Origin of the sequence: Pseudomonas sp. NPDC087336 (genome assembly GCF_044744285.1) — a bacterium.
GTDB lineage: Bacteria > Pseudomonadota > Gammaproteobacteria > Pseudomonadales > Pseudomonadaceae > Aquipseudomonas.
The window spans coordinates 1-57,245 of the sequence record NZ_JBIUYA010000036.1 but is presented as its reverse complement, the minus strand read 5'-3'; the positions used below and the strand labels follow the sequence as shown (position 1 = coordinate 57,245).

The 57,245-nt window shown below is 60.5% G+C and carries 53 protein-coding genes and 1 pseudogene (1 of these 54 running past the window's edge); 24 read left to right on the top strand and 30 right to left on the bottom strand.

Translation table 11 applies throughout. From position 1 onward, the window contains the following. The 7 genes from aroB to ACIO0C_RS26875 all read right to left on the bottom strand — a co-directional run. Positions 1–72 carry the 5' portion of a 3-dehydroquinate synthase gene (gene aroB, locus ACIO0C_RS26905; protein ID WP_401316773.1) on the bottom strand. The gene continues 1,029 nt to the left of window position 1, outside the view, so only the first 72 of its 1,101 coding nucleotides appear in the window; its start codon is at positions 70–72; its stop codon lies off the left edge, out of view. Between the two features lie 151 nt (positions 73–223). Continuing rightward, positions 224–742: a shikimate kinase AroK gene (aroK, locus tag ACIO0C_RS26900; RefSeq protein ID WP_032831512.1), complete on the bottom strand. Its 519-nt coding sequence runs from the start codon at positions 740–742 to the stop codon at positions 224–226. A 4-nt stretch (positions 743–746) separates the two neighbouring features. Next, positions 747–2,792 (bottom strand): type IV pilus secretin PilQ, encoded by a 2,046-nt coding sequence (gene pilQ / locus ACIO0C_RS26895; RefSeq protein ID WP_401316770.1) that lies wholly within the window; start codon positions 2,790–2,792, stop codon positions 747–749. A 13-nt stretch (positions 2,793–2,805) separates the two neighbouring features. Next, a complete protein-coding gene (locus ACIO0C_RS26890; RefSeq protein ID WP_401316767.1) occupies positions 2,806–3,330 on the bottom strand; it encodes a pilus assembly protein PilP in 525 nt (174 codons plus the stop codon). Beyond that, on the bottom strand, positions 3,330–3,950 hold the full coding sequence (gene pilO, locus ACIO0C_RS26885; RefSeq protein ID WP_401316764.1) for a type 4a pilus biogenesis protein PilO: 621 nt from the start codon (positions 3,948–3,950) through the stop codon (positions 3,330–3,332). Before pilO ends, ACIO0C_RS26890 begins: the two co-directional genes overlap by 1 nt. After that, complete coding sequence (locus ACIO0C_RS26880) at positions 3,947–4,513, bottom strand: PilN domain-containing protein (RefSeq protein ID WP_401316762.1); 567 nt, start codon at positions 4,511–4,513, stop codon at positions 3,947–3,949. The genes pilO and ACIO0C_RS26880 overlap by 4 nt, the downstream gene beginning before the upstream one ends. Next, positions 4,513–5,574: a pilus assembly protein PilM gene (locus tag ACIO0C_RS26875; protein WP_401316760.1), complete on the bottom strand. Its 1,062-nt coding sequence runs from the start codon at positions 5,572–5,574 to the stop codon at positions 4,513–4,515. Before ACIO0C_RS26875 ends, ACIO0C_RS26880 begins: the two co-directional genes overlap by 1 nt. 213 nt (positions 5,575–5,787) lie before the next feature. Between ACIO0C_RS26875 and ACIO0C_RS26870 the strand changes: the two genes are divergently transcribed. After that, positions 5,788–8,229 (top strand): penicillin-binding protein 1A, encoded by a 2,442-nt coding sequence (locus tag ACIO0C_RS26870; RefSeq protein ID WP_401316758.1) that lies wholly within the window; start codon positions 5,788–5,790, stop codon positions 8,227–8,229. A 142-nt stretch (positions 8,230–8,371) separates the two neighbouring features. On the opposite strand, the gene ACIO0C_RS26865 is transcribed toward ACIO0C_RS26870, so the two are convergent. Together ACIO0C_RS26865 and rpmE are read right to left on the bottom strand one after the other, a co-directional pair. Then, positions 8,372–9,640 carry a malic enzyme-like NAD(P)-binding protein gene (locus tag ACIO0C_RS26865; protein WP_401316755.1) on the bottom strand — a complete coding sequence of 423 codons (1,269 nt, stop codon included), beginning with the start codon at positions 9,638–9,640 and terminating at the stop codon, positions 8,372–8,374. A 286-nt stretch (positions 9,641–9,926) separates the two neighbouring features. Then, a complete protein-coding gene (rpmE, locus tag ACIO0C_RS26860) occupies positions 9,927–10,145 on the bottom strand; it encodes a 50S ribosomal protein L31 (RefSeq protein WP_008047849.1) in 219 nt (72 codons plus the stop codon). 176 nt (positions 10,146–10,321) lie between these two features. Between rpmE and ACIO0C_RS26855 the strand changes: the two genes are divergently transcribed. The 10 genes from ACIO0C_RS26855 to ACIO0C_RS26810 all read left to right on the top strand — a co-directional run bounded on the left by ACIO0C_RS26855 (position 10,322) and on the right by ACIO0C_RS26810 (position 23,163). Next, a complete protein-coding gene (locus ACIO0C_RS26855) occupies positions 10,322–12,541 on the top strand; it encodes a primosomal protein N' (protein WP_401316752.1) in 2,220 nt (739 codons plus the stop codon). Between the two features lie 138 nt (positions 12,542–12,679). Continuing rightward, positions 12,680–14,416 carry an arginine--tRNA ligase gene (argS, locus tag ACIO0C_RS26850; RefSeq protein ID WP_401316749.1) on the top strand — a complete coding sequence of 579 codons (1,737 nt, stop codon included), beginning with the start codon at positions 12,680–12,682 and terminating at the stop codon, positions 14,414–14,416. Position 14,417: 1 nt separating this feature from the next. Next, positions 14,418–15,128, top strand: coding sequence for an SPOR domain-containing protein (locus ACIO0C_RS26845; RefSeq protein ID WP_008058118.1), 711 nt, complete (start codon positions 14,418–14,420; stop codon positions 15,126–15,128). Between the two features lie 231 nt (positions 15,129–15,359). Then, positions 15,360–15,890, top strand: a complete 531-nt coding sequence (gene hslV / locus ACIO0C_RS26840) for an ATP-dependent protease subunit HslV (RefSeq protein WP_053153354.1) — start codon at positions 15,360–15,362, stop codon at positions 15,888–15,890. Positions 15,891–15,944: 54 nt separating this feature from the next. Beyond that, positions 15,945–17,282, top strand: a complete 1,338-nt coding sequence (hslU, locus tag ACIO0C_RS26835; protein WP_008058117.1) for an HslU--HslV peptidase ATPase subunit — start codon at positions 15,945–15,947, stop codon at positions 17,280–17,282. Between the two features lie 76 nt (positions 17,283–17,358). Continuing rightward, entirely contained in the window at positions 17,359–17,730 is a 372-nt protein-coding gene (locus tag ACIO0C_RS26830) for a gamma-butyrobetaine hydroxylase-like domain-containing protein (RefSeq protein WP_401316746.1), read from the top strand. A gap of 257 nt (positions 17,731–17,987) precedes the next feature. Next, entirely contained in the window at positions 17,988–19,667 is a 1,680-nt protein-coding gene (gene phaC, locus ACIO0C_RS26825) for a class II poly(R)-hydroxyalkanoic acid synthase (RefSeq protein ID WP_401316743.1), read from the top strand. A gap of 155 nt (positions 19,668–19,822) precedes the next feature. After that, positions 19,823–20,677: a poly(3-hydroxyalkanoate) depolymerase gene (phaZ, locus tag ACIO0C_RS26820; RefSeq protein ID WP_401316741.1), complete on the top strand. Its 855-nt coding sequence runs from the start codon at positions 19,823–19,825 to the stop codon at positions 20,675–20,677. A 128-nt stretch (positions 20,678–20,805) separates the two neighbouring features. Continuing rightward, positions 20,806–22,488, top strand: coding sequence for a class II poly(R)-hydroxyalkanoic acid synthase (gene phaC, locus ACIO0C_RS26815; RefSeq protein WP_401316739.1), 1,683 nt, complete (start codon positions 20,806–20,808; stop codon positions 22,486–22,488). A 57-nt stretch (positions 22,489–22,545) separates the two neighbouring features. Next, on the top strand, positions 22,546–23,163 hold the full coding sequence (locus tag ACIO0C_RS26810) for a TetR/AcrR family transcriptional regulator (RefSeq protein WP_180203909.1): 618 nt from the start codon (positions 22,546–22,548) through the stop codon (positions 23,161–23,163). 66 nt (positions 23,164–23,229) lie between these two features. Here ACIO0C_RS26810 and ACIO0C_RS26805 read toward each other — a convergent pair whose 3' ends face one another. The 3 genes from ACIO0C_RS26805 to ACIO0C_RS26795 all read right to left on the bottom strand — a co-directional run bounded on the left by ACIO0C_RS26805 (position 23,230) and on the right by ACIO0C_RS26795 (position 25,013). Continuing rightward, positions 23,230–24,075 (bottom strand): phasin family protein, encoded by an 846-nt coding sequence (locus ACIO0C_RS26805; RefSeq protein ID WP_401316737.1) that lies wholly within the window; start codon positions 24,073–24,075, stop codon positions 23,230–23,232. 10 nt (positions 24,076–24,085) lie between these two features. After that, on the bottom strand, positions 24,086–24,508 hold the full coding sequence (locus ACIO0C_RS26800; RefSeq protein WP_401316735.1) for a phasin family protein: 423 nt from the start codon (positions 24,506–24,508) through the stop codon (positions 24,086–24,088). A gap of 229 nt (positions 24,509–24,737) precedes the next feature. Continuing rightward, on the bottom strand, positions 24,738–25,013 hold the full coding sequence (locus tag ACIO0C_RS26795) for a polyhydroxyalkanoic acid system family protein (protein ID WP_401316734.1): 276 nt from the start codon (positions 25,011–25,013) through the stop codon (positions 24,738–24,740). Positions 25,014–25,168: 155 nt separating this feature from the next. Between ACIO0C_RS26795 and ubiE the strand changes: the two genes are divergently transcribed. The 11 genes and pseudogenes from ubiE (at position 25,169) to ACIO0C_RS26740 (ending at position 33,218) form a co-directional block, all read left to right on the top strand. After that, positions 25,169–25,939, top strand: coding sequence for a bifunctional demethylmenaquinone methyltransferase/2-methoxy-6-polyprenyl-1,4-benzoquinol methylase UbiE (gene ubiE, locus ACIO0C_RS26790; RefSeq protein WP_007989286.1), 771 nt, complete (start codon positions 25,169–25,171; stop codon positions 25,937–25,939). After that, complete coding sequence (locus ACIO0C_RS26785) at positions 25,939–26,562, top strand: SCP2 domain-containing protein (protein ID WP_401316732.1); 624 nt, start codon at positions 25,939–25,941, stop codon at positions 26,560–26,562. The genes ubiE and ACIO0C_RS26785 overlap by 1 nt, the downstream gene beginning before the upstream one ends. Next, a complete protein-coding gene (gene ubiB / locus ACIO0C_RS26780) occupies positions 26,559–28,163 on the top strand; it encodes a ubiquinone biosynthesis regulatory protein kinase UbiB (RefSeq protein WP_401316729.1) in 1,605 nt (534 codons plus the stop codon). The genes ACIO0C_RS26785 and ubiB overlap by 4 nt, the downstream gene beginning before the upstream one ends. Positions 28,164–28,243: 80 nt before the next feature. After that, positions 28,244–28,645, top strand: coding sequence for a phosphoribosyl-AMP cyclohydrolase (gene hisI / locus ACIO0C_RS26775; RefSeq protein WP_401316726.1), 402 nt, complete (start codon positions 28,244–28,246; stop codon positions 28,643–28,645). Next, the gene (locus ACIO0C_RS26770; RefSeq protein ID WP_007899279.1) at positions 28,638–28,970 is read left to right on the top strand and encodes a phosphoribosyl-ATP diphosphatase; all 333 of its coding nucleotides are present in this window, start codon (positions 28,638–28,640) and stop codon (positions 28,968–28,970) included. Before hisI ends, ACIO0C_RS26770 begins: the two co-directional genes overlap by 8 nt. 25 nt (positions 28,971–28,995) lie before the next feature. Beyond that, positions 28,996–29,268: a twin-arginine translocase TatA/TatE family subunit gene (locus ACIO0C_RS26765; protein ID WP_008058096.1), complete on the top strand. Its 273-nt coding sequence runs from the start codon at positions 28,996–28,998 to the stop codon at positions 29,266–29,268. Between the two features lie 10 nt (positions 29,269–29,278). Then, the gene (gene tatB, locus ACIO0C_RS26760; protein WP_401316722.1) at positions 29,279–29,704 is read left to right on the top strand and encodes a Sec-independent protein translocase protein TatB; all 426 of its coding nucleotides are present in this window, start codon (positions 29,279–29,281) and stop codon (positions 29,702–29,704) included. Continuing rightward, a complete protein-coding gene (tatC, locus tag ACIO0C_RS26755; RefSeq protein WP_008058092.1) occupies positions 29,701–30,495 on the top strand; it encodes a twin-arginine translocase subunit TatC in 795 nt (264 codons plus the stop codon). Before tatB ends, tatC begins: the two co-directional genes overlap by 4 nt. Continuing rightward, on the top strand, positions 30,492–31,199 hold the full coding sequence (locus tag ACIO0C_RS26750) for a 16S rRNA (uracil(1498)-N(3))-methyltransferase (protein WP_401316719.1): 708 nt from the start codon (positions 30,492–30,494) through the stop codon (positions 31,197–31,199). Before tatC ends, ACIO0C_RS26750 begins: the two co-directional genes overlap by 4 nt. 102 nt (positions 31,200–31,301) lie before the next feature. After that, positions 31,302–32,363: pseudogene (locus ACIO0C_RS26745) on the top strand (methyl-accepting chemotaxis protein); the annotation flags it as partial. Next, positions 32,355–33,218, top strand: a complete 864-nt coding sequence (locus ACIO0C_RS26740; RefSeq protein ID WP_401316781.1) for a methyl-accepting chemotaxis protein — start codon at positions 32,355–32,357, stop codon at positions 33,216–33,218. The pseudogene ACIO0C_RS26745 and the gene ACIO0C_RS26740, both read left to right, overlap by 9 nt. A 70-nt stretch (positions 33,219–33,288) precedes the next feature. On the opposite strand, the gene ACIO0C_RS26735 is transcribed toward ACIO0C_RS26740, so the two are convergent. The 15 genes from ACIO0C_RS26735 to ACIO0C_RS26665 all read right to left on the bottom strand — a co-directional run bounded on the left by ACIO0C_RS26735 (position 33,289) and on the right by ACIO0C_RS26665 (position 52,078). Next, positions 33,289–34,023, bottom strand: a complete 735-nt coding sequence (locus ACIO0C_RS26735) for an amino acid ABC transporter ATP-binding protein (protein WP_401316716.1) — start codon at positions 34,021–34,023, stop codon at positions 33,289–33,291. After that, on the bottom strand, positions 34,016–34,975 hold the full coding sequence (locus tag ACIO0C_RS26730; protein ID WP_401316713.1) for an amino acid ABC transporter permease: 960 nt from the start codon (positions 34,973–34,975) through the stop codon (positions 34,016–34,018). Before ACIO0C_RS26730 ends, ACIO0C_RS26735 begins: the two co-directional genes overlap by 8 nt. A 145-nt stretch (positions 34,976–35,120) precedes the next feature. After that, on the bottom strand, positions 35,121–35,918 hold the full coding sequence (locus ACIO0C_RS26725) for a transporter substrate-binding domain-containing protein (protein ID WP_060542934.1): 798 nt from the start codon (positions 35,916–35,918) through the stop codon (positions 35,121–35,123). A gap of 229 nt (positions 35,919–36,147) precedes the next feature. Continuing rightward, on the bottom strand, positions 36,148–38,718 hold the full coding sequence (gene mdoH / locus ACIO0C_RS26720; protein WP_401316709.1) for a glucans biosynthesis glucosyltransferase MdoH: 2,571 nt from the start codon (positions 38,716–38,718) through the stop codon (positions 36,148–36,150). Continuing rightward, positions 38,711–40,528, bottom strand: coding sequence for a glucan biosynthesis protein G (locus ACIO0C_RS26715; protein ID WP_401316706.1), 1,818 nt, complete (start codon positions 40,526–40,528; stop codon positions 38,711–38,713). Before ACIO0C_RS26715 ends, mdoH begins: the two co-directional genes overlap by 8 nt. Before the next feature lie 320 nt (positions 40,529–40,848). Continuing rightward, on the bottom strand, positions 40,849–41,286 hold the full coding sequence (gene dtd, locus ACIO0C_RS26710) for a D-aminoacyl-tRNA deacylase (protein WP_272604310.1): 438 nt from the start codon (positions 41,284–41,286) through the stop codon (positions 40,849–40,851). Next, complete coding sequence (gene pip, locus ACIO0C_RS26705) at positions 41,283–42,254, bottom strand: prolyl aminopeptidase (protein WP_401316702.1); 972 nt, start codon at positions 42,252–42,254, stop codon at positions 41,283–41,285. The genes dtd and pip overlap by 4 nt, the downstream gene beginning before the upstream one ends. A gap of 152 nt (positions 42,255–42,406) precedes the next feature. Next, positions 42,407–43,210 (bottom strand): N-formylglutamate deformylase, encoded by an 804-nt coding sequence (hutG, locus tag ACIO0C_RS26700; protein ID WP_401316699.1) that lies wholly within the window; start codon positions 43,208–43,210, stop codon positions 42,407–42,409. A 10-nt stretch (positions 43,211–43,220) separates the two neighbouring features. Beyond that, the gene (gene hutI / locus ACIO0C_RS26695; RefSeq protein ID WP_401316696.1) at positions 43,221–44,426 is read right to left on the bottom strand and encodes an imidazolonepropionase; all 1,206 of its coding nucleotides are present in this window, start codon (positions 44,424–44,426) and stop codon (positions 43,221–43,223) included. 62 nt (positions 44,427–44,488) lie between these two features. Beyond that, entirely contained in the window at positions 44,489–46,021 is a 1,533-nt protein-coding gene (gene hutH, locus ACIO0C_RS26690) for a histidine ammonia-lyase (RefSeq protein ID WP_401316694.1), read from the bottom strand. A gap of 119 nt (positions 46,022–46,140) precedes the next feature. Continuing rightward, positions 46,141–47,664, bottom strand: a complete 1,524-nt coding sequence (gene hutH, locus ACIO0C_RS26685; protein WP_401316691.1) for a histidine ammonia-lyase — start codon at positions 47,662–47,664, stop codon at positions 46,141–46,143. Positions 47,665–47,818: 154 nt separating this feature from the next. Beyond that, a complete protein-coding gene (locus ACIO0C_RS26680; RefSeq protein ID WP_180203890.1) occupies positions 47,819–48,649 on the bottom strand; it encodes a glycine betaine/L-proline ABC transporter ATP-binding protein in 831 nt (276 codons plus the stop codon). After that, positions 48,646–49,497 carry a proline/glycine betaine ABC transporter permease gene (locus tag ACIO0C_RS26675; protein WP_008058061.1) on the bottom strand — a complete coding sequence of 284 codons (852 nt, stop codon included), beginning with the start codon at positions 49,495–49,497 and terminating at the stop codon, positions 48,646–48,648. The genes ACIO0C_RS26680 and ACIO0C_RS26675 overlap by 4 nt, the downstream gene beginning before the upstream one ends. A gap of 70 nt (positions 49,498–49,567) precedes the next feature. Further along, positions 49,568–50,536, bottom strand: coding sequence for an ABC transporter substrate-binding protein (locus ACIO0C_RS26670; RefSeq protein ID WP_180203889.1), 969 nt, complete (start codon positions 50,534–50,536; stop codon positions 49,568–49,570). A gap of 69 nt (positions 50,537–50,605) precedes the next feature. Then, entirely contained in the window at positions 50,606–52,078 is a 1,473-nt protein-coding gene (locus tag ACIO0C_RS26665) for a purine-cytosine permease family protein (RefSeq protein WP_401316687.1), read from the bottom strand. Here ACIO0C_RS26665 and ACIO0C_RS26660 point away from each other — a divergent pair. Then, on the top strand, positions 52,077–52,241 hold the full coding sequence (locus ACIO0C_RS26660) for a hypothetical protein (protein ID WP_401316684.1): 165 nt from the start codon (positions 52,077–52,079) through the stop codon (positions 52,239–52,241). The genes ACIO0C_RS26665 and ACIO0C_RS26660 overlap by 2 nt on opposite strands. Here ACIO0C_RS26660 and hutU read toward each other — a convergent pair. From hutU to hutC, 3 genes are all read right to left on the bottom strand, one after another. Next, the gene (hutU, locus tag ACIO0C_RS26655) at positions 52,228–53,916 is read right to left on the bottom strand and encodes a urocanate hydratase (protein WP_401316682.1); all 1,689 of its coding nucleotides are present in this window, start codon (positions 53,914–53,916) and stop codon (positions 52,228–52,230) included. The genes ACIO0C_RS26660 and hutU overlap by 14 nt on opposite strands. Before the next feature lie 415 nt (positions 53,917–54,331). After that, the gene (locus tag ACIO0C_RS26650) at positions 54,332–54,901 is read right to left on the bottom strand and encodes a HutD family protein (protein ID WP_110751986.1); all 570 of its coding nucleotides are present in this window, start codon (positions 54,899–54,901) and stop codon (positions 54,332–54,334) included. Further along, positions 54,898–55,608, bottom strand: coding sequence for a histidine utilization repressor (gene hutC, locus ACIO0C_RS26645; RefSeq protein WP_162135916.1), 711 nt, complete (start codon positions 55,606–55,608; stop codon positions 54,898–54,900). The genes ACIO0C_RS26650 and hutC overlap by 4 nt, the downstream gene beginning before the upstream one ends. 146 nt (positions 55,609–55,754) lie before the next feature. Between hutC and ACIO0C_RS26640 the strand changes: the two genes are divergently transcribed. Continuing rightward, the gene (locus ACIO0C_RS26640) at positions 55,755–57,119 is read left to right on the top strand and encodes a formimidoylglutamate deiminase (RefSeq protein WP_401316678.1); all 1,365 of its coding nucleotides are present in this window, start codon (positions 55,755–55,757) and stop codon (positions 57,117–57,119) included. Positions 57,120–57,245 lie beyond the last annotated feature (126 nt).

Here is a 57,245-nt window from a genome sequence, read left to right as displayed (position 1 = left end):
CTGGTCCAACAAACCTTCGCCAATATGAATCGGGTAGCTGCGCTCGCCTAGATCGACCTTGAGTGTCTGCATGTGTCCCCACAGTGAAGATGGAATCAGGCAACCTGCCTTGAGTTAACGAATGTCTACGGCCACCGCTGGTGTTACGCCGTTCGTCGGCCGTTCGCCACAACCTGGAGCGGTCATGGCAAGACGCCGAGGATAGCGCATTTCGAGCGACGCTTTAACGGGGCGGCAATTGCTGCAAACGCTCCAGGATATCGAGCACGACCATCCGCGGCGGTCGCTCATCGGTTTCCACCACCAGATCGGCGATTTCCCGATAAAGGGGGTCGCGGATCGCCAGCAGATCCCGGAGGGTCTTGGCCGGATCGGCTGTGCGCAACAATGGCCGATTGCGGTCGCGGGACGTGCGGCCGACCTGTTGCTCGACGGAGGCATGCAGATAGACCACCCGTCCGCCGGCGCGCAGCGCCCGACGATTGGCTTCGCGCATGACCGCGCCACCGCCTGTCGCCAGCACCACGCCGTCGTAATCGCACAGCTCGGCAATCATTGCCTGCTCGCGCTCACGAAAGCCTGGTTCGCCTTCCTTGTCGAAGATCCATGGGATATTCGCGCCCGTGCGTAATTCAATTTCCTTATCGGAATCTTTGAATGGCAAGCGCAGCTCTTTGGCCAGCAAACGGCCGATGGTGCTTTTTCCAGCCCCCATCGGTCCTACAAGTATCAAATTTCGCACAGAATCAACGACTCACAGCAATCGCCTGGTTATTCATGATACGCGGTGTGAGAAACACCAACAGCTCGGATTTTTTCTCCGAAACCACGTCACGCCGGAAAAGGCGGCCAAGATACGGCACATCGCCAAGAAATGGCACCTTATCTACGACCTTGCTCTGAGTATTTGAGAAAACCCCGCCAATGACGATGGTCTCGCCATCGTTGACCAGGACCTTGGCATTGACCTCGTTTTTCTTGATCGGTGGTACATCCTGGACCTTGTTCAGGTAGTCCGGCTCGTCCTTGGTGACCTTGACCTCCATGATGATCCGGTTGTCCGGCGTGATCTGCGGCGTTACCTCCAGCGACAGCGAAGCCTCTTTGAAAGAGACCGAAGTAGCGCCGCTGGAGCTGGCTTCCTGATAGGGAATCTCGGTGCCCTTGAGGATCTTCGCGGTTTCCTTGTCGGAGGTGACCACCTTGGGTTGCGAGACGATTTCGCCATTACCGGTCTTTTCCATGGCCGACAATTCAAGGTCCAGCAAGACGTTGTCCGTGATGAAGGCGATGCCGATGCCCGACGTGTTGTTGGCGACCCCCAGGTCGACGAACGGCGAGCTGCCGCCGTCGCTGGTGCCGTTACCGACTCCCGAGGCATTCCAGTTGCCTTTGTTCTGAATCGAGCCCCCCCAGCGCACGCCGAGGCTCTTGTCGTAATCGACGTTGGCTTCGACGATACGCGCCTCGATCATCACCTGACGCACCGGAATATCCAGTTGCGCAACGATTCGCCGCAGTTCGTCGAGCCGGTCCTGGGTCTGGTAGGCAATGATGTTGTTGGTGCGCTCATCAACGGTGATCGAGCCCCGCTCGTCGGCTTTCACCTCGGCATTGGTCACCGACTGGAACAGTTTGGCGATATCGGTCGCCTTGGCGTAATTGACCTGCAACAGTTCTCGACGAAGTGGCGCCAGGTCGGCAATCTGCTTCTGTGACTCCAGCTCTTGGCGTTCACGGGCAGCGATTTCGTCGGCCGGGGCGACGAGCAGCACATTGCCCACCTTGCGTTTGTCCAGGCCCTTGGTTTTCAACACAAGGTCTAGCGCCTGGTCCCAGGGTACATTTTGCAGGCGCAGGGTAATGCCTCCCTGCACCGTGTCGCTGGCGACCAGATTCAGGTTGGTGAAATCGGCGATCAGCTGCAGCACCGAGCGCACGTCGATGTCCTGGAAATTAAGCGAGAGCTTTTCACCGCTGTAGGCATATTGATCGGCGTTGCGCTTTTGCAGGTCATCGACCGTCATCGGACGAACGCTGACGGTCAGCTTGTTGTCGGTCTGGTAGGTCGAATAGTCGAAGGCACCGCTGGGTTCGATTGTGATGGTCGCTTTGTCTCCCGAGGCACTGGCATTGACGAATTGCACCGGCGTGGCGAAATCCTTCACATCCAGGCGCACACGCAATGGCTCGGGCAATCGGGTCCTGGCGAAGCCGAGAATGATCTTGCCTTCGCGCTCCTGAATATCTGGCGCAATGGACGGATCCGACAAGTCGATAACGACATTGCCTTCCCCTTGGGTACCTCGCTGGAAATCCACCGCACGAATCGCCTTGCCTGCCGGTGCAACCGCGCGCGCCGGAGCCGGGGCCGGAACAACAGCGGTAGCCGCTCTCGGTGCCGGGCTTTTGCCACCCTGCCCGACGACCACAAACAGGTTATTGCCTTCGACGCGAAAGTCGTAGGGGCTCAACCGGGTCAGATTGATGATCAGCCGCGCACGATCCTTGGCCTCCACCACGGTCGCGCTGCGGGCATTGCCACTGCCCAGGTCGCGGGTCTTGCTCGCCAGCTGACTGACAACACCGGGCAGGTCCAGTGCAATCCTGGCGGGAGAGTCCGTCGTGTAGCCACGGGGCGTCGGAGGTGGCTCGTCGAACACCAGCTTCAACTCGACGCGGTCCCCGGGCAGCGCGGCAACATCCAGCGCCTTGAGGTTGACCGCTTGTACCATCGGCGACAGCAACGCTATCCATAGCGATACTCCGAGGGCGGAGAGAATCCTGTTCATTGTTCGAGTTCCACTATGAATGCTCTTTCAAAGGAAGGGTCCGCGGCCGCTCCAGCCAGGCACCTTCGCCATCGGGAACGATTTCGACCACTTCGACTTGCGAGCCACTGATGGCGACTATCCGGCCGTCGTTACGCCCCAGGTAATCACCGACTTTCAGCCGATGCACCCCACCGGCGCCGCGTAGCAACGCAAAGGAGCCTGCCGCATTGGAGATCGTGCCGACCATTTCAAACTGCTCGATATTGAAACCCTCGAGGTACTGCTTGACCCGATTGGGGTCAGGCTTGACGTTGCGCGAACCTTGTTGGCGCGCCAGATCGACTTTGACCTGCGGGGAAAACGGGCTGCGCAAGTTGGCGGCGTTGTAGGTGAATGTCGGGTAAGACCGAAATGTCGGCGTTGGTTCAATCTTGCCCGGCGCCCGCAGGCGCATTTCGTTCATGTAGGCGTCCAGGTCGCTGAAATCATCGCCACCACCACAGCCTGCCAATACGGCAATCAATACCACTATCGAACTACCACGAAGCGAGCTCATCAATGCAGCCCCTTGTCGTTGTAGCGGTAAGTCTTGGCCAGTATGCTCATGCGCAATTTCGGTCCGCCGTCGGGATTGACCGGTGCCAGGTCGAAATCATGCAGGGTGACAATACGCGGCAACCCGGCCACGCCACTGACAAAAGTGGCCAGGTCGTGATAGGCGCCGGTAACCTTGATCTGGATCGGCAGTTCGATGTAGAACGGCTGGGCGACCTCCGGTAACAGCTTGATCTCCTCGAACTCCAGGCCGCTGCCCAGCCCCGTTCGCGTGATGTCTTCCAGCAGACCGGGGACTTCGGTGTCGCTGGGCAGTTGCCGTAGCAGCACGCCGAACGAATTCTCCATCGCCTTCATCTGCTGGGTGTAGAGCTCCAGGTTCGCCGCCATGTGGGATTTGCTGGCAAATTGCTCCTTGAGGGTCAACTCCTCCTCGCGCTTGAGTTCAAGCTGATTCTCAAGCTCACTCGTGGAAAAGTTGTAGCCGATCGACAGCACCAAAATCGCGACCACAATGCCCATCAGGACTTTGATCGCAGGCGGCCAAGACCCCATGTTGCTGGTGTCCAGATCGTTGATGTCGATCCTGCGCACCCCTTCGAACCATTCGGACGGACTCATTCGCCACCCTCCACGGTCGCAGCCTGGCTCTGACGAACGGTCAACTGAAAAACGTTGGCCTGGTCCAGTTGACCCGCGGTCGTCGCCTTGACTTCGGTCAGGCTGGGCGCATCGAACCAGTCGGACGCATCCAGGTTTCGCATCAGGTCTGAAACACGGTTGTTCGATTGCGCCGCACCGGTGATGGACAAGGTCTTGCCCGCCATTTTGACTTCGGTGAAATAAACCTCATCGGGCAAGGTCCGCGCCAGCTGATCAAAAATTCGCCCGCTGTTCGGGCGATTGCCCTGCAGGTCCTGGATGATGCGCATGCGCTCGACCAATTGTTGACGACGCGCCTTGAGATCGCTGATCTGCTTGATCCGTTCGTCGACCACGGCGATCTGTTTGCCGATGTAGTCGTTACGCGCAATCTGCCGCTCGATAGCGCTGCTGATGACCTGGTTGGCGGCGAACAATGCACCTGCCGACCCCACCAGTACGCCCGCCAGCACCAGTAGAAAGCGCTTGCGCCGCTCTTCACGCCGCTCTTCGCGCCAAGGTAATAGATTGATCCGCGCCATCAGTCGAAACTCCTGAGGGCCAGCCCGCAGGCAATCATCAACGCCGGCGCATCGCTGGCCAGGGCCGCGGCGTTTACCCTGCTGCCCAACGTCATGTCGCAAAACGGATTGACCACCTGCGTGGGCGTATCCAATTGTTGCTCGATCATCCGGTCCAGACCGGGGACTGACGCGGTACCGCCCGCCAGCAGAATATGGTCGACCGCGTTGTGTTGGCCCGAAGCGAAGAAGAACTGCAATGAGCGCGACACTTGCTGCACCAGCGCCTCTCGAAATGGCTGCAACACTTCGCTGACATAATCATCCGGCAAACCGCCCTGCTTCTTCGCCAGGCCTGCCTGCTCAGCGGTCAGGCCATATCGGCGCCCAATTTCCTCCGTGAGCTGGCGGCCACCGAACAATTGCTCGCGGGTGTAGATGATCCGCCCGTCATGCAGCACGCTCAGGGTGGTCATCGTGGCCCCGATATCGACCACTGCCACCAGACGCCCTTGAGCCCCACCCTGCTGACTCTCGAGCAAACCGAAAGAACGCTCCAGGGCATGGGCTTCGACGTCGACCACGCGCGCAGTCAAGCCCGCCAACGCCAGGGCGGCCCCACGGACCTCGACGTTTTCCTTGCGACAGGCGGCGAGCAGCACATTGACCCGACCAGGATTGCGCGCTGACGCACCCTGGACTTCGAAATCGATGGCGACCTCGTCCAACGGATAAGGGATGTACTGGTCGGCCTCGATCTTGAGCAGGTCTTCCATCTCGTCGTCGGTAAGGCCGGCATCCATCTCGATGGTCTTGGTGATCACCGCCGAACCCGCCACGGCCACCGCCGCGCTCTTTAGGTTGGTCCGGGCCTTGACCAGCACACGCGACAGTGCCTGGGCCACGCCATCGGGCTCGGCGATATTTTTCTCGACGACCGCACTGAGGGGCAATGGCTCGACCGCGTAGGCCTCGACCTTATAGCCATTGCCCTGGCGGCTCAGCTCCAGCAGCTTCACCGAAGTGGAGCTGATATCGATCCCCAGAAGCGACCTGGCTTTTTTATTGAAGAGTCCTAGCACTACCAATTCCCTATGACTTTCCGTGAGTTACGGACTCCATAACGGGTGTTGCGTTCAATCCACCCGTCTTGACAGCTAGCGCAAATAACGCCTTGGACGGAAAAATGCTTATAATGCCCAGCGTTTTTTCCGCTTTTTTCTCAAGCGCGGGTCGTTCTCCTTAGCCTGAACCCTGATGCCAAATTCATTTTTTGCCCTGGATGTCCAAAAGCCTTGATTCGTCTGCTGAAATTTTTCGGTTGGTCCATCGTCGCCGTATTCTGCGGACTGCTTCTGGGTCTGAGTGGGGCGTTTCTTTACCTTAGCCCCGGTTTGCCGTCCGTTGAGGCTCTGAGAAGCATCCAGTTGCAGATTCCTTTGCGGGTGTACAGCAGCGACAACAAGTTGATCGCAGAGTTTGGCGAAATGCGCCGTACACCGATCCGTTTCGCCGACATTCCCCCCAATTTCATTAATGCGTTACTAAGTGCTGAAGACGACAACTTCGCCAACCACTACGGCGTCGATCCCAGCAGCCTGATGCGCGCCGCCACTCAACTGGTCAAAAGCGGCCATATCCAGTCCGGCGGCAGCACCATCACCATGCAGGTGGCGAAGAACTTCTTCCTGACCAGCGAACGCAGTTTCTCGCGCAAAACCACAGAAATCCTCCTGGCCCTGCAGATCGAACGGCAACTGACCAAAGACGAAATCCTTGAGCTGTACGTCAACAAGATTTACCTGGGCAACCGCGCCTACGGCATCGAGGCAGCGGCGCAGGTGTATTACGGCAAGTCGATTCGCGACATCAGCCTGGCGCAGATGGCGATGATCGCCGGCCTGCCCAAAGCGCCTTCGCGATTCAACCCGCTGGCCAACCCGGCCCGCAGCAAGGAGCGTCGCGACTGGATCCTGGGGCGCATGTACAAGCTGGGCAAAATCAGCGAAGCCGACTACACCACTGCCGTCAACGAGCCGCTGAACGCCAGCTATCACGTGCCGACTCCAGAAGTGAACGCGCCCTACATCGCCGAGATGGCCCGCGCCGAAATGGTTGGCCGCTATGGCAGCGATGCGTACACCGAAGGTTTCCGCGTCACCACCACGGTGCCGAGCAACCTTCAGGAAATGGCCAACACCGCCCTCCACGAAGGCTTGATGACCTATGACCAGCGTCACGGCTATCGGGGCCCCGAGTCCCGTCTGCCGGGCAAGACGCGCGAGGCTTGGGCGACCGAGCTGACCAAGCAACGCACCATCAGCAGCCTTGAACCGGCCATCGTCACCCAGGTCGACAAGAGCGGCCTGCAGGTGCTGACCCGCACCGGCAGCGAACACGTTAGCTGGGACACCATGAAATGGGCTCGCCCATTCCTGAACACCAACAGCATGGGCCCAAACCCCAAGCAGCCTTCGGATGTGGCCCAGGTCGGCGATCTGATTCGCGTGCAACGCCAGGCGGACAATTCGCTGAAATTCAGCCAGATCCCGCAGGCTCAGGGCGCACTGGTCTCCCTTGATCCGCAAAACGGCGCCATCCGCGCGCTGGTCGGCGGTTTCGCCTTTGAGCAAAGCAACTACAACCGCGCCCTTCAGGCCAAGCGCCAGCCGGGTTCGAGCTTCAAGCCTTTCGTCTACAGTGCCGCACTGGATAACGGCTACACCGCGTCCAGCCTGGTGAACGACGCACCGATCGTGTTTGTCGACGAATACCTGGACAAGGTCTGGCGCCCGAAAAACGACACCAACACCTTCCTCGGCCCGATCCGCCTGCGTGAAGCGCTCTACAAGTCACGCAACCTGGTTTCGATTCGCCTGCTGCAAGCGATGGGCGTTGGCAAGACTATCGACTACATCACCCGCTTTGGCTTTAACAAGCAGGATCTGCCACCCAACCTGTCCCTGGCCCTGGGTACCGCAACCCTGACACCGATGGAAATTGCCACGGGTTGGAGTACCTTTGCCAACGGTGGCTACAAGATCACCCCGTACATCATCGACAAGATCGAAAGCCGCAATGGCGACACACTGTTCGTTGCCAACCCACCCAGCGTGCCAAAAGGCGCTGTCGCGACCGACGGTATCGCCGCACCCGCCGCCGAAGCCTTTACGGTCAATGCAACACCTGGCCAGGTACCGGGCGCGCAAGCAGCCCCGCAAACGCCTGCCGTGGCTGAACGCATTGTCGATGGGCGTACGACCTACATCCTCAACAGCATGCTGGAGGACGTGATCAAGCTCGGTACCGGCCGTCGCGCGCTGGCCTTGGGCCGCGGCGATATTGCCGGCAAGACCGGTACCACCAACGAATCCAAGGACGCCTGGTTCTCCGGTTACAACGCCGATTACGTCACCACCGTCTGGACAGGCTTCGACCAGCCCGAAAGCCTGGGTCGCAAGGAGTTTGGCGGCACCGTCGCCCTGCCCATCTGGATGAACTTCATGGGTGCCGCGCTCAAAGGCCTGCCGCCTCACACCCAGCCAGAGCCGGAAGGCATCCTGAGCCTGCGGGTAGATCCGATCAGCGGCCGTGCAGCCACTCCAGGCACGCCAGGGGCCTATTTCGAACTGTTCAAGGTCGAAGATACGCCGCCAACGGGCAATGAGCTGGGCAACGGCAATGCCCCAGGCAGCCCGCTACCGGCGGATGAGGCGGCGCCGATCGATTTGTTCTAGGGAAGCAGCTGCAAGTTTCAAGCTGCAAGCCACAAGCATAATTCGTGGCATGCCCCTGCTTTTAACTTGCAGCTTGTAGCTTGCCGCTTTGAGCCCATAAAAAAACCCAGCACTTGGCTGGGTTTTTTATGGGCGACTGCTCTTAACCGTTGAACACGTCACCCACGCTTTTGAGCGGGTAGTTCTTCGGATACGGCAGGGTTGCCACGCCGGTCTCGATCGCAGCCTTGGCCACGGCATCGGAGATCACGGTGATCAGGCGGGCGTCCATTGGTTTCGGAATGATGTACTCACGACCGAATTCCAGCTTGATACCGCCGTAGGCGTCGCATACTTCCTGAGGCACTGGCAGCTTGGCCAGTTCGCGCAAGGCGTTGGCCGCAGCCACTTTCATTTCTTCGTTGATGCGCTTGGCGCGAACGTCCAGGGCACCACGGAAGATGAACGGGAAGCCCAGAACGTTGTTGACCTGGTTCGGGTAGTCCGAACGGCCGGTGGCCATGATCACGTCGTCACGGGTGGCGTGGGCCAGCTCCGGGGAGATTTCCGGATCCGGGTTCGAGCAAGCGAACACGATCGGATTCGGCGCCATCGACAGCAGCCCTTCAGCGCTCAGCAGGTTCGGGCCGGACAAGCCGACGAACACGTCAGCACCTTGCAGGGCGTCTGCCAGGGTGCGCTTGTCGGTCGCGTGAGCGAAGACGGCCTTGTACTGGTTCAGGTCGTCACGGCCGGAGTGGATCACACCGGTACGGTCAACCATGTAGATGTTTTCGATGTTGGCACCCATGCTCACCAGCAGTTTCATGCAAGAGATGGCAGCAGCACCGGCACCCAGGCACACGATCTTGGCTTGCGGCAGGGTTTTGCCAGCGATTTCCAGGGCATTGATCATGCCGGCCGCGGTCACGATTGCGGTGCCGTGCTGGTCGTCGTGGAATACCGGGATGTCGCACTGCTCGATCAGGGCACGTTCGATCTCAAAGCACTCAGGTGCCTTGATGTCTTCCAGGTTGATGCCACCGAAGGTGATGGAGATGCGCTTGACGGTGTCGATGAAGGCTTGCGGGCTTTCGGAGTCGACTTCGATGTCGAAAACGTCGATGCCGGCGAAGCGCTTGAACAGCACGCCTTTACCTTCCATCACTGGCTTGGAGGCCAATGGGCCAAGATTACCCAGGCCGAGAATCGCGGTGCCATCGGAAATAACTGCAACCAGGTTGCCTTTGCCGGTGTATTTGTAGGCCAGCTCAGGATCGCGGGCGATCTCGCGTACTGGTTCAGCTACGCCGGGGCTGTAGGCCAGCGACAGGTCGCGGGCGGTAGCGGTGGCCTTGGTGAGCTCGACACTCAGCTTCCCTGGACGAGGATTGGCGTGATATTCGAGAGCGGCAGTTTTCAGATCAGACATTTTGGCATTCCGCTTTTACTGTTGGACAGACTGGTCAGCGAGGATACGCGCCTGACAAAATCCCCACAAGACTGACCGGTCACCCCTGTCAAGCGCCCCACCCTACGACTTTGGCCCAAGAGCCGCGGAACACAAGGGATAGACTGTTCACAATTCAAGCAAAAAATGTCTACAATTATTTGAAAATGGCCATTGCAGCCAAATCACAGGCACAAAAAAGGCGTCCCGGGGGACGCCTTTTTCATCAGCATGGAAAAACTGTAGCGCTTTCCCAGGATGATCGGCCTTAGGCCTTTTTCGCACCGAAAGCACCGAAACGGTCTGCGAAGCGCTGAACGCGGCCGCCAGTGTCCAGAGTCTTCTGCTTACCGGTGTAGAACGGGTGGCATTCGTTGCAAACGTCGATCGCCAGGGCTTTGCCGAAGGTCGAACGGGTTTCGAACTTGTTGCCGCAGCTGCAGGTAACAGCAACTGCTGGGTATTCTGGATGGATATCAGCTTTCATGGTGTCTTCCTCGGGCTAGCGTGCCGCCACCCAACACTATTGTTGAATACCGCACGTAATTAGGCCGCGGATTCTACCAGACAATGCCAATCACGCAAGCTGTCCCTCAAACCGGTCGTCTGCTAGGCTCCCGGCCCTGATTCTTCCTTTGTACCCGCCTATCGAGATCCCCCCGCGTGCCCGACGCCATTCTGCGCCTCGCCCTGCCTTCGCCCCTGCGCCGCCTGTTCGACTACCGGGCACCGGCCGGCGTGCTGCGTGCACAGTTGCACCCTGGCATGCGTTTGCGAGTGCCGTTCGGCCGGCGGGAGATGATCGGGATCCTGGTGGAGGTCACCGACACCAGCGAAGTGCCGGCAGAAAAACTCAAACCCGCCCTCGCCCTGCTTGACGCTACACCGCCGCTGCCTCAAACGCTGTTCAAGTTGTGCCTGTGGACCTCCCAGTACTACCAACACAGTCTCGGCGACACCTTGAGCTGGGCACTGCCGGTGCTGCTGCGCCAGGGCGAACTGGCCGAGGCGCGCCAGGAGCGCTTCTGGTCCGCCGCGCCGGGCGCCAGCCTCGATGACCCGCGTATCGCCCGCGCCCCGCGCCAGCGCGAAGCCCTGGCAACGCTGGCCCAGCACCCCCACGGCGTCGCCCATCAGTTGTTGAGCAAGCTGATGTTAAGCAAGGACAGCCTCGATCTGTTGCTGGCCAAAGACCTGGTCCAGGTCGAAATTCGCAGGCACGCCCCCGGAGCCCGACACGAACACTGGCTGGCCCAACCAGAGCTGCCACTCAACTCGGAGCAGCGGGCCGCGTATGAAGCCATTCGCGCAGGATTCGACCGCTACCACGCGTTCCTGCTCGCCGGCGTTACCGGCAGCGGCAAGACCGAAGTCTATTTGCAGTTGATTCGCGAAACCCTGGAGGCCGGCAAGCAAGCGCTGGTGCTGATCCCGGAAATCAACCTCGGCCCACAGACCCTGGCGCGCTTCGAGCAACGGTTCAACGCGCGTATCGCGCTGATTCACTCGGCGGTCAATGATCGCGAACGTCTCGAGGCCTGGCTCGCCGCCCGCGATGGTGAAGCCGACATCATTATCGGCACCCGCTCGGCGCTGTTCACGCCGATGAAGAATCCGGGGCTGATCATCATCGACGAAGAACACGATGGTTCCTATAAACAGCAGGAAGGCTTGCGCTATCACGCCCGCGATCTGGCGCTGGTCAGGGCACGCCAGGAAAACATCCCGATTGTCCTGGGGTCTGCCACGCCCTCACTGGAAAGCCTGCACAACGCCTACACCGGTCGGTATGGCCTGCTGCGGCTGAACGAGCGTGCCGGCGGCGCCAAGCAACCGCGCTTCCTACGACTGGACGTAAAAAGCCGTCCACTGGACAGCGGTATTTCCGGCCCCATGCAACAAGCCATTGGCCAGACCCTCGCTGCCGGCCAGCAGGTGCTGGTGTTCCTCAACCGCCGCGGTTTTGCCCCAACCCTGCTGTGCCATGACTGCGGCTGGATGTCCGAGTGCCAACGCTGCGATGCGCGCATGACGGTGCACCAGCGCTACGGCGAACTGCGTTGCCATCATTGCGGCTATGTCGAACGCGTACCGCGCCAGTGCCCCAAGTGCAACAAGGTCGACCTGCGCCCCGTGGGGGCCGGCACCGAACGGGCCGAGGAACGCCTGGGAATCCTGTTCCCGGACTATCCGGTACTGCGAGTCGACCGCGACAGCACGTCGCGCAAGGACGCAATGAACCAGTTGTTCGCGACCATCCAGAAAGGCCAGCCATGCATCCTGGTGGGCACGCAGATGCTCGCCAAAGGGCACCACTTCCCGCGCGTGACCCTGGTATCGATCCTGGATGCCGATGGCGGGCTGTTCTCCGGTGACTTCCGCGCCAGCGAGCGCATGGCGCAACTGATTGTCCAGGTCGCGGGTCGAGCGGGTCGGGCGGAAGAGCCTGGCAAAGTGATCATCCAGACGCACCTGGCCGACCATCCGCTGCTGGTGCAGTTGACCGAGCAGGGTTACTTCGCCTTTGCCGAACAGGCCTTGAGCGAACGTCGCGCGGCGGGGCTGCCGCCGTTTGCGCACTTGGCGTTGCTGCGGGCCGAGGCGCACAAGCCCGGACAAGCCGAGGGGTTTCTTGATGAGGCCTGCAGCGAAGCCGAGCGCTTGCTGGCCGAACAGAATCTGACCGGAATTGAACTGCTGGGACCGGTTCCAGCACCGATGGAGCGTCGGGCCGGGCGTTATCGGGCGCAGTTGTTGTTGCAGGCTACGGCACGGGCGCCGCTGCATCGGTTGCTTGCCAGTTGGTTGCTGGTGCTGGAGCAGATGCCGAGCGGGCGGGCGGTACGTTGGTCTTTGGATGTTGATCCGGTGGATCTGTATTAAAAGATCTTTGCCTCTTTTGTCACCACATATCCATAACCTGCCCGCTATAGTTGGCAAGCCCGCCTCGGCAACGGATAATGCCCAGTTTTTCCACCAGCGCATGATGCGCCGCCGCGCCTGCGGTCGAAAGAGAAGACCATGAAAGACACCATTCGCCAGCTGATCCAACAAGCCATCACCCAACTCGTCAACGAAGGTGTGTTGCCTGAAGGCCTGTCGCCGGCGATCCAGGTTGAAAACTCCCGAGACAAGAAGAACGGCGACTTCGCCAGCAACATCGCCATGATGCTGGCCAAGCCTGCGGGCATGAAGCCGCGCGACCTGGCGGAAAAAATCATCGCGGCCCTGCCGGCTGACGAAAACGTCTCCAAGGCTGAAATCGCCGGCCCTGGCTTCCTGAACTTCTTCCAGAACACCCAGGCCCTGGCTACACGCCTGGACGCCGCCTTGGCCGATGAACACATCGGCGTGCGCAAGGCCGGCCCGGTACAGCGCACCGTGGTCGACCTGTCAGCACCGAACCTGGCCAAAGAGATGCACGTCGGCCACTTGCGCTCGACCATCATTGGCGACGGCGTAGCCCGCGTTCTCGAATTCCTCGGTGACGAAGTGATCCGGCAGAACCACGTCGGCGACTGGGGCACCCAGTTCGGCATGCTGATGGCTTACCTGCAGGAAAACCCGATCACCAGCGACGAGCTGTCGGACCTGGAAAACTTCTACCGCGCCGCCAAAGGCCGCTTTGACGAATCCGAAGAGTTCGCCGACCGTGCCCGTGGCCTGGTGGTCAAGCTGCAGGCTGGCGATCCCGATTGCCTGGCGCTGTGGACCAGGTTCAAGGACATCTCGCTGTCCCACTGCCAGAAGATCTACGAGCTGCTGAACGTCAAACTGACCATGGCCGACGTAATGGGCGAAAGCGCCTACAACGACGACCTGATCAATGTGGTCAACGACCTGAAGGCCGCCGGCATGTTGGTCGAGAGCAACGGCGCCCAGTGCGTGTTCCTCGATGAGTTCAAGAACGCCGACGGCGACCCGCTGCCGGTGATCATCGTCAAGGCTGACGGCGGCTACCTCTACGCCACCACCGACCTGGCCGCCGTGCGCTACCGCAGCGGCAAGCTCAAGGCCGACCGCGCACTGTACTTCGTCGACCAGCGTCAGGCCCTGCACTTCCAGCAAGTGTTCGCCGTCGCCCGTAAGGCCGGCTTCGTGACGCACCCGATGGAAATGGAACACATGGGCTTTGGCACCATGAACGGCGCTGACGGCCGCCCGTTCAAGACCCGTGATGGCGGCACCGTGAAGCTGATCGACCTGCTGACCGAAGCCCAGGAACGTGCCTACACCCTGGTCAAGGACAAGAACCCGGAGCTGGCCGAAGCCGAGCTGCGCAACATCGCCAAGGTGGTGGGCATCGGCGCGGTGAAATACGCCGACCTGTCCAAGCACCGCACCAGCGACTACAGCTTCAACTTCGACCTGATGCTGAACTTCGAAGGCAACACCGCGCCGTACCTGCTGTACGCGTACACCCGCGTGGCTGGCGTGTTCCGCAAACTCGGCAAGGACTTCAGCGAAGTAGAGGGTCAGATCGTTCTCGAAGCAGCCCACGAGCTCGAACTGGCGGCGAAACTCGCACAATTCGGCGAAGTGCTGAACAACGTGTCCGAGAAAGGCACGCCGCACATCCTCTGCACCTACCTGTACGACGTCGCCGGCCTGTTCTCCAGCTTCTACGAGAACTGCCCGATCCTCGCCGCCGACACCCCGGAACAAATGCAGAGCCGCCTGCGCCTCGCCGCGCTGACCGGTCGCACTCTCAAGCAAGGCCTGGAACTCTTGGGCCTGGAAACTCTGGAGCGTATGTAAGTTGGCTGCCAAGAAAAAACCTGCACCCAAGCGTGGCGCCAGCCGTTACCAAGCTCCAGCGAAGCAACCGATCCCGGGTTGGCTGTGGATGGCCATCGGCCTGACGGTCGGTGCTTTCATCGTATTCCTGATGAAGCTGGAGCCGGGCAAGGGCAGCGACACGGTCAAGCGCGAGAAAGTCGAGCAGCAACAGAAAGCCACCAAGATCGCCGAGGCCAACAAGACCCCGCCGAGCCCGACGCAACCGGTGAAGCCGAAGTACGACTTCTACACCCTGTTGCCGGAATCGGAAGTCATCGTGCCGCCGGATGCCGTGCCGGAAAAAACCCTGCCGACGCCACAAGTACCGGCCATTCCGACCACGCCGGTTACCCCGGCGGAAGCGGCGAAGATCGATACCGCCCGTGCCCAGGCAGCCCTGGCTGGCATTACGCCGCCGCCAGCACCACCGGTGGCCAAGGCCGCACCAGTGACCAAGTTCTTCCTGCAGGCCGGATCGTTCCGCAAGGAGGCTGACGCGGACAAGGTGCGGGCGCAGATCATTCTGCTTGGCCAGGCGGTGGCGGTTGAATCGGGCACGGTGAAGGACGAGACCTGGTATCGGGTATTAGTGGGTCCGTTCAGCAACCGTGAGCAGTTGACCACGGCACAGAAACAACTGGCTGGTGCCGGCTTCAGCAATCTGTTGTTACAACAACGCCAGAACCGCTGACTCCACCAGACACACCGCGTCATCGTTCTTCGCTGGCAAGCCAGCTCCCACAGGGTTAGCGTAAATCCTGTGGGAGCGGGCTTGCCCGCGATGGCGTCAGAACAGACACCACAAGACGCTTGGCCAAGCCACCGCTCGTCCCCTCTCCCGTCCTACAGTTGAAATCCACTCCACCACCCCCATATGAATGGGCATACGGCATTTTCGCCCCGCAGCGTGGAGACTCTTCCCTTGACCACCATCGTTTCAGTTCGCCGCCACGGCAAAGTCGTCATGGGCGGCGACGGCCAGGTTTCCCTTGGCAATACCGTGATGAAAGGCAACGCGAAAAAAGTTCGTCGCCTGTACCACGGCCAGGTCATTGCCGGTTTTGCCGGTGCCACCGCTGACGCCTTTACCCTCTTCGAACGCTTCGAAGGCCAACTTGAAAAGCATCAGGGTCACCTGGTACGCGCAGCTGTCGAGCTCGCCAAGGAATGGCGCACCGACCGCACCCTGAGCCGCCTGGAAGCCATGCTCGCCGTTGCAAACAAGGACGCCTCGCTGATCATTACCGGCAACGGTGATGTGGTCGAGCCAGAAGACGGCCTGATCGCCATGGGCTCCGGCGGCGCCTATGCACAAGCCGCGGCCAGCGCACTGCTGAAAAAAACCGACCTGTCGGCCCGGGAAATCGTCGAAACCGCCCTCGGCATTGCCGGCGACATCTGCGTATTCACCAACCACACCCAGACCATTGAGGAGCAGGACTGCGCCGAGTAAGCCTGATTCGGCCCCGTGCCACGGTTCATTCTTGCTTGAGGTCCTTTGAATATTATGTCCATGACTCCCCGTGAAATCGTCCACGAACTCAATCGCCATATCATCGGCCAGGACGATGCCAAGCGCGCCGTCGCCATTGCCCTGCGCAATCGCTGGCGCCGCATGCAGCTGCCTGAAGAGCTGCGTGTTGAAGTAACACCAAAGAACATCCTGATGATCGGCCCGACCGGTGTCGGTAAAACCGAGATCGCCCGTCGCCTGGCCAAACTGGCCAACGCGCCTTTCATCAAGGTCGAAGCCACCAAGTTCACCGAAGTCGGCTACGTCGGCCGTGACGTCGAATCGATCATTCGCGACCTCGCCGATGCCGCGATCAAGCTGCTGCGCGAACAGGAAATCGTCAAGGTACGCCACCGCGCCGAAGACGCTGCTGAAGAGCGCATCCTCGACGCCCTGCTGCCACCGGCACGCATGGGCTTCAGCAGCGACGATGCCCCGACCCAGGATTCCAACACCCGTCAGCTGTTCCGCAAGCGCCTGCGCGAAGGCCAACTGGATGACAAGGAGATCGAAATCGAAGTCGCCGAAATGGCCGGCGTCGACATCTCCGCGCCACCGGGCATGGAAGAAATGACCAACCAGCTGCAAAGCCTGTTCGCCAACATGGGCAAGGGCAAGAAGAAAGCCCGCAAGCTCAAGGTCAAGGAAGCGCTGAAGCTGGTGCGCGACGAAGAGGCCAGCCGCCTGGTCAACGATGAAGAGTTGAAGGCCAAGGCCCTGGAAGCGGTCGAGCAGCATGGCATCGTGTTCATCGACGAAATCGACAAGGTCGCCAAGCGTGGCAATTCCGGCGGCGTAGATGTATCCCGCGAAGGCGTGCAGCGCGACTTGCTGCCACTGATCGAAGGCTGCACCGTCAACACCAAGCTGGGCATGGTCAAGACCGACCATATCCTGTTCATCGCCTCCGGCGCCTTTCACCTGAGCAAGCCAAGCGACCTGGTGCCCGAGCTGCAAGGTCGTCTGCCGATCCGCGTCGAACTCAAGGCCCTGAGCCCGGAAGATTTCGAGCGCATCCTCAGCGAACCCCATGCCTCGCTCACCGAGCAATATTGCGCGCTGCTGAAAACCGAAGGCCTGGGCATCGAGTTCCTGCCGAGCGGTATCAAGCGCATTGCCGAGATCGCCTGGCAGGTCAACGAGAAAACCGAAAACATCGGCGCCCGCCGCCTGCACACCTTGCTTGAACGCCTGCTCGAAGAAGTGTCTTTCAGCGCCGGCGACCTGGCCAGCGTCCATGACGACAAGGTGATCCAGATCGACGCCGACTACGTCAACGGCCACCTGGGCGAATTGGCGCAGAACGAAGACCTGTCCCGCTACATTCTGTAGAGCAGCAAACGGCAAGCTACATGCTGCAAGCTGAGTTAAGCTTGCAGCATGTAGCTTTCCGCCCAAGGCTCTTCCTATGCTTCCCACCGACATCAAGCTGCACAAAGCCTCGAATACCCTGACGCTCAAATACGCGTCCGGCGAGGAATACACCCTGCCCGCCGAGTTCCTGCGCGTGCACTCCCCCTCCGCCGAGGTCCAGGGCCACGGCAAACCCATCCTGCAATTTGGCAAGATCAACGTAGGACTGAGCAAGATAGAACCGGCCGGTCAGTACGCTCTGAAGCTGACCTTCGACGATGGCCACGACAGCGGCCTGTTCACCTGGGAATACCTCTACGAACTGGGACGGCGTCATGACGCACTCTGGGACGATTATCTTGCCGAGCTCAAGGCTGCGGGAAAAACCCGCGACCCGAACGAATCTGTCGTCAAGCTGATGCTCTAGCCTGCACCTCTTGCTCTTTAGAGGGCATTTTCTAATTCCATCTGCTTGAATGCTCGGCTTTAGGGTCGACGCTTGGCCCGCTTGCGAAAAAAATTAAACTCGGGTAACCAATGGAGCTGGCAAGTTCCCTGCAGTGCTCTCTGAACTGAAAAGCAGTGATGCAGAATTAACGGTCACCCGAGCGTAGTACCTGGCATTGGCTGTGTGACTACACAGTGGGACCAAGGTACTCGTCTCAGGGCAATGGAGCGTCGTAGATGAGTAACAAGAGTAACGATGAGTTGAAGTATCAAGCCTCGGAAAACACCCTGGGGCTCAATCCTGTCGTTGGGCTGCGTGGAAAGGATCTACTGGCTTCTGCTCGAATGGTGCTTAGGCAGGCCATCAAGCAACCGGTGCATAGCGTCAAACATGTCGCGCACTTTGGTCTTGAACTCAAGAACGTGCTGTTTGGTAAATCCGGGCTGCAACCAACCAGCGATGACCGTCGCTTCGCCGATCCGGCCTGGAGCCAGAACCCGCTCTACAAACGCTATTTGCAAACCTACCTGGCGTGGCGCAAGGAACTCCACGCCTGGATCGACGAAAGCAACCTCAGCCCCAGCGATGTGGCGCGCGGGCACTTCGTGATCAACCTCATGACCGAAGCCATGGCGCCGACCAATACCGCGGCCAACCCGGCGGCAGTCAAACGCTTTTTCGAAACCGGCGGCAAGAGCCTGCTTGATGGCCTCTCGCACCTGGCCAAGGATCTGGTACACAACGGCGGCATGCCGAGCCAGGTCAACATGGGTGCGTTCGAGGTCGGCAAGAGCCTGGGCGTGACCGAGGGCGCCGTGGTGTTTCGCAACGATGTACTGGAACTGATCCAGTACAAGCCGACCACCGAGCAGGTACACGAACGCCCGCTGCTGGTGGTACCGCCACAGATCAACAAGTTCTACGTTTTCGACCTGAGCCCGGACAAGAGCCTGGCGCGGTTCTGCCTGCGCAACAACGTGCAGACCTTCATCGTCAGCTGGCGCAACCCGACCAAGGAGCAGCGCGAGTGGGGCCTTTCGACCTACATCGAAGCCCTCAAGGAAGCGGTTGATGTCGTCACCGCGATCACCGGCAGCAAAGACGTGAACATGCTCGGAGCCTGCTCCGGCGGAATCACCTGCACCGCGCTGTTGGGCCATTACGCGGCGATCGGCGAGAACAAGGTCAACGCCCTGACCTTGCTGGTGAGCGTGCTCGATACCACTCTCGAGAGCGACGTCGCCCTGTTCGTCAATGAACAGACCCTTGAAGCCGCCAAGCGCCACTCGTACCAGGCCGGCGTACTGGAAGGCCGCGACATGGCGAAGGTCTTCGCCTGGATGCGCCCCAACGACCTGATCTGGAACTACTGGGTCAACAATTACCTGCTGGGCAACGAACCGCCGGTATTCGACATCCTGTTCTGGAACAACGACACCACCCGGTTGCCCGCGGCGTTCCACGGCGACCTGATCGAGCTGTTCAAAAACAACCCACTGATTCGCCCGAATGCACTGGAAGTGTGCGGCACCGCCATCGACCTCAAGCAAGTGACGGCCGACATATTTTCCCTTGCCGGCACCAACGACCACATCACCCCGTGGAAGTCCTGCTACAAGTCGGCGCAGCTGTTTGGCGGCAACGTTGAATTCGTACTGTCGAGCAGCGGGCATATCCAGAGCATCCTGAACCCGCCGGGCAATCCGAAATCCCGTTACATGACCAGCACCGAAGTGGCGAACAATGCCGATGAGTGGCAAGCGAACGCCACCAAGCACACCGATTCCTGGTGGCTGCACTGGCAGGCCTGGCAGGCCCAACGCTCGGGCGAGCTGAAAAAGGCCCCGGCAAAACTGGGCAACAAGGCCTATCCGCCGGGTGAAGCGGCGCCAGGCACTTACGTGCACGAGCGGTAACTGACACACCCGCCTCACTGTAGGAGCGAGCTTACTCGCGATGGACGTCAACGATTACGCGCACTGTCTGACTTAACGCGTTGCCCTGGCGTTTTTCGCGAGCAAGCTCGCTCCTACAGGGGTTCGGGGATGAATTAACCCACAGGGCCAGAAGCATGCCGCAACCGTTCATATTCCGCACCGTCGACCTGGATGGCCAGACCCTCCGCACGGCGGTGCGCCCCGGCAAGCCTCATTTGACGCCCTTGCTGATTTTCAACGGCATCGGCGCCAACCTGGAGCTGGTGTTTCCGTTCGTCGCGGCACTGGACCCGGACCTGGAAGTCATCGCCTTCGACGTGCCCGGTGTCGGTGGTTCGTCGACGCCGAATCGTCCGTATCGTTTTCCGGGCCTGGCGAAACTCACGGCACGCATGCTCGACTACCTCGACTACGGGCAGGTCAATGTGATCGGCGTGTCCTGGGGTGGAGCCCTGGCGCAGCAGTTCGCCTATGACTACCCGGAGCGTTGCAAAAAGCTTGTCCTGGCCGCGACGGCAGCGGGCACGGTGATGGTGCCGGGCAAGCCGAAAGTCTTGTGGATGATGGCCAGCCCGCGGCGCTACATCCAGCCCTCCCATGTGATCCGCATTGCGCCAATGATCTACGGCGGCGCATTCCGTCGCGACCCGACGCTGGCCGCGAGCCACGCGGCGAAGGTCCGTTCGGCGGGCAAGCTCGGTTACTACTGGCAACTGTTCGCCGGCTTCGGCTGGACCAGCATTCACTGGCTGCACAAGATCAATCAGCCAACCCTGGTCCTGGCCGGCGACGACGATCCCTTGATCCCGCTGGTCAATATGCGTTTGCTGGCCTGGCGGATTCCCAATGCCCAGTTGCACATCATCGATGACGGCCATCTGTTCCTGATTACCCGGGCCGAAGCGGTGGCGCCGATCATCATGAAGTTCCTCGAGGAGGAGCGCCAGCGTGCGGTGATGCATCCGCATCCGGCGCCACTCGGTGGCTGACCGGCCCATTTTTTGTATGGCAAAGAGGGGGCGGCAGGACATCGCACCGCGCAACAACCCGCTACAGCGTCTATGGTGTTCTGGTTCGGTGTTTTGTATTTGGCCTGAAGACGAAGGAGTGTTGAGTCATGCGCGATAAACCTGCGAGGGAGTCACTACCCACTCCCGCCGCGTTCATCAACGCACAAAGTGCGATTACCGGCCTGCGTGGCCGGGATCTGGTTTCGACTTTGCGCAGTGTTGCCGCCCATGGCCTGCGCCACCCCGTGCATACCGCGCGACACGCCTTGAAACTAGGTGGTCAACTGGGTCGCGTGTTGCTGGGCGACACCCTGCATCCCACCAACCCGCAGGACCGTCGTTTCGACGACCCGGCATGGAGTCTCAACCCCTTTTATCGTCGCAGTCTGCAGGCCTACCTGAGCTGGCAGAAGCAGGTCAAAAGCTGGATCGACGAAAGCAACATGAACCCGGATGACCGCGCCCGCGCGCACTTCGCATTCGCCCTGCTCAACGATGCCGTGTCGCCGTCCAACAGCCTGCTCAATCCGCTGGCGATCAAGGAAATCTTCAACTCCGGCGGCAACAGCCTGGTGCGCGGGATAGGCCATCTGGTCGACGACCTCCTGCACAACGACGGGCTACCCCGACAAGTCACCAAGCACGCATTCGAGGTCGGCAAGACCGTCGCCACCACCACCGGCGCCGTGGTGTTTCGCAACGAACTGCTGGAACTGATCCAGTACAAGCCGATGAGCGAAAAGCAGTATTCCAAACCGCTGCTGGTGGTGCCGCCACAAATCAACAAGTACTACATTTTCGACCTCAGCCCCCACAACAGCTTCGTCCAGTTCGCGCTCAAGAACGGCCTGCAAACCTTCGTCATCAGTTGGCGCAATCCGGATATACGCCACCGCGAATGGGGCCTGTCGACCTACGTTGAAGCGGTAGAAGAAGCCATGAATGTCTGCCGGGCGATCACCGGCGCCCGCGAAGTCAACCTGATGGGTGCCTGCGCAGGCGGGCTGACCATTGCCGCCCTGCAGGGTCACCTGCAAGCCAAGCGCCAACTGCGCCGTGTTTCCAGCGCGACGTACCTGGTGAGCCTGCTCGACAGCCAACTGGACAGCCCGGCCACGCTCTTCGCCGACGAACAGACCCTGGAAGCCGCCAAGCGCCGCTCCTACCAGAAAGGTGTACTGGACGGCCGCGACATGGCCAAGGTCTTCGCCTGGATGCGCCCCAACGATTTGATCTGGAGCTACTTCGTCAACAACTACCTGATGGGCAAGGAGCCGCCGGCGTTCGACATCCTCTACTGGAACAACGACAACACCCGCCTGCCGGCCGCCCTGCATGGCGACTTGCTGGACTTCTTCAAGCACAACCCGCTGAGCCATCCCGGTGGCCTGGAAGTCTGCGGCACCGCGATCGACCTGCAGAAGGTCACCGTCGACAGTTTCAGCGTGGCTGGCATCAACGACCACATCACGCCGTGGGACGCGGTGTATCGCTCGACCCTGCTGCTCGGTGGCGAGCGCCGCTTCGTGCTGTCCAACAGCGGTCATGTGCAGAGCATTCTCAACCCGCCGAACAATCCGAAAGCCAACTACCTCGAAGGCGCAAAACTGAGCAGCGACCCCAGGGCCTGGTACTACGACGCCAAACCCGTCCAAGGCAGCTGGTGGACGCAATGGCTGGACTGGATTCAGGAGCGCTCGGGCGCGAAAAAAGAAACGCACATGGCCCTCGGCAATCAGAGTTATCCACCGATGGAGGCAGCGCCCGGGACTTACGTGCGCGTGCGCTGATGTTCAACGACCACGGTCTCTACCGGCCGTGGCATGACCCGATCAAAAGAAGACTGGATGAAAACCCGCGAACGGATACTCGAATGTGCCCTGCAGTTGTTCAATGAGAAGGGCGAACCGAATGTTTCCACCATGGAAGTTGCCAACGAAATGGGCATCAGCCCGGGCAATCTGTACTACCACTTCCACGGCAAGGAACCGCTGATTCTCGGCCTGTTCGAACGTTTCCAGACAGAACTGGCCCCGTTGCTCGATCCCCCGGCCGACGTCGAACTGGCTCCTGAGGATTACTGGCTGTTCCTGCACCTGATCGTCGAACGCCTGTCCCACTATCGCTTTCTGTTCCAGGACCTGTCGAACCTGGCCGGGCGCCTGCCCAAACTGGCCAAGGGTATTCGCAACCTGCTCAATGCGCTCAAGCGCACACTGGCGTCGCTGCTGGCCCGATTGAAGGCCCTGGGGCAACTCGTGAGCGACACCCAGGCGCTGGGGCAACTGGTGGAGCAGATCACCCTGACACTGCTGTTCTCACTGGACTATCAGCGGATACTCGGCCGCGCAGGCGAAGTGCGATTGGTGGTCTACCAGATCATGATGCTGGTGGCGCCGCACTTGTTGCCGCCGATCAAAGCGGCGACTGAACAAATGGCGTTGCAATACCTGGAAGAGCATTAACACCAAAAGCCTCAAACAAAAACGCCCGACCTTGGCAGGCCGGGCGTTTTCTAGAGTCCCGAACGATCAGGACTGACTGGTTGGCGTCGATGGAGTTGGCGCGGCAGTCTGGGTTACAGCAGGGGTCGGCGCGGCAGCGGAGTTCGCAGTGCTTGCCGGAGCTGCCGAAGCTACCGGAGTTGCCGGTTTGGCTGGAGCCTCTGCTGGTTTGGCGGCGGCAGCTTTTGGAGCAGCCGGTTTTTTCACTGCTGGTTTTTTCGCAGCAGCAGGTTTTGCCGCTGGCTTGGCTGCCGGTTTGGCGGCAGCGGTTTTCGCTGCAGGCTTGGCGGCGGTTTTAGCAGCTGCCGGTTTTGCCGCTGGTTTGGCAGCGGCTGGCTTGGCAGCGGCAGTTTTTGCAGCCGGTTTGGCAGCTGCTTTAGCAGCAGGTTTGGCCAATGGCTTGGCTGCGGTTTTGGCGGCCGGTTTAGCTGCCGCGGTTTTCGCCGCAACAGGCGCAACCTTGGCACCGGTGAGTTTTTCGATTTGCTTGGTCAGGGTATCGACCTTGCTGTGCAGCGCCTTGACTTCATTGCGGCTCGGCACGCCCAGGCGCGAAATGGCGCTGTTCAGGCGCTTGTCGAAAGCACCTTCGAGTTCATCCCACTTGCCCAGTGCACGATCTTTCACGCCGCTGATGCGCGACTTGGCCGACGAAGCGGAGTCCTTGGCGGCGTCGACAGTCTTGCCAACAGCGCTCTTGGTGAGCTTCTCGGCTTTCTCGCCGTCTTTAACCAGTGAGTCGAAGAGTTTGCTGCCGTCAGTGTCGATCTTCGAGTACACACCCAAACCAGCCAGCCAGATCTTGCGGGAGTAGTCTTCGACTTTCCCGATCCACGAGCTGCCGTCTTTTTCGGTGTTCTTTTTACCAGCCATCCCGTTCTCCTTAAGATTTACGCGCGACGCGTTCGAGCAGTGCCGTGAGCTCATCGAGCTTGGCAGAGAGTGTCTCAACGTCATGTTTAGACGGAATGCCGATACGATTCAAGGTACTTGCGACACGCGAGTCGAACGCTCTCTCGACTTTGTCGAGTTGAACTTCGACCTTGCCTTTGAAAGTGCTGACTTCACTCTTGGCTTCATCGATCTCGGCATTGGCCGCTTCAAGCTTTTCGGCAACTACTTTTTTGCCTTTGGTTTCAACTGCTTGCCCAGCCTTGATCAGCTCTTGAAAGTACTCGCTACCCTCTTGGCCGACCTTGGTGTAGGCACCCAGGCCCGCCAGCCAGATCTTGCGGGCATACGATTTAACGTCATGCAGAGCGGTCGTCGAAGCGTCGATTTTTTTCTTCAAAATAACTTTGGCCATGGTGCACCTCACGCGCAGAAGGTTTGAGGAACTGCCCGGATAAGTGTCGGGCTCAGGCACAAAGTAGGGAGAAAAATTAGAAACGGCACCCTAACAACTGACATGGACCGGTGGTGCCCTCGCCACTCACTGCAGGAGCAAGCTTGCTCGCGATGCAGGCACCTCGGTATTGCTGTTACACCGTGTAGATGCCATCGCGAGCAAGCTTGCTCCTACAAGATCGCGCGCCTTATGCGAGAGCTTTATCGAGCGCCTTCTCGATCTCGGCCTTGATCATGCCACTCATGGCCGACATCATCAGGCCCAGTTCCACATCGACCTTGATCGAATCGTCGGTGACATGCACCGCACCTTTCACACCGGAGCGCTTGAGGTTCAGAGTGTCACCGGACCACTGCGGCTCCAGGCCATACTGATCGGAAAGTTTTTGCGCCAGCTTGTCGGCCTTCTCACGGGCCGCTTCCCTACCCAGGCCGTGGGCACGCTCAACACTAAAATGGGCCATCGAATGACTCCTGCTTTATGAATGCTTGTTCATTGAATCTTGACCGCTGCTGCGGCAAAACGTCCCGAGGGTGATCCATCTTACCTGCAGCCTTGCCAAGACAAAGCATCCCTTGGGGATTAGAATGTCGCGCATTCTCTTTTGGTGACAGCGATATGACTGATCAGCGCAAAGGCAGCGATGCCGAACCCACCACTCACTTCGGCTTCAAAAACGTTCCGGAAAGCCAGAAAGCGGAAAAAGTCGCTGAGGTTTTCCACTCGGTAGCCGCCAAGTACGACCTGATGAACGACCTCCTGTCGGGCGGCATGCACCGTCTGTGGAAGCGTTTCGCGATCGAGTTGTCGGGTGTGCGCACCGGTAACCGGGTGCTGGACATTGCTGGTGGCACGGGCGATCTAACCCGCAAGTTCTCCCACCTCGTTGGCCCGACCGGCCAGGTAGTCCTGGCCGACATTAACGAATCCATGCTCAAGGTTGGCCGTGACCGCCTGCTGGACCTGGGTGTGGCCGGCAACGTCGAATTTGTCCAGGCCGATGCGGAAAAACTGCCGTTCCCGGACAACCATTTCGACTGCGTGACGATCGCCTTCGGCCTGCGCAACGTGACGCACAAGGAAGACGCCCTGCGCTCCATGTTGCGCGTGCTCAAGCCTGGTGGTCGACTGCTGGTGCTGGAATTCTCCAAGCCGACCAACGCACTGATGTCCAAAGCCTACGACGCCTACTCGTTCGCCTTCATGCCGCTGATGGGCAAGCTGATCACCAACGACTCGGAAAGCTACCGCTACCTGGCCGAATCGATCCGCATGCACCCGAACCAGGAAACCCTGAAGTCGATGATGGTCGAGGCCGGTTTCGACCGTGTGACCTATCACAACATGACCGCAGGCATCGTCGCCCTGCACCGTGGCATCAAGCCCTGATGCTGCTCGCCGGCGTGCTCGCCAGCGTTGAGCTTGGCCTGAACCGGGTGCTTCGTCTCGACAGCACGGCGCTGCCGCGGCTGGCGCATTTGGCTGGCAAAGTGATTGCCGTCGATTGCCGCAACCCGGCGCTGCAAGTGTTCATCATGCCCAGCGATGAGGGCCTGATGCTTGCGTCCCATTGGGAAACCGGCGCCGACTGCACCTTGCGCGCACCAGCCTCCAGCCTGCTGAAACTGGCGATGAGCAAGGACAAGACGGCGGTGCTGCATGCACCTGAAGTCGAGCTCGACGGCGACAGCGGGGTGCTGCTGGAACTGGCGGCCATCCTGCAGGACCTCGAGCTGGATTGGGAGTACGAACTCTCGCGCTGGCTAGGCCCGGTTGCCACGCAACTGGTCGGCGGTCACCTGCGCAGTCGCGCCCGCTGGTATCAGCAAGGGTTCGCCAGCCTCGGCCAGAACCTGGGCGAATACCTGGCCGAAGAATCGCGCACCCTCGTCGGTCAGCGCGAAGCCGAAGCCCGATTCAGTGAACTGGACCAGATCAAACTCGATCTGGAACGTCTCGAGGCGCGTTTCGAGCGCCTTTTCCGATCCCTCGACCCAAGCGATAACGCATGAAGCTGCTTGCCGTCCGCCGTTTGTTGCGCATCCAGCGCGTCGTGATCCGCTACCGCCTAGATGACCTGCTGTTCGCCCTGCCGCTGCCCTGGTTCCTGCTGGTGCTGCGTTACGCCTTGCCGTGGCGCTGGTTTCCGCGCAAGACCCTGGACCTGAGCCGTGGCGCACGATTGCGCCTGGCGTTGCAGGACCTGGGGCCGATTTTCATCAAGTTCGGGCAGATCCTCTCCACCCGCCGCGACCTGCTGCCCGAAGACATCGCCGATGAGCTGATGATGCTGCAGGACCGCGTGCCGCCGTTCGACTCGCAAGTGTCGGTCAAGTTGATCGAAGAGCAGCTCGGCAAGAAAATCAGTGAAGTATTCAGCCGCTTCGACGTCGAACCGCTGGCCTCGGCGTCGGTGGCCCAGGTGCACGCCGCGCAGCTGAAAACCGGCGAGGAAGTGGTGGTCAAGGTGATCCGGCCGGGCCTCAAGCCGGTGATCGCGCAAGATCTGGCGTGGCTGTTCATCCTCGCCCGCGCCGCCGAAAAACTCTCGGCCGATGCGCGCCTGCTGCACCCGGTGGACGTGGTCCAGGACTACGAAAAAACCATCTACGACGAACTGGACCTGCTACGCGAGGCGGCCAACGCCAGCCAGTTGAAACGTAACTTCGACGGTTCGCCGCTGCTCTATGTGCCACAAGTCTATTGGGACTGGTGCCGGCCGAAAGTGCTGGTGATGGAGCGCATCTACGGCATCCAGGTCACCGACCTCGCGACCCTGGCCGACCAGCGCACCGACATGAAAATGCTCGCTGAACGCGGCGTGGAGATCTTCTTCACCCAAGTGTTCCGCGACAGCTTCTTCCATGCCGACATGCACCCCGGCAACATCTTCGTCAGCACCGTGCAGCCGTGGAGCCCGCAGTACATTGCGATCGACTGCGGTATCGTCGGTAGCCTCACCCCAGAGGACCAGGATTACCTGGCGCGCAACCTGTTCGCGTTCTTCAAGCGCGATTACCGGCGTGTGGCACAGCTGCACATCGATTCGGGCTGGGTGCCGGCAGAAACCAAACTCAACGAATTCGAAGCGGCGATCCGCACTGTCTGCGAACCGATCTTCGAAAAACCGTTAAAGGATATTTCCTTCGGCCAGGTGCTGATGCGCCTGTTCCAGACAGCCCGGCGCTTCAATATGGAAGTGCAACCACAGCTGGTCCTGCTGCAGAAAACCCTGTTGAACATCGAAGGCTTGGGTCGCCAGCTGTACCCGGACCTCGACCTGTGGAACACCGCGCAACCCTTCCTCGAACGCTGGATGCGTGAGCGCGTCAGCCCCAAAGTCTTGTTTGGCAACGTGCAGAGCCAGATCGAACAGATCCCGCACCTGGCCAACATGACCCGTGACCTGCTTGAGCGCCTGTCCCAGCCCCACGCCAGCGATCCGCCACCCCCGTGGCACCGTCGCCGCGACGACTGGTTCCTGCGCCTGCTCGGTACGGCCCATCTGGCCGGTGGCGCGATCCTCGCCGCAGGCGGGCCATTGAACGATCTGGCCTACTGGCCGGCGGGCATCATGATGGCGGTCGGCTTGTATCTGGTCGTTCGCCGATAGCCAGTTGTGCTGCGCACTGGCACACTGTTTCAACGTTGAGCCTGACTAATGATGTGTCGGGCTTGCTGTCGGAGTCGAAGATGAACAACTGGCTGGACGAGATCAAATGGGATGCCGACGGCCTGGTGCCGGCGATTGCCCAGGACCACAAGACCGGGCGCGTCCTGATGATGGCCTGGATGAACCGCGAAGCATTGGAACTGACGGCTGCCGAGAACCGCGCCATCTACTGGTCGCGCTCGCGTGGCAAGCTGTGGCGCAAGGGCGAAGAGTCCGGCCACGTGCAAACCCTGCATGAGATGCGCCTGGACTGCGACGCAGACGTGATCATCCTGATGGTTGAGCAGATCGGCGACATCGCCTGCCATACCGGCCGCCAGAGCTGCTTCTACCGTGTTTTCGAGAACGGCGACTGGACGACTGTCGACCCGGTCCTGAAAGATCCGCACGCCATCTATTGCGCAGGACACAATCATGAGTGACACGTTGACCCGTCTGGCCCAAGTGCTGGAAGAGCGCAAAGGCGCCGCCGCCGACAGCTCGTACGTCGCCAGCCTGTACCATAAGGGCTTGAACAAGATTCTGGAAAAAGTCGGCGAAGAGTCGGTCGAGACCATCATTGCCGCCAAGGACGCCGCCATCAGCGGCGACTGCAGCGATGTGATCTACGAAACCGCCGATTTGTGGTTCCACAGCATGGTCATGCTCGCCCAATTGGGGCAGCATCCCCAGGCTGTACTCGATGAACTGGACCGTCGCTTCGGTCTGTCCGGACACGCTGAGAAAGCCTCGCGCCCGTCCGCCTGAATAACTATTAGAGAGGAGCAGCAGCATGGGCATTTTTGACTGGAAACACTGGGTTGTCATCCTGGTAGTCGTCGTACTGGTATTCGGCACCAAGAAACTGAAAAACCTCGGCACCGACGTCGGCGAGTCGATCAAGGGCTTTCGCAAGGCCATGAACGACGACGAAAAACCGGCCGATCCGACAGCGACTCCGGCCCAACCGGTGCCACCGGTTCAGCCGCAGGCCTCCGTGAACCAGCCGCACACCATCGACGTGCAGGCACAGAAAGTCGAAGAGCCGATCCGCAAAGACTCGTGAGCACTGACTAATGTTTGGTATCAGCTTCTCTGAACTGCTGCTCGTTGGCCTCGTCGCCCTGCTGGTGCTGGGCCCCGAGCGCCTGCCGGGCGCTGCGCGCACCGCCGGCCTGTGGGTCGGGCGTCTCAAGCGCAGCTTCAATGCAATCAAACAGGAAGTTGAGCGTGAAATCGGTGCCGACGAGATTCGTCGGCAACTGCACAACGAGCACATCCTGTCGCTTGAGCAGGAGGCCCGCAAGATCTTCTCGCCGACCCAACAGCAACCGACACCTGTCGAGCCTGTGGCATCGCCGACGATTGATGCGCCTCTCGTTGCACCTGCGCCTGTCGCAGCTGCACCTGTCGCAGCGACGCCGGCCGCCCCCGTTACACCTGCGGCTGCGCCCGTTGCGTCGGCCCCTCATGACCCAACACTGCCGCCGCGAGCCCCATGAGCGATCTTCCAGAAAACGACCAGCACATGCCGCTGGTTTCGCACCTCACCGAGTTGCGCACCCGCCTGCTGCGCTGCGTAGCGGCGATCTTCATCATCTTTGCCGGGCTGTTCGCCTTTACCCAGCAGATCTACACCTTCGTCTCGACCCCGCTGCGGGCCTACCTGCCAGCCGGTGCGACGATGATTGCCACGGATGTGTCGTCGCCGTTCCTGACGCCACTGAAGCTGACCATGATGGTGTCGCTGTTCCTGGCGATCCCGGTAATCCTGCACCAGATCTGGGGCTTCATCGCACCGGGCCTGTACAAGCACGAGAAGCGCATTGCCGTTCCCTTGCTGTGCTCGAGCATCGTGCTGTTCTACGCCGGCATGGCATTCGCCTATTTCCTGGTGTTCCCGCTGATCTTCAAATTCTTCGCCGCCGCCACCCCGGCCGGTGTGGAAATGATGACCGACATCACCAGCTACCTCGATTTCGTGATGACGCTGTTCTTCGCCTTCGGCGTGGCGTTCGAAATCCCGGTGGCCGTGGTACTGCTGGTGTGGATCGGCGTGGTCGACGTCAAGTACCTGAAGAAAATCCGCCCGTACGTGATCATCGGCTGCTTCGTGGTCGGCATGATCCTGACCCCGCCGGACATCTTCTCGCAGACCCTGTTGGCGGTACCGATGTGGCTGCTGTTTGAAATCGGCATCCTGTTTGGCAGCCTGATCAGCAAGCGCGGCGAGCATCCGGACGACCAGCCTGCCGACGATAACAACGACCAGCCGCCAGCGACCCAACCGTGAACCTGCTGCTCCTTGAAGAGGCCGACTTCATTGCGGCCGACCGGGTTGTGCTGCGTGATCGGCGGTTGACCCACATGCAGGAAGTCCATCGCTGTGAAGTCGGTGACAGCATGCGTGTCGGCCGCATCAACGGCTTGATGGGCTCGGCCGAAGTCTTGCGCCTGGACCGAAACGAGGCGGAACTGCGCGTCACCCTCGACCAGCCTCCGCCCGCCAAGCTGCCGCTGACCCTGGTCCTGGCCCTGCCGCGGCCCAAGATGCTGCGCAGGGTGTTCCAGACCGTCGCGGCCATGGGTGTGCCGCGGGTCGTGCTGGTAAACAGCTATCGCGTCGAGAAGAGCTTCTGGCAGACCCCGTTCCTGGAGCCCGAGGCCATTCGCGAGCAATTGATCCTTGGCCTCGAACAGGCCAGGGACAGCATGCTGCCGCAAGTCGTGATCGAGAAACGCTTCAAGCCGTTTGTCGAAGATCGCCTTCCTGCCATCACCGAAGGCACCCTCGGCCTGGTTGGCCATCCAGGCCAGTACCCGCCCTGCCCCCGCGCCCTGACCGAGCCCGTGACCCTTGCCATCGGCCCGGAAGGTGGCTGGATCCCGTACGAGATCGACTTGCTGGGCAAATCCGGCCTGCAACCGGTGCAGCTGGGCGAGCGCATCCTGCGCGTGGAAACCGCCGTTACCGCGCTGCTGGCACGCCTTTTCTAAAAACGCAGCGCCTACCCGCTTGTCAGATAGCGCCTATAGATTGCCGACCTGCAGCCGATACACCTCCCATGAAACCAATGTGTGGTCCAAGGGAGCTGCAGCATGTACCAATCGCTAGCCGATAAACTGGGGAACGTAAGCGTAAACCGCAAGCTGGGTGTCGGCTTCGGTCTTGTGCTGCTGCTGACGATGCTGATCACCTTCACCGGCTGGACCGGCCTGAGCGACGTCACCCGTCGCGGTGATACGCTGGGGTTCATTTCCGATATCAACGGGATGACCAAAGACCTGCGCATCGCCCGCCTGGACTACGAAATGCGCCGCGGCGAACAAGGCCCCGGTGCCGTCAATGACTTGCTGGGCAAGCTAGACACCAGCCTGCAAGCGGCTCGCCGGATGATCGAGCAGCCTGCCGACGTGGCCATGGTCGACCAGCAATTGGCAGCCGTCAGCCAATACAAGCAAGCCTTCGCCTCCATGACCCAGATCACCGCCAACCGCGAAGACGCCCGCAGCAAACTGGGCGCCACCGCCGACAATGCCGTGGCCAAAGTCGCTGAAGTCGAACAATCCATGCTGCAAGGCGACAGCGTGGCGCAGTTCAACAGCGTGATCGACCTCAGCAAACTGATCCAGCAAGCGCGCTTCCAGGTGCGTGGCTACACCTACAGCGCCAAGGCCGAGGCCGAGCAACCGGCACTGGATGCCATCGACAACGCCCTGAAATATCTGCAAAGCCTGCCGTCGAAACTGCCGGAACAACACATTGGTAACCTGCAGCAAGCGACCGATTCGCTCAAGGCCTACCGCGCCGCGGTCAGCCAGTACCGCGATTCCCAGACCGCCAGCGCCGAAGCGTTCAAACGCATGGCCGCCCAGGGCGAAATCCTCCTCGAGGTCAGCCAGAAGCTCACCGCCTCACAAACCCTGGTGCGCGATACCGACGTGGCGCACGCCAAGAACATGCTGTTGCTGGCCACCGTCCTGGCGCTGGTCTTTGGCCTGTTTGCCGCCTGGGCCATCACCCGGCAGATCGTGATTCCGCTGAACCAGACCCTCAAGGCGGCCGAGCGCATCGCTGCCGGCGACCTGACCCACAACCTGCTCTCCAAGCGCCAGGACGAACTTGGCCAGCTGCAACGGGCCATCCAGAGCATGACCCAGGGCCTGCGTGAACTGATTGGCGGCATCAGCGACGGCGTTACACAAATTGCCAGCGCCGCCGAGGAACTGTCCGCCGTCACCGAACAAACCAGCGCCGGCGTCACCAACCAGAAGGTCGAAACCGACCAGGTGGCCACCGCCATGAATGAAATGACCGCCACGGTGCAGGAGGTCGCGCGCAACGCCGAGGAAGCCTCCGAAGCCGCGGTCGCCGCCGATCAACAGGCCCGCGAAGGAGACAAGGTGGTGGGAGAAGCCATCGCGCAGATCGAGCGCCTGGCCCTGGAAGTGAGTCACTCCACCGAGGCCATGGGCGAGCTCAAGCGCGAAAGCGACAAGATCGGCAGCGTGCTCGACGTGATCAAGTCCGTCGCCCAGCAAACCAACCTGCTGGCGCTCAACGCGGCCATTGAAGCCGCCCGTGCCGGCGAAGCCGGACGTGGTTTCGCGGTGGTCGCCGATGAAGTGCGCAGCCTGGCGCAACGCACCCAGAAGTCCACCGAAGAGATCGAAGAGCTGATCATCGGCCTGCAAAACGGCACGCAACAAGTGGCAAGCATCATGGACAACAGTCGCGCCCTGACCGACAGCAGCGTGGAGCTGACTCGTCGCGCCGGCGGCTCTTTGGAGAACATCACCCGTACGGTGTCGGCAATCCAGGCGATGAACCAGCAGATTGCCGCCGCCGCAGAACAGCAGAGTGCCGTCGCCGAAGAGATCAACCGTAGCGTGCTGAACGTGCGCGATGTGTCGGACCAGACGTCGGCTGCGAGTGAAGAGACGGCGGCGTCCAGCATCGAACTGGCGCGATTGGGGACGCATTTGCAGATGCTGGTGGGCAAGTTCAGGGTTTGAGGTGATGCAAATGCCTCGGTCCGGCTGCGACCGAGGCTTGCTCGCGAAAGCGATCTGAAAGGCGCCGCAGTTACAGGACCTGCCGCAGGAACGCCTGAGCCCGCGGATCCTTCGGCGCATCGAAGAACGCTGCCGGCGAAGCGTCTTCAAGCAGCTTGCCATGGTCAAAGAACAAAACCCGGTCCGCCACTTCCCGCGCAAAACCCATTTCATGGGTAACGCAGACCATGGTCATGCCTTCCACAGCCAGGTTTTTCATCACATCCAGCACCTCCCCGACCATTTCCGGGTCCAGCGCGGAGGTCGGCTCATCGAACAGCATGACCTTCGGTTCCATCGCCAGCGCCCTGGCAATTGCTACCCGCTGTTGCTGGCCGCCGGACAGCCGCGAGGGAAATTCGTTGGCTTTCTGCGCGATCCCGACCTTTTCCAGCAGCGCCATGGCCTTGGCCTCGCGCTCTTTCTTGCCGCGCTTGCGCACGACTTTCTGCGCCAGGCAGAGGTTTTCCAGCACGGTCATGTGCGGGAACAGGTTGAAGTGCTGGAACACCATGCCGACTTCGCGGCGATAGGCGTTCACGTCGGTTTTCGGGTCGGCAAGTTGCAGGCCGTCGATGCTCACCGAGCCCGAGTCGAATTCTTCAAGGCCATTGAGGCAGCGCAGGAAGGTCGACTTGCCGGAACCGGACGGACCGATCACCACCAGCACTTCGCCCATGGCAACGTTGGTGGAGACGTTATCCACCGCGCGCACCACGTGACCACGGGTGTCGTAGACTTTTACCAGATCGCGGACTTCAATCACTTTGCGCGAGCCTCCGCTCAAGCCGACTGGCGATTTTCGACAGCGGCAGGTTGATCAATAGGTACAGGCCGGCGACGCAGAACAGGATTTCGAACGGCGAGAACGAGGTAGTGATGACTTCGCGACCGCTTTTGAGCAGTTCGGTAATCGCGATCACCGACACCAGCGACGTGTCTTTCACCAGGCTGATGAACTGCCCGGCCAGCGGCGGCAGTACGCGCTTGAACGCTTGCGGCAACACCACATGACGCATCGACTGCCCCGCGCTCAAACCCAGGGAACGCGCGGCTTCGTTCTGGCCACGGGCAATCGACTGCACGCCGGAGCGGATGATCTCTGCGACATAGGCGCCGGTGAACAGCGACAATGCGGCGATCCCGGCGAACTCCCGGGAAAGGTTCATCACGGTGCCGATGAAGAAATAGAAAATGAAGATCTGTACCAGCAGCGGCGTACCGCGCACCAGCTCGACGTAAATGGTCGAGAGATCGCGCAGGGTCGGGTTGTTCGACAGCCGGCACAGGCCTGTTGCCAGGCCGATCAACAGGCCGAGCACACCAGACACTACCGACAGCCACAGCGTGGTCCACAGCCCCCACAACAGTGGCCCGGCGGCCCAGTGACGGGTGACACCGATCACATCGCCTTCGGCCACGTCATCGCCTTGGGCGACTCGCAGGCTGTTGTCATCGACAGCCAGGTGTTGCTCGTCGCCGACGTCGTTGCGCAGGGTGACTTCAGCCTTGTCGCCCTTGCGCACCAGTTCGCTGACGGTGGAGATGTCGGCGGCGCGCTGGGGCTCTTCGGCGTGGTAGGCGAAGTACTGCGGTACGCGGTTCCAACGCCATTCGTAGGACATCAGCGAGGTGGCGTAATACAACGCGCCGGCCAGGCCGATCAGCACCAGCACGGTCAGCACGTGCCAGGGCCATTGGGCTTTTTTCTGTTTCATGAACGCTTCTCTGATTCGCTCGTTCCCACGCTCTGCGTGGGAATGCATCCTGTGACGCTCTGCGTCACGCTTGCGAAGGGACGCGGAGCGTCCCGGGCGGCATTCCCACGCAGAGCGTGGGAACGATCAAGTATCTGACCGAGCCTTACTCCATGTCCTTCTGCCAAGCGGTGTCTTTGAACCACTTGTCATGGATGCGATCGTAGGTGCCGTCTTCGTGGATCTGGTGCAGGAAGTTGTTGATGAAGTTGATGCTGTCGTAGTCACCCTTCTTCAGCCCGAACGCCAGCGGCTCGTAGGTGAACGGCTTGTCGAGGAACACCAGCTTGCCGTTGCCGACCTTGTTCACGGCGACAACGTTGTAAGGTGCGTCGTAGATGAAGGCGTCGGCCTTGCCGTTGACTACATCGAGCACGGCTTCCTGTTCATTGTCGTAGCCGTGGTATTTGGCTTTGGAGATCAGCTTTTTAGCGACCATTTCGCCGGTGGTACCCAGCTTGGAGGTGATGCGGTAGTCAGCGGTGTTCAGGTCTTTGTAGGACTTGATGGTGCCTTCCAGTTCCTTGCGGATCAGCAGGGTCTGGCCGACCACGATGAACGGTTCACTGAAGTTCAGGCGCAGGTTGCGTTCCTGGGTCAGGGTCATGCCGCTACCGATCATGTCGAACTTGTCGGTCAACAAGGCCGGGATGATGCCGTCGTACCCAGTGGACACCAACTCCAGCTTGACGCCCATGGCCTTGGTCATGGCCTTGAGGATGTCGACTTCGAAACCGATGATCTCGCCGCGTTTGTTGGTCATTTCGAACGGCATGTAGGTCGGGTCCATGCCGACTTTCAAGGTGCCGCGCTTGACCGCGTCATCGATGGCACCGGCCTGCGCCGCGCTGACTGCAACCAATGCCGTGACGCCGACCAGCAGCATCGACAGATACTTCTTCATCTTCAAGTCCCCAAAACCATTGCGTTTGCGGCGCGAAATCGACAGTTTTCCAAGGAAAACAGACAGATACGGACACAAAACAGTCCGGGCGCACCAATTCGGGGACGGATGCTAACGCACCTGCCTGATAGCACAAGGGTTTGCGTGGGAATTGTTGGTGATCCTGATCCCTATCGTTCCCACGCTCTGCGTGGGAACGATCAGCCCCGCCAGCCAGCGGGGCTCTTAATCACGCCAACTGAGGCTGGACGCTCAGCGGCTTGAGCGGCAACAGCGGTGCATGGGGGTCGGCCTGAACCGACTTGCGCCACGCACCCAGCCACTCGGGGTGACCTTCGCTCCAGACTTGCTCATGCAAGCGAGCCAATGCCACCGGGTCGCTCAGCAGCTGTACACGCTCATTGTTGGTCAGGCCTTCAGGCCCGACCTTCATGGCGTGGCGCACTCGCTCGACCCGCAGCCATTCGATCGGCTCGGCCTCACGGTGACGCGAGGTCGCCAGCGAACACGCCAGGGCGTTCTGCTGTGGATCGACCACCGAACGGACGAAGCCGTCGTTCAGCGCATGCCAGCGGTTTTCGTGGGTGTACTGGTCGGTGGCCAGCAGTGCCTGCGGCGGATTGTATTCCTCAGGGATCAGGAACAGGCTCTCGTCGCGGGACTTGAGACCCAGGCCGACACGGCTGGAAATCACCGACACAGGGATCGACAACATCAACGAACCGACAATCGGTACCAGCCACCACAGGAAGCTCGGGTTCAGCCAGATCACCAACAGTGCCCAGAAGAAACCCAGCAGGGTCTGCGGACCGTGGCGCTTGACCGCTTCGCTCCATGGCGTGGAGTCGTCGTCACGCTGCGGCGAGTTCCAGGTCGCGGCCCAGCCGAGGAACGCGGCGAGGACGAAACGGGTGTGGAAAATCATCCGCACTGGCGCCAGCAGCATGGAGAACAGCATCTCCAGCAGCATCGAAAGCGTCACCTTGAACTTGCCACCGAACTCTTTCGCGCCCTTGGCCCAGATCAGGATGATGCTCAACAGCTTCGGCAGGAACAGCAATACGATCGTGGTCGAGAACAGCGCGATCGCCTTGTCCGGGTGCCATTGTGGCCACAGCGGATAGAGCTGGCGCGGTTCGAGGAAGTATTGCGGCTCCATCAGCGTGTTAACCGCCAGCAGCGCCGTCGACAGCACGAGGAAGAAGAACCACAACGGCGCCGACAGGTAGGACATCACGCCGGTCAGGAACACCGCACGGTGCACCGGGTGCATGCCCTTGACCAGGAACAGGCGGAAGTTCATCAGGTTGCCGTGGCACCAGCGACGGTCACGCTTGAGTTCATCCAGCAGGTTCGGCGGCAATTCTTCATAGCTGCCCGGCAAGTCGTAGGCAATCCACACGCCCCAACCGGCACGGCGCATCAGCGCGGCTTCGACGAAGTCGTGGGACAGGATCGCACCGGCGAACGCGCCTTTGCCCGGCAACGGCGCCAAGGCGCAGTGCTCGATAAACGGCTTCATGCGGATGATCGCGTTGTGGCCCCAATAGTGGGATTCGCCCAACTGCCAGAAGTGCAGGCCGGCGGTGAACAGCGGACCGTACACGCGGGTGGCGAACTGCTGCATGCGCGCATACAGGGTGTCCATGCCCGACGCACGTGGCGCGGTCTGGATGATCCCGGCGTCCGGCGTGGCTTCCATCAGGCGTACCAGACTGGTCAGGCACTCGCCGCTCATTACCGAGTCGGCGTCGAGCACAACCATGTACTTGTAGTCACCACCCCAGCGACGGCAGAAGTCGTCGAGGTTGCCGCTTTTACGTTTCACACGACGACGACGGCGGCGATAGAAGATCTTGCCGAAGCCCTTGGCTTCACGGCAGACGTCCAGCCAGGCCTGCTGTTCGGCGACGCAGATGTCGGCGTCGTTACTGTCGCTGAGGACGAAGAAGTCAAAGCGATCCAGGTCACCCGTGGCGGCTACCGACTCGAACGTTGCGCGCAGACCGGCGAATACCCGAGGCACGTCTTCGTTACAGATCGGCATCACCAGCGCGGTGCGCGCATCCTTCGGAATCGGCTCGTTGCCGGCGCTTTTGCCGGAGATGCGGTATTTATCGTGACCGGTGAGCAACTCGAGGAAGCCCATCAGCGCGGTCCAGAAACCGGCCGAAACCCAGCAGAACAGAATCCCGAACAGGATCAGGATACTGGTCTGCAAGGCGTACGGCAGCACTTGCGTGGCGGTTTGCAGCAGCGGTTGGTGCAGGACTTCATCAAGGTCGACGAACGACCAGCCCTGGTACGGCATGATGCCTTTCATGTACCAGCCGGCGACAATGGTCTGGCCGAGCATCAGTACCAGCAGAATGTAGCGACGGATCGAACCGACCGTGCGCCAGCGCGCCGCCGGCAGTACGTTCTCGTCTTTCGGCGGCTTCGGCGGATTGGTGCGACCGGTCATACGCCGCCAGCCGCGCACCAGGATATTGGTACGCCACGGCTCCGGCACGACCTTGGTCCGACGAATCGGCGGGGTGGCCTTCAGGCAGACGCGACCACTGGCGTCGAGCGCCAGCATTTCAGCGTCCTGCAACTCTTCGGCGGTGCTCAGGGTCAGGCGCGCGCCAACCGAGGCCTGGGCGGCCTCGGTTGGCGCGTCGAACGCCTGCGACGACAGACGCTCATGCAGTTCACTGAAGGACCTGCAGCCCGCGAGTTCCGCGCGCTGCTGGTCGGTCATCGGCAGATGTGCCAGGTACTCGGACAGAGTCTCTGGCTGTACTTGAGAATTACTCATCGGCAGGCAACTGGTAGCTCCAGGTCTCGGTCAGGACTTCTTCAGTCGGTGCCGATTCCGGTGTGGCTGGGACCGCGTCGGCAGCAGCGGGCTGCTTGACGTCGTTGTTGTTCGCCTTGTCCTTGGCATCTGCAACTGGCTTGGCTTCGGCCTGTTTGGCCTCGGCGGCCTTCGCTTCCTTGTCCGCTTTCTCCGCTTGCTTGGCGGCAACCTTGTCGGCCTTGGCCACGGAAGAGGTGGATGCTGGAATCGAAGTCTTGGCCAGATCCGCAGGCACGATGTTCTGCACAAGTGCTGCACGCATCTCGGTGGACTTGCTCGGGTCCTTGATCTTCATGCGCAACGTCAGGCGCCAGCCCTTGGTTTCAGGGTTGTAGCGCACGCTGTTCTCGACCAGCTCGGCGTTCTCGCCGACGCTGACCTGACTGCGCACGTCCGTATCTGGTGCCAGTGCCGCCAGGGACGGACCTTCGAAGTCCACCAGATAGGCAACGCTGCCATCCGGCTGACGAATCAGGTTGGACTGTTTCACGTCGCCGGTGGATTTCAGGGTCTGACTGACCCAGGCACTGTCCGGTGCGTGCAGCGCCGCTTCGTCCATGGTCCAGTGCATGCGATAGGCGAAGTCCAACGGCTGGCCTGGCTCCGGCATTTTTTCCGGGCTCCAGAAAGCCACGATATTGTCGTTGGTTTCGTCGGCGGTCGGAATCTCGACCAGATCGACGGTGCCCTTGCCCCAGTCGCCTTTCGGCTCGATCCAGGCGCTTGGACGCTTGTCGTAGCGGTCGTCGAGGTCTTCGTAGTGGCTGAAATCACGACCACGTTGCAGCAAGCCGAAGCCACGCGGGTTCTCGACCGAGAAGTTGCTCACCGCCAGGTGTTTCGGGTTGTTCAGCGGACGCCAGATCCACTCGCCGTTGCCGGCATGGATCGCCAGACCGCTGGAGTCGTGCAGCTCACGACGGTAGTTGAGGACTTTCGACGGCTGGTTGGCGCCGAACAGGAACATGCTGGTCAGTGGCGCGATGCCCAGTTTGCCGACCTTGTCACGCAGGAACATCTGCGCCTTGACGTCGACGATGGTGTCGCTGCCTGGACGCAGGGTCAGGCGATAGGCACCGGTCGCCCGGGGCGAATCCAGCAGGGCGAAGATCACCAGGTGCTTGTCGCCCGGTTTCGGCTGTTGAATCCAGAACTCGCGAAAGCGCGGGAATTCTTCGCCGGACGGCAGTGCGGTATCGATCGCCATGCCGCGAGCGGACAAGCCGTAGACGTGACCCTTGCCGACCACGCGGAAGTAACTCGCGCCCAGCATGGTCATGATTTCGTCTTGCTTGTCAGCCTTGTTGACCGGGTACAGGACACGGAAACCGGCGTAACCGAGTTGTTCGGTGGCCTTGGGATCGAACTTGACGTCGCCGAAATCGAAACGACTCGGGTCGTACTTGATCTCTTCGACGGTGTTCGCCGTGATTTCGTTGATTTTCACCGGCGTATCAAAATGCATACCCTGGTGATAGAACGACAGCTTGAACGGGGTCTTCTGATCGGCCCATTCGGCTTTTTCAGTCAGGAAGCGGATTTTCTGATAGTCGGCGAATTTCATCTCGCGAAATTCGTTCGGCAGGTTACTGCGCGGAGCTTCGTACTTTTGCCCGGCCAGCTCTTTTGCCTTGACCGATACATCATCCAGACTGAATGCCCAAAGCTGGCCGGCGCTGAGCAGGCACAGGAGTGCCGAGCCCGCTACCAATGCGCTACGAAACCGTTTGGCAGTCAATTTTGGTGCGTTACAGGGACTAACAATCACGAGCAACCCTCGCCGAAAACAGATCAAAAAACCAACGGCCAGTTAAAGGGCCAGCAGGTATCCGGTACGAAAAAACCGACCCTGCGGACCACTCTTGCCAAGTTGGCGAGCATTGTTCCGACTCCGCTGGGGCAAAATGATTCCCCAATCGGTTCCGGACAAGTCTCTACCTAAGTCAAAATGGACCAACGAACGCTGATCCCCGTAGCGCGCGATTATCTAGTAGGCCGCGTTACAACGCATCAGGGGTAACAAAGTATTTATTGGGGAAAACGCCTGTTTTCGGCCGAAAAGCGCTTAAAAAGTTGTTTCAAGCGCTTTCAGGTCTGTAACAGGAAGGTAACCGGGCCGTCATTGACCAGGTGCACCTGCATATCCGCGCCGAATCTACCTGATGCCACAGTGCCATGCACCTGTTTCGCTTTGCTTAATAAATAGTCGAACAGCTCTTCGCCCAAGGCCGGAGGGGCCGCGGTCGAAAAACTCGGGCGCAACCCGCTCTTGGTGTCGGCGGCCAGGGTGAACTGCGAGACCAGGAGCAACCCGCCACCCACATCCGCCAGGGACAGGTTCATCTTGCCCTCAGCGTCGCTGAACACACGATAGTTAAGCAGCTTATTGAGAAGTTTGTCGGCGCTGGCCCGCGTGTCGTCCGGCTCGACCGCGACCAGCACCAGCAAACCCTGGTCGACCGCACCGACCACCTGCCCCGCCACCTCGACTCGCGCGCCGCGCACGCGTTGCAGCAGCCCCTTCATGCTTCGTCAGGCGACAGATCGAGCAAACGCCGCGCCATCCGATCGGCAGCACGCACCAATGCATCGGTAATCCCCGGTTCAGCGGCGGCATGGCCCGCGTCACGGATGATTTGCAGTTCGCTGTTCGGCCAGGCCTGGTGTAGCTCCCAGGCGTTATCCAGCGGGCAAATCACGTCATAGCGACCATGGATGATCACGCCGGGCAGATGAGCGATTTTGTCCATGTCGCGAATCAACTGATTGGCTTCAAGGAACGCATTGTTGGTGAAGTAGTGGCATTCGATACGAGCGATGGATAGCGCACGCTGGGGCTCGGAAAAACGATCGACCACCAAGGGGTTCGGCCGCAGGGTCGCGGTCCGGCCTTCCCACGTGGACCAGGCCTTGGCCGCGTGCATCTGGGCGATCTGATCGTTGCCGGTCAGGCGTTTGTGGAATGCATTGAGCAAATCGCCGCGCTCGTCCTGCGGGATAGGGGCAATGTAGTCCTGCCAGTAATCGGGGAACAAGCGGCTGGCACCCGCCTGATAAAACCATTCGATTTCCTGCGGGCGGCAAAGAAAAATCCCGCGCAGGATCAGCCCATGCACACGCTCCGGATGGGTTTGCGCGTAGGCCAGCGCCAGGGTCGAACCCCAGGAACCGCCGAATAGCACCCACTTGTCGATGCCCAGGTGCTCGCGGATTCGCTCAAGGTCGGCGACGAGATCCCAGGTTGTGTTGTTTTCCAGGCTGGCGTGCGGCGTGGAGCGACCGCAACCACGTTGATCGAATGTCACGATGCGGTACAGGTTGGGATCGAAGTAGCACCGGCTCGCTGCATCACACCCGGCGCCGGGACCGCCGTGAATGAACACCACCGGCAAACCTTGCGGTGAACCGCTTTCGTCGACATACAGCGTGTGGGTCTCGTCGACGGCCAGATCGTGCCGGGCGTGGGGTTTGATCTGCGGGTACAAAGTCTGCATTGCGCACTCCGTATGGGGTCGAGGTCATCCCTGGGGGGACTTCTATTATTTTGCCGTTGGGCATCATAAACCCGAATTACGTCATTGAGCATGCACATGTAGAGTCAGAGTTATCGTTCCCACGCTCTGCGTGAGAACGATCAGTTGCAGGGTTACACGTTGTAATGCTTTTCGCCCCAGGCCAGCAGGCCTTGCAGCAATTCCTTCAACACCACCCGCGTCGGCTCCGCCAGATCCGGCCGATAACGGAACGGCTCGAACTCCTCCATATACGTGCACTGCCCCAGCTCCAGTTGCACGGCATGAATGTTTTCTGCCGGATTGCCGTAGTGACGAGTGATGTGCCCGCCCTTGAATCGCCCGTTCAGCACATGGCTGTAGTCCGGGTGACCGGCGCAGATCGTTTCCAGCTGCGAAGCCAGCTGCGGATCACAACTGGCGCCGTTGAAGGTTCCGAGGTTGAAGTCCGGCAGCTTGCCGTCGAACAGGTGCGGGATGATCGAGCGGATCGAGTGCGCATCGAACAGCAGCGCATAGCCGAATTCAGCCTTGAGGCGCGCCAGCTCCTGCTGCAGGGTGCTGTGATACGGCGTCCAGATTTGCTCCAGATAGGTTGCACGCGCTTGCGCAGAGGGCTCCAACCCTTCGCGGAACAACGGAATGCCGTCGAACAAGGTCGCCGGGTACAGCCCAGTGGTGGCGCCAACATACAAAGGCTTGTCGTCGGATGGCCGGTTCAGGTCGATGACGAACCGCGAGTATTCGGCGGCGAGGGTGCTGGCACCCAGTTCGGCGGCAAAATCGTACAGCTGCGGGATGTGCCAGTCGGTGTCCGGCAAGCTTTTCGCGTCGGGGATCAGCCCGGCTTCGACTGCAGGGGTCAGGCGCACACCGGCATGAGGCATGCTGATCAGCAGCGGTACGCGCCCTTGTTTGAAGTTCAGAACCTTATCCACAACTGCTCTCCTACAGGCTTGTTTCGACGCCGTGGCGCACGACGCGTTTTTCCAGGTCGCCGCCCAGCCAGTAGCACAGGTCGGCGGGGCGATCGATTTGCCAGACAACGAAATCCGCGACCTTGCCCGCCTCCAGCGAGCCGTGGGTAGCGGACATGCCCAATGCCGCGGCGGCATGAATCGTCGCGCCAGCCAGGGCCTCCTCCGGGGTCAAGCGCAAACAGGTGCAGGCCATGTTCAACATCAAGCGCAACGAAAGCGCCGGCGAGGTGCCGGGGTTGAGGTCGCTGGCGATGGCGATTTTCACCCCGTGTTTGCGCAAGGCCTCCATCGGCGGCAACTGGGTCTCGCGCAGGAAGTAGAAGGCGCCTGGCAGCAATACGGCCACCGTGCCGGACTTGGCCATGGCGATGGCATCGTCTTCGGTCATGAATTCCAGATGATCGGCCGACAGTGCGTGGTAACGCGCCGCGAGGCTCGATCCGTGCAGGGACGAGAGCTGCTCTGCGTGCAGCTTCACCGGCAGACCCAGTTCCCGGGCAGTGATGAATACGCGCTCAACCTGAGCAGGGGAAAACGCCAGGTATTCGCAAAAGGCATCCACCGCGTCCACCAGCCCTTCGGCGGCCAGGGCCGGGAGCATTTCGCTGCAGATGTGATCGATGTAATCGTCGGCGCGATCGGTGTACTCCGGCGGCAAGGCGTGAGCCGCCAGGCAGGTGCTGCGCACGCTGACCGGCAGTTCGGCGCCGAGGCGACGGGCTACACGCAGCATCTTGCGTTCGTTGGCCAGGTCCAGGCCGTATCCGGATTTGATTTCGATGCTGGTGACGCCGTCACGCATCAAACTTTTCAGGCGCTTGGCCGCGCTGGCGAACAGTTCGTCTTCGCTCGCTGCGCGAGTAGCCCGTACGGTGCTGGCGATGCCGCCACCGCTTGCGGCAATTTCCGCGTAGCTGACGCCTTGCAGGCGTTGCTCGAATTCGCCACTGCGGTTACCGCCGAACACCGTGTGGGTGTGGCAGTCGATCAGGCCGGGCGTGACCCATGCCCCATTCAAATCATTGACGGCCGGGTACTCGCCGGACGGCAGCTCACTGCGCGGGCCGACCCATTCAATGTGCGCACCGGACGTCACGATGGCCGCATCCTCGATGATCGAATAGACGCCTTGGGCCATGGTTGCGACGTGGCAGTGTTGCCAGAGGGTTTTCATTCGGTTCCTCCGTTGATTGATCATTCCCACGCTCTGCGTGGGAATGATCGGTTGGGGGCGGGTTAGAGGCTAGGTAACAACTTCGCCGAAACCAGCTCATTCAAGCAACGCGAAGCCAACAACTCAGTCGCCGCATTGATGTCCGGGGCAAAGAAGCGATCCTTCTCATAGAACGGCACTTCGTTACGCAGGATGGCACGGGCCTTTTCCAGCTTCGGCGAAGTCTTCAAGCCATTGCGCAGGTCCAGACCCTGAACGGCGGCCAGCCATTCCACAGCCAGGATGCCACGGGTGTTTTCGGCCATTTCCCACAGACGCTTGCCCGCCGCCGGGGCCATGGATACATGGTCCTCCTGGTTAGCGGACGTCGGCAGGCTGTCCACCGAATGCGGATGGGACAGCGCCTTGTTCTCGCTGGCCAGCGCCGCTGCGGTTACCTGGGCGATCATGAAGCCGGAGTTCACTCCACCATTGGCCACCAGGAAGGGCGGCAGTTGCGACATGTGCTTGTCCATCATCAGCGAGATGCGACGCTCGCTCAGGGAGCCGATTTCAGCGATGGCCAAGGCCATGTTGTCAGCGGCCATGGCCACCGGTTCGGCGTGGAAGTTGCCGCCGGAAATCACGTCACCTTCGGCGGCGAACACCAGCGGGTTGTCGGAGACAGCGTTGGCTTCGATCGCCAGCACTTCGGCGGCCTGGCGGAACTGGGTCAGGCAGGCGCCCATGACTTGCGGCTGGCAACGCAGGGAGTACGGGTCCTGGACCTTTTCGCAGTTCTGGTGCGAATCGGAGATTTCACTGCGCTCGCCCAGCAGATCGCGGTAAGCGGCAGCGGCATCGATCTGGCCTTTCTGGCCGCGGGCGGCATGAATGCGCGCATCGAATGGCGAGCGCGAACCCAGCACGGCTTCGACGGTCAGGCCACCCAGGGCCAGGGCGCCGGCGAACAGGTCTTCGCCTTCAAACAGACCACGCAGGGCAAATGCGGTGGAAACTTGCGTGCCGTTGAGCAGCGCCAGGCCTTCTTTCGCGGCCAAGGTCAGCGGCGTCAGGCCGGCGACTTTCAGCGCTTCGGTGGCTTCCATCCACTCGCCCTTGTAGCGCGCCTTGCCTTCGCCCAGCAACACCAGCGACATGTGCGCCAACGGTGCCAGGTCGCCGGACGCACCGACCGAACCTTTGAGCGGAATATGCGGATAAACCTCGGCGTTGATCAAGGCGATCAGCGCGTCGATCACCACACGGCGGATGCCGGAGAACCCACGGCTCAGGCTGTTGACCTTGAGCACCATGACCAGACGCACCAACGCATCGCTGATCGGCTCACCGACACCGGCGGCGTGGGACAGCACCAGCGAGCGCTGCAGGTTTTCCAGGTCTTCGCTGGCGATGCGGGTCGAGGCCAGCAGGCCGAATCCGGTGTTGATGCCGTAGGCAGTGCGGTTTTCGGCGAGGATCTGCTCCACGCAGGCAACACTGGCTTCGATCTGGGCCGCAGCGCTGTGGTCGAGGGTGATTTTGACCGGTTGCTGATAAACATCACGCAGTTGGGCAAGGCTCAGTTGGCCAGGAATCAAATTAAGCGCAGTCATTTCATGCTCCTTTTGAGAGTTTGTTATTAACTACCAGACGCTCCGGATAATTCCGTTGTCCGTCGCTTCCCCCTTTTTTGAGGGGGCTGGCGCCTTGGCACGCTGGTTTTGTAGGGAAATCAGTTGAGATTCGGTAACGCCTTTTGCAACAAAATCGGGTCTTTCAACACGCCAGCGGCGGCGGCGATGTCCGGCGCCAGCCAGCGGTCCTGATCGTAGGCAGGCACGCGCTCACGCAACAGACGCCATGCCGCATCGGTACCGGCGCCAAAGCGCTGCTCTTTGAGAAATTCAAAGGCCTGGGCCGCCAGCAGGTACTCGATGGCGAGAATCTGCGTGCAATTTTCCAGCGCGCGATGCAGCTTCAGCGCGGCGTTGGTGCCCATGCTCAGGTGGTCTTCCTGCAAGCCTGAAGTCACGTAGTTATCGAGCACTGCCGGTTGCGCCAGTTGACGGTTCTCCGCGCACAGCGAGGCAGCGACGTACTGCACGATCATCATCCCGGAGTTCACCCCCGGATTGGCCACCAGGAATGCCGGCAGACCGCTGACGTGCGGGTTGATCAAACGGTCCAGGCGACGCTCGGCGATGGAGCCGATTTCCGCCATGGCGATGGCCAGTAGATCCGCCGCCAGCGCCACTGATTGCCCGTGAGGGTTGGCCTGGGACATGACGCGGAAGTTGTCTGGCACCCCCAACAGCAACGGGTTGTCGGTGCAGCCATTGAGTTCGGTTTCGACTTGCTTGATCGCGTGATCGAGCTGATCGCGAGCGGCGCCGTGCACCTGCGGAATCGAGCGGATGCTCAATGCATCCTGGGTACGAATGCCTTTGCTCTGGGCGATCACTTCACTGCCATCGAGCAACGCACGCAGGTTGATCCCGACCCGTTGCATGCCCGGATGCGGCTTGAGCGCGATGATCTCGGCATCGAACGCTGCGATCTGCCCACGCTGGGCCTCGAAGCTCATGGCGCTGATCACGTCGGCCCATTGCAGCAGGCGCGTGGCGTCGGCAATCGCCAGGCAGCTGAGGCCGCTCATGCACGGCGTGCCGTTGACCAGGCACAGACCGTCCTTGGCGCCGAGTTGAACCGGTTGCAGGCCTTCTTCGGCCAGTGCCTGTTGCGCCGACACGACTTGCCCGCGATAGCTGACGTTGCCGACGCCCAGCAGGGCGATGCTGATGTGGGCCATGTGGGTCAGGTAGCCGACCGAACCCTGGGACGGCACTTGCGGGGTGATGCCGCGATTGAGCAGCGCCAGCAAGGCTTCGACCACCCGACGATGCACGCCAGACTTGCCTTGGGTGAAGTTGAGGATCGCCGCACACATGATGGCGCGGGTCTGCTCGTCGGCCAGCGGTGCGCCAACGCCACAGGCGTGACTGAGCAGGGTATTGCGCGACAGTTGGCTCAATTGTTCGTCTTTGAGCGACACGTTGCACAAGGCGCCCAGGCCAGTGTTCACGCCATAGGCGCGTTCGCCGCTGGCGACGATGCGCTGGACGATCGCTTGCGCATTTTCAATGCGTGCCCAAGCCTGCGCCGACAGCTCAAACTGTGCGCCATGGCGGGCTACGGCAACCACATCCTGCCAACGCAACGGGGCATCGGCGATAACGATTTTTTCAGCCTGGGACATCATTAACCTCTTGAACTTGATCGTTCCCACGCTCTGCGTGGGAATGCCGCCTGGGACGCTCCGCGTCCCGATATCAACACAAGGCTCGGGCTCTGCGCATGGGTGACGCAGAGCGTCACGGGATGCATTCCCACGCAGAGCGTGGGAACGATCATCACACCACCGCCGCCCGCCGCTGCACGAACCGGTCGACATACTCGTCCGCTGGCGAATGCAGGATCTCTTTCGGCGTGCCGACCTGGATCAGGCGGCCGTCCTTGAGGATCGCGATGCGGTTGCCGATGCGCACGGCCTCGTCGAGGTCGTGGGTGATGAAGACGATGGTCTTGTGCAGGGTCTTTTGCAGTTCCAGCAACTGGTCCTGCATCTCCGCGCGAATCAACGGGTCGAGGGCGCTGAAGGCTTCGTCCATCAGGATGATGTCAGTGTCCGCCGCCAACGCCCGGGCCAAACCTACACGCTGGCGCATGCCGCCGGAGAGCTGGTGCGGGTACTTGTTTTCGTAGCCCTTGAGGCCCACGGTGTTGATCCAGTGCAGCGCGCGCTCGGCGCACATCTGCTTGCTCTCGCCACGGATTTTCAAGCCGTAGGCGACGTTGTCCAGCACGCTCTTGTGCGGCAGCAGGCCGAAGCTCTGGAACACCATGCTGATCTTGCGCCGGCGAAATTCGCGCAGCGCTTCCATGTCGTATTGCAGGATGTCCACGCCGTCCACCAGGATCGCGCCGCTGGTCGGGTCGATCAGGCGGTTGAAGTGGCGCACCAGGGTGGATTTGCCGGAACCGGAAAGGCCCATGATCACGAAGATCTCGCCGCTGCCGATGCTCAGGGACAAATCGTTCACGCCGACCACGCAGCCGGTTTCGGACAGCACCTGATCCTTGGTCTTGCCCTGGCCAACCATCGCCAGGGCATCCTTGGCGCGGTTGCCGAAAATCTTGAAGACGTTCTTGACTTCGATCTTGCTCACGGTTGCGTTGTTCATTTGCTCACCTCATGCCGTGCGCGACCATACGCCTGTGTAATGCGGTCGATCACCACTGCCAGAATCACGATCGCCAGGCCGGCTTCCAGGCCGCGTCCGACGTTGAGGGTCTGAATCCCCACCAGCACGTCTTCACCCAGGCCACGGGCACCGATCATCGAGGCGATCACCACCATCGACAGGGCCATCATGGTGGTCTGGTTGATCCCGGCCATGATGCTTGGCAGAGCCAGCGGCAATTGCACACCGAACAGTTGCTGCCAACGGTTGGCACCGAAGGCGTTGATGGCTTCCATCACTTCGCCGTCAACCTGGCGAATACCCAGGTCGGTCAGGCGGATCAGCGGTGGCGCGGCGTAGATCACGGTGGCGAAAATCGCCGGGACCTTGCCCAGGCCGAACAGCATCAGCACCGGAATCAGGTACACGAAGCTCGGCATGGTCTGCATGATGTCCAGCAACGGCATCAACACCGAACGCAGGCGATTGCTGCGGGCCGAGAGGATGCCCAGCGGGATGCCGATCAGCACCGAAATGACCGTGGCCACCATCATCAGAGCCAGGGTCTGCATCAACTTGTCCCAGAGGCCGACCGCGCCCACCAGGAACAGCAAACCGACGATGACGGCGGTGGTCACCACTTTGCGGGTCGCGTGCCAGGCAACGCCCGCCACGATCGCCAGCATCAGCCACCAGGGCGCCGCACGCAGCAGCCCCTCAAGATTGACGATGGCCCACAACAGGGTATCGGAGATGCTGCGGAACACATCGCCGTAGTTGGTGACCAGCGAATCGACCCAACCGTTGACCCAGTCGGCGATGGAGAAGGTAAAGCTTTCGGGAAACATAAGAGACTCTCAATCAAGGGGTTGCGATCAAGCAGCCGACTGCCGCTGGCGACAGCCGGAGAAGCCCAACCTACAAGGCCGCGTCGATTTTCTTGGCTGCGTCTTCACTTACCCAGGCGTGCCAGACTTCAGGATGTTCCTTCAAGAAGATCTTGGCCAGTTTTGGCGACTCGATCCGCTCTTTGGTCATGCGGCCCAGGTTCTGGTTCAGCAGGTCGATTGGCACGTTGACCTTTTCCAGCACGGCCACCAGTTCCGGTGCTTGTTCGTGGAAAGTCTTGGACAGGCCGACCTTGATGGTCACGGTCTTGTTCACGCCGGGTTTTTCTTCGAGTTTCACCACGTCGACCTGGCCCATCAACGGCGTTGGCGACCAGTAGTAGAACAGGATCGGCTCGCCACGTTTGTAGCTCGACAGCACGGCGGCATCCAGCGCCGGGCCGGTGCCTGGGCGGAAGTTGGTGTAGGTGCTTTCCAGACCATAGCTTTTCAGCATTTCACTGTTGTCCAGCTCACAGGTCCAGCCGGCCGGGCAGTTGTAGAAACGCCCTTTTGATGGCTCTTCGGCGTCCTTGAACACGGCGGAGTATTTGCCCAGGTCAGCGATGTTTTTCAGGTCCGGGGCCTTGGGTTCCAGCTTGCGCTTGGCATCGCCTTCGATCACGTAGCGCGGCACGTACCAGCCTTCGATGGCGCCGACGACCGGAGCGCCGACACCGACGACCTTGCCGGCCTTCTCAGCCTTGTTCCAGACCTCGCTGCGGCCGACCCACTCTTCGGCGAACACCTGGATATCGTTGCTGCTCAGGGCGTTTTCCATGGTGATGGAGTTACCTGGCAGGCTGTCGGTCTTGCAGTCGTAGCCTTTTTCCAACACGACTTGCATCACGTCGGTCAGCAGCATGGCGCTTTCCCAGTTCAGGCCGGCGAATTTCACCGGCTTGCCTGACTCGCACCAACCCGCCGCCTGAGTGGCGCCGGCACTGGCCAGCAGGCCCATGGAAAGCAATGTGGTCAGCAGGGTCTTGTTCGATTTCATTGTAGTGACGCTCCTAATCATGAATTGGCTTACGGCAGTCAAGAGGCATCCAGCCCTGTCCACGTCCAATCAGGCCTGCGCCGCAGCGCGACCGGCCCCGCTTGTTTCAGGTTGTACAACGCTGTCCTGCTCGACCGGCAGAATCAGGTGATCAGGTACTGCTCCGTGCCATTTTTTCGCACACACGTAATACAGGGCTGCGGGAATCACCAGACCGATAATCCAGGAAATATCCACACCACCCAGGGCGTCCACCAGCGGACCGGTATAGAACTTGGTGGCGATGAACGGCAACTGCACCAGCACACCGAAAACGTAGACGCTGATACCGAGGGTGTTCCAACGACCGTAGCGACCGTTCGGATCGGCCAGCGCAGGCACGTCATAACGCTCGCGGGTGATGCAGTAGTAGTCCACCAGGTTGATCGCGCTCCATGGCGTAAAGAACGCCAGCAGGAACAGGATGAAGGACTTGAACGCACCAAGGAACGAGTGCTGGCCGAGCAATGCCATCAGGGTCGCAGCACCGACGATGCCCAGCACGAACACCAGACGCTGCAAGCGCGTTACTTTCAGCTCACCACGGAAACCGCTGATGATGGTCGCGATGCACATGAAGCTGCCGTATGAGTTCAGTGTGGAAATGGTGACCTTGCCGAACGCGATGCTGAAGTACAGCAGCGCAGCAGTGGCACCGGTACCGCCCAGGCCGACGATGTAGGCCACTTCGTGACCGGCGAATTGCCCGTTGGCCGAAGCGGCAGCGAACACGCCGAGGATCATCGCCACCTGTGCACCAATCACCGAACCTGCGCCAGCGGCAAAAAAGGTTTTCACCGAGGAAGTCTTGCTCGGCAGGTAACGTGAATAGTCAGCCACGTAAGGGCCGAAAGCGATTTGCCAGGACGCCGCAAGCGACACCGCGAGCAGGAAGCTGCTCCAGCTGAAGTGGCGGATCTGCAACAGTGCGCCAACGTCAACCTGGCTCATCAGACGGCTGAACAGGTAAACAAAGGCAATCACACCAATGACACTGGCAACACGGCCGATCCAATGGATCACCCGATAACCGAGCACCGTGACCAACACGATGACACTGGCGAAGATGAGGATCCCGACGCTGTCGCTGACGCCAAACAACTGGCCCAGCGCCTGGCCGGAAAGCACGGTCCCTGTTGCGGTGAAACCGAGGTACATCAGGCACACCAGCACGATCGGGATCGCCGCACCATACACGCCGAACTGCACGCGGCTGGAGATCATTTGCGGCAGGCCAAGCTTGGGGCCTTGCGCGGCATGCAACGCCATTACGCCGCCGCCGAGCACTTGCCCGATCAGCAGACCGATCAACGACCAGAACACGTCACCGCCCAGCACCACGGCCAGGGCCCCGGTGACAATCGCGGTGATTTGCAGGTTGGCACCCATCCACAGGGTGAACTGGCTAAACAGACGACCGTGTCTTTCCGCTTCCGGGATGTAGTCGATCGAACGTTTCTCGATCAACGGTTTGTTGCCTGCACGCTCGTCAGTAGCAGCCATGGTTCAACCTCTGTGGATTGTTTTAATTGTTCTGTCTGGGTTACTCGCCACCTGTGGGAGCGGGCTTGCCCGCGATGACATCGGCATGATCAACATCAATTCCGACGATGCCGCCGCCATCGCTGGCAAGCCAGCCCCAACAGGTTTGTTTATTTACCGGTGATCATCGGCAGGTTCAGCCCCTGCTCCTTCGCGCAGTCGATCGCGATCTGGTAACCGGCATCGGCGTGGCGCATGACGCCCGTCGCCGGGTCGTTGTGCAGCACGCGCGCGATACGCTCGGCCGCTTCATCGGTACCGTCGCAGACAATCACCATGCCCGAGTGCTGGGAGAAGCCCATGCCGACGCCGCCGCCGTGGTGCAGGGACACCCAGGTCGCGCCGCTTGCGGTGTTGAGCAGGGCGTTGAGCAGTGGCCAGTCGGACACGGCATCGGAACCGTCCTGCATCGACTCGGTTTCGCGGTTCGGGCTGGAAACAGAACCGGAGTCCAGGTGGTCGCGACCGATCACGATGGGCGCCGACAGCTCACCGCTGCGCACCATTTCGTTGAACGCCAGGCCCAGCTTGGCGCGCAGGCCCAGGCCAACCCAGCAGATACGCGCCGGCAGACCCTGGAAGCTGATGCGCTCGCGCGCCATGTCCAGCCAGTTGTGCAGGTGGGCGTCGTCCGGGATCAGCTCTTTTACCTTGGCGTCGGTCTTGTAGATGTCTTCGGCGTTACCCGACAGCGCAGCCCAACGGAACGGGCCGATGCCACGGCAGAACAGTGGGCGGATGTAGGCCGGTACGAAACCCGGGAAGTCGAATGCGTTTTCCACGCCTTCTTCCTGGGCCATCTGACGGATGTTGTTGCCGTAGTCGAAGGTCGGGATGCCTTGTTTTTGGAAGGCGAGCATCGCCTTGACGTGCACAGCCATCGATTGCTTGGCGGCCTTGATCACCGCAGCCGGTTCGGTCTTGGCGCGAGCGCGATATTCGTCCCAGGTCCAGCCAGCTGGCAGGTAACCGTTGAGGGGGTCGTGGGCGCTGGTCTGGTCGGTGACCATGTCCGGGCGCACGCCGCGACGGACCAGTTCCGGCAGGATTTCAGCGGCGTTACCGAGCAGCGCGATCGAGATCGCTTTGCCTTCCTTGGTGTATTTGTCGATACGCGCCAGCGCGTCGTCGAGGTCTTTGGCTTGCTCATCGACATAGCGGCTTTTCAGACGGAAATCGATGCTGACCTGCTGGCATTCAATGTTCAGCGAGCACGCACCGGCCAGGGTTGCCGCCAGAGGCTGAGCGCCACCCATGCCACCGAGGCCTGCGGTCAGGACCCAACGACCTTTCAGGTCATCGTTGTAGTGCTGGCGGCCGGCTTCGACGAAGGTTTCGTAAGTGCCTTGGACGATGCCCTGGCTGCCGATGTAGATCCAGCTGCCGGCGGTCATCTGGCCGTACATGGCCAGGCCTTTGGCGTCCAGTTCGTTGAAGTGTTCCCAGCTGGCCCACTTTGGCACCAGGTTAGAGTTGGCGATCAGTACGCGCGGGGCATTGGCGTGGGTCTTGAACACGCCGACCGGCTTACCGGATTGCACCAGCAGGGTCTCGTCGTCGTTCAGGTTGGTCAGGCTCTCGACGATCTTGTCGTAGCATTCCCAGTTACGTGCCGCACGACCGATGCCACCGTAAACCACCAGTTCTTTAGGGTTCTCGGCAACTTCCGGGTCGAGGTTGTTCATCAGCATGCGCAACGGCGCTTCGGTCAGCCAGCTCTTGGCGGTCAGCTTGTTACCGCGGGCGGCACGAATTTCAACGTCACGAAACTTGGTAGTTTTCTGGGTATTGTCAGTCACGAAAAAGACTCCTCAGCGATCAATCCAAACCAACCCTGGCGGTGGGTAAGCCAGCCTGTGCGCGTTAAGGCGACACAAGCGAATCAGTGGACGTTGCGGGGAGTCTCGATCGACTCATACGCATACGTCTTTACTTGTACATACAAGCATATGCAATCAAGCGGCCAACTTGTTGGATGAGCATTCAAGAAAAATACTGAAATGGCTGGAGAGCGCCTGGATCAAGGGTTGCGGCGTAGATGAAAATTTTCGAGGGGATTTTTTGAAGAGGGGTGGCGTTGTTACTTGAACGTGGTTTTGCGCCACGCTGGGGCGTTCGGTAACAAAGTGGTGCGCGATGGGAAACAGGAAAGGTGATTGCTTTTGTGGCGAGGGGATTTATCCCCTCGCCACATGAGATATGTTTAGCAGTTAATCAACGCACAGACAGCTCAATCACGCAGCAAGCACCATTGCTGGAGACTTCCAGCAGACCGGTGTTACCAACAAGTTGCAGGCAATCATGACGACCAAGCTGCGATGCATTGTTACCGACCTTCACCTCAAGCGCCTCGCTCACACTGAACACCAGCACAATCCCCGCCTCACTGAAAAACCGCTGCTCACCGCTCAGCCATTGCAGCCGTGCGCTGTAACGCTGCGGCGCGTATATCAGGTTGAAATCGCGGATCGGCCCACCCAACAAGGTGCACGACACCTGACTCTCGCCGCTGAAGGCAAATGGATCGATCGGTAGCAATGGCCGCGTGACCTGACCGTCGACCGACAAGGTCATGCCGTCGCCCTGCAACACGGTGATGATTCGCTCATATCCGGCGAAGGTGGAAAACCCGCCTGACTCGCCGATGTCGGCAATCGACAGGCGCCAGCCGAAACCATCCAGGCCAGTCCCGGCATCGCGGGTGATTTCTTCGGTACTGCCGCCACCGTTTTTCCACGGCATGCGCGGGTAATCTTTGGCGCGTAAAACTTTCAAACTGCTCATTTATGAAAGCGTCCTTCCAGACGATGACGGGAACCTGGGTGAATCAAGCGAGCGGCGGTCACCGGCTGACGCCCCGACCAGGTGCGGCGACGGATCAGCAGGCACGGCTCGCCTTTTTCAATCTGCAGCAACTTGCACTCGGACGGCTCGGCCAGAATCGCCTCGACCACGTGCTCGCCTTCGGTCAGCGGCGCGACCTGGTTCAGATAGGCGTATGGCGTTTGCAGGGTGAAGTCTTGCTTGAGGTAGTCGGGCGCCACCAGCGCGTTGACGAAACGGTCTTCGATTTGCACCGGAATGTCGTTTTCGAAGTGCACGATCAACGAGTGGAACACTTTCTGGCCTTCGCGCATGTCCAGCGCCAGGGCACGCTCGGAGCCGGCAGCCTCTTCTTCAAGGGTTATCACCTTGCAGGTGTGGCGATGGCCACGGGAGGCAATTTCGTCGGCGATGTTGTGCACTTCAAACAGGGCGGACTGGCTTTTCGGCTCGGCGACGAAGGTGCCAACACCTTGCATGCGCACCAACAGACCGTCGGCGGTCATCTCGCGCAAGGCGCGGTTGATGGTCATGCGGCTGAAACCCAGCTGGCTGACCAGCTCGCTTTCCGACGGAACGCGGTAGTGCGGCGGCCAGTTACCACTGTCGATTTGCTGGGTGATCATCTGTTTCACGCGGGCGTACAAGGGCGCCGGACTGTCGCCCATGTTCGCGGCCAACGGAGAGACTGGAGGCGGAGTCGGCACGGTTAATCCTTGGTCGTTTAGTAAAGATTGCTAGCTTGCCGGAGTTTACCGGGCAGGCAAACGTCTGTATATGTATATACAAATAACACACGATGGGGTGCTGAACCATGTCCGCCTTCTTTGCCGAACGCGCGCTGCTGCCTAACGGATGGGCCAACAATGTACGTCTTGAGGTCAGCGCCGATGGCGTCCTGACCCATATCCAGGCCGATTCCCATGCAGATGACGCCGAACGGTTGAGCGGCCCGCTGCTGCCAGGTATGCCGAACCTGCACTCCCACGCCTTCCAGCGGGCCATGGCCGGGTTGGCGGAAGTGGCAGGCAACCCGAATGACAGTTTCTGGACCTGGCGCGACCTGATGTATCGCCTCGTCGGAAAAATCAGCCCGCAGCAACTCGGCGTCATCGCCCGCCAGCTGTACATCGAAATGCTCAAGGCCGGCTACACCTCGGTCGCGGAATTTCATTATGTGCACCATGACCACAACGGCCAGCCTTATGCCGACCCGGCTGAACTGGCCCTGCGCATCAGCCAGGCCGCCAGCGAAGCCGGTATTGGCCTGACCCTGCTGCCAGTGCTCTACAGTCATTCCGGTTTCGGTGGCCAGAGCCCGAACGACGGCCAGCGCCGCTTCATCAACAGCACCGAGAATTACCTGAAGCTGCAATCGCGCCTGCAACCCCTGCTGGCTCAGCAGAAAGCCCAATCCCTGGGTTTGTGTTTCCACTCATTGCGCGCGGTCACACCGCAACAGATCAGTGAAGTGCTGGCGGCCAGCGACAAGCAATGCCCGGTGCACATTCACATCGCCGAACAGCAGAAGGAAGTCGACGACTGCCTGAGCTGGAGCGGCCGTCGTCCGCTGCAATGGCTGTATGAAAATACCGAAGTCGATCAGCGCTGGTGCCTGGTCCATGCCACCCACGCCAACCCGGAAGAAGTCACGCTGATGGCCAAGAGTCGCGCCGTCGCCGGCCTGTGCCTGACCACCGAGGCCAACCTGGGCGACGGGATTTTCCCCGCAGTGGATTTTCTCGCCCAGGGCGGGCGCATGGGCATCGGCTCCGACAGCCATGTGTCGTTGAGCGTGGTGGAAGAACTGCGCTGGCTGGAATACGGGCAACGACTGCGCGATCAACGCCGTAACCGTTTGTATGGCGCGCAACAGCCGATGGTCGGCCGCACCCTGTTCGACGCAGCACTGGACGGCGGCGCGCAGGCGTTGGGGCAACCGATTGGTGCATTGGAGGTTGGCAAGCGTGCGGACTGGCTGGTGCTGGACGGCAGCGATCCATACCTGGCCACAGCGAGCGGCGATGGAATCCTGAATCGCTGGTTGTTTGCCGGTGGCGATCGTCAGGTGCGTGATGTGCTGGTCAATGGCCAGTGGGTCGTGCGTGACGGGCGTCATGCCGGGGAAGAGGAAAGCAGCCGCGCCTTCACTCAAGTCCTGCGCGAACTTTTAGGCTAACGAATACAACTGCTGATCGTTCCCACGCTCTGCGTCACTAGTGTCCGATAAAAACCAAAGGGGGAGCTTGCTCCCCCTTGCTGTTGGCGATCATCAGCCATAATCAGACTTTTCGGACTCGATTTT

What these genes read in the sequence shown, in the direction of transcription:
- pilQ (WP_401316770.1), bottom strand. Translation starts at nt 2,792, where the DNA reads ATGAACAGGATTCTCTCCGCCCTCGGAGTATCGCTATGGATAGCGTTG.
- ACIO0C_RS26890 (WP_401316767.1), bottom strand. Translation starts at nt 3,330, where the DNA reads ATGAGCTCGCTTCGTGGTAGTTCGATAGTGGTATTGATTGCCGTATTG.
- pilO (WP_401316764.1), bottom strand. Translation starts at nt 3,950, where the DNA reads ATGAGTCCGTCCGAATGGTTCGAAGGGGTGCGCAGGATCGACATCAAC.
- ACIO0C_RS26880 (WP_401316762.1), bottom strand. Translation starts at nt 4,513, where the DNA reads ATGGCGCGGATCAATCTATTACCTTGGCGCGAAGAGCGGCGTGAAGAG.
- ACIO0C_RS26865 (WP_401316755.1), bottom strand. Translation starts at nt 9,640, where the DNA reads ATGTCTGATCTGAAAACTGCCGCTCTCGAATATCACGCCAATCCTCGT.
- rpmE (WP_008047849.1), bottom strand. Translation starts at nt 10,145, where the DNA reads ATGAAAGCTGATATCCATCCAGAATACCCAGCAGTTGCTGTTACCTGC.
- argS (WP_401316749.1), top strand. Translation starts at nt 12,680, where the DNA reads ATGAAAGACACCATTCGCCAGCTGATCCAACAAGCCATCACCCAACTC.
- hslU (WP_008058117.1), top strand. Translation starts at nt 15,945, where the DNA reads ATGTCCATGACTCCCCGTGAAATCGTCCACGAACTCAATCGCCATATC.
- ACIO0C_RS26830 (WP_401316746.1), top strand. Translation starts at nt 17,359, where the DNA reads ATGCTTCCCACCGACATCAAGCTGCACAAAGCCTCGAATACCCTGACG.
- phaC (WP_401316743.1), top strand. Translation starts at nt 17,988, where the DNA reads ATGAGTAACAAGAGTAACGATGAGTTGAAGTATCAAGCCTCGGAAAAC.
- phaZ (WP_401316741.1), top strand. Translation starts at nt 19,823, where the DNA reads ATGCCGCAACCGTTCATATTCCGCACCGTCGACCTGGATGGCCAGACC.
- phaC (WP_401316739.1), top strand. Translation starts at nt 20,806, where the DNA reads ATGCGCGATAAACCTGCGAGGGAGTCACTACCCACTCCCGCCGCGTTC.
- ACIO0C_RS26810 (WP_180203909.1), top strand. Translation starts at nt 22,546, where the DNA reads ATGAAAACCCGCGAACGGATACTCGAATGTGCCCTGCAGTTGTTCAAT.
- ACIO0C_RS26805 (WP_401316737.1), bottom strand. Translation starts at nt 24,075, where the DNA reads ATGGCTGGTAAAAAGAACACCGAAAAAGACGGCAGCTCGTGGATCGGG.
- ACIO0C_RS26800 (WP_401316735.1), bottom strand. Translation starts at nt 24,508, where the DNA reads ATGGCCAAAGTTATTTTGAAGAAAAAAATCGACGCTTCGACGACCGCT.
- ACIO0C_RS26795 (WP_401316734.1), bottom strand. Translation starts at nt 25,013, where the DNA reads ATGGCCCATTTTAGTGTTGAGCGTGCCCACGGCCTGGGTAGGGAAGCG.
- ubiE (WP_007989286.1), top strand. Translation starts at nt 25,169, where the DNA reads ATGACTGATCAGCGCAAAGGCAGCGATGCCGAACCCACCACTCACTTC.
- ACIO0C_RS26785 (WP_401316732.1), top strand. Translation starts at nt 25,939, where the DNA reads ATGCTGCTCGCCGGCGTGCTCGCCAGCGTTGAGCTTGGCCTGAACCGG.
- ubiB (WP_401316729.1), top strand. Translation starts at nt 26,559, where the DNA reads ATGAAGCTGCTTGCCGTCCGCCGTTTGTTGCGCATCCAGCGCGTCGTG.
- hisI (WP_401316726.1), top strand. Translation starts at nt 28,244, where the DNA reads ATGAACAACTGGCTGGACGAGATCAAATGGGATGCCGACGGCCTGGTG.
- ACIO0C_RS26770 (WP_007899279.1), top strand. Translation starts at nt 28,638, where the DNA reads ATGAGTGACACGTTGACCCGTCTGGCCCAAGTGCTGGAAGAGCGCAAA.
- ACIO0C_RS26765 (WP_008058096.1), top strand. Translation starts at nt 28,996, where the DNA reads ATGGGCATTTTTGACTGGAAACACTGGGTTGTCATCCTGGTAGTCGTC.
- tatB (WP_401316722.1), top strand. Translation starts at nt 29,279, where the DNA reads ATGTTTGGTATCAGCTTCTCTGAACTGCTGCTCGTTGGCCTCGTCGCC.
- tatC (WP_008058092.1), top strand. Translation starts at nt 29,701, where the DNA reads ATGAGCGATCTTCCAGAAAACGACCAGCACATGCCGCTGGTTTCGCAC.
- ACIO0C_RS26740 (WP_401316781.1), top strand. Translation starts at nt 32,355, where the DNA reads ATGACCCAGGGCCTGCGTGAACTGATTGGCGGCATCAGCGACGGCGTT.
- ACIO0C_RS26730 (WP_401316713.1), bottom strand. Translation starts at nt 34,975, where the DNA reads ATGAAACAGAAAAAAGCCCAATGGCCCTGGCACGTGCTGACCGTGCTG.
- ACIO0C_RS26725 (WP_060542934.1), bottom strand. Translation starts at nt 35,918, where the DNA reads ATGAAGAAGTATCTGTCGATGCTGCTGGTCGGCGTCACGGCATTGGTT.
- mdoH (WP_401316709.1), bottom strand. Translation starts at nt 38,718, where the DNA reads ATGAGTAATTCTCAAGTACAGCCAGAGACTCTGTCCGAGTACCTGGCA.
- dtd (WP_272604310.1), bottom strand. Translation starts at nt 41,286, where the DNA reads ATGAAGGGGCTGCTGCAACGCGTGCGCGGCGCGCGAGTCGAGGTGGCG.
- pip (WP_401316702.1), bottom strand. Translation starts at nt 42,254, where the DNA reads ATGCAGACTTTGTACCCGCAGATCAAACCCCACGCCCGGCACGATCTG.
- hutI (WP_401316696.1), bottom strand. Translation starts at nt 44,426, where the DNA reads ATGAAAACCCTCTGGCAACACTGCCACGTCGCAACCATGGCCCAAGGC.
- hutH (WP_401316694.1), bottom strand. Translation starts at nt 46,021, where the DNA reads ATGACTGCGCTTAATTTGATTCCTGGCCAACTGAGCCTTGCCCAACTG.
- hutH (WP_401316691.1), bottom strand. Translation starts at nt 47,664, where the DNA reads ATGTCCCAGGCTGAAAAAATCGTTATCGCCGATGCCCCGTTGCGTTGG.
- ACIO0C_RS26680 (WP_180203890.1), bottom strand. Translation starts at nt 48,649, where the DNA reads ATGAACAACGCAACCGTGAGCAAGATCGAAGTCAAGAACGTCTTCAAG.
- ACIO0C_RS26675 (WP_008058061.1), bottom strand. Translation starts at nt 49,497, where the DNA reads ATGTTTCCCGAAAGCTTTACCTTCTCCATCGCCGACTGGGTCAACGGT.
- ACIO0C_RS26670 (WP_180203889.1), bottom strand. Translation starts at nt 50,536, where the DNA reads ATGAAATCGAACAAGACCCTGCTGACCACATTGCTTTCCATGGGCCTG.
- ACIO0C_RS26660 (WP_401316684.1), top strand. Translation starts at nt 52,077, where the DNA reads ATGGTTCAACCTCTGTGGATTGTTTTAATTGTTCTGTCTGGGTTACTC.
- ACIO0C_RS26665 (WP_401316687.1), bottom strand. Translation starts at nt 52,078, where the DNA reads ATGGCTGCTACTGACGAGCGTGCAGGCAACAAACCGTTGATCGAGAAA.
- ACIO0C_RS26650 (WP_110751986.1), bottom strand. Translation starts at nt 54,901, where the DNA reads ATGAGCAGTTTGAAAGTTTTACGCGCCAAAGATTACCCGCGCATGCCG.
- hutC (WP_162135916.1), bottom strand. Translation starts at nt 55,608, where the DNA reads ATGGGCGACAGTCCGGCGCCCTTGTACGCCCGCGTGAAACAGATGATC.
- ACIO0C_RS26640 (WP_401316678.1), top strand. Translation starts at nt 55,755, where the DNA reads ATGTCCGCCTTCTTTGCCGAACGCGCGCTGCTGCCTAACGGATGGGCC.